General features: G+C 50.1%; 41 protein-coding genes and 1 tRNA gene (1 of these 42 cut by a window edge). 28 read left to right on the top strand and 14 right to left on the bottom strand.

What is annotated here, in order from left to right; translation table 11 throughout:
• Window positions 1–88 precede the first annotated feature (88 nt).
• The 3 genes from glmS to D2E26_RS04575 all read left to right on the top strand — a co-directional run bounded on the left by glmS (window position 89) and on the right by D2E26_RS04575 (window position 4,260).
• Window positions 89–1,981: a glutamine--fructose-6-phosphate transaminase (isomerizing) gene (gene glmS, locus D2E26_RS04585; protein ID WP_125963535.1), complete on the top strand. Its 1,893-nt coding sequence runs from the start codon at window positions 89–91 to the stop codon at window positions 1,979–1,981.
• A gap of 8 nt (window positions 1,982–1,989) precedes the next feature.
• Window positions 1,990–2,751, top strand: coding sequence for a pseudouridine synthase (locus D2E26_RS04580; RefSeq protein WP_125963534.1), 762 nt, complete (start codon window positions 1,990–1,992; stop codon window positions 2,749–2,751).
• Window positions 2,752–2,865: 114 nt separating this feature from the next.
• Entirely contained in the window at window positions 2,866–4,260 is a 1,395-nt protein-coding gene (locus tag D2E26_RS04575) for an ABC transporter substrate-binding protein (RefSeq protein WP_420897209.1), read from the top strand.
• Between the two features lie 223 nt (window positions 4,261–4,483).
• Here the strand turns inward: D2E26_RS04575 and D2E26_RS04570 are convergent, their stop codons facing one another.
• Window positions 4,484–5,248, bottom strand: a complete 765-nt coding sequence (locus tag D2E26_RS04570) for a type III pantothenate kinase (protein WP_125963533.1) — start codon at window positions 5,246–5,248, stop codon at window positions 4,484–4,486.
• 273 nt (window positions 5,249–5,521) lie between these two features.
• Between D2E26_RS04570 and D2E26_RS04565 the strand changes: the two genes are divergently transcribed.
• From D2E26_RS04565 to D2E26_RS04495, 15 genes are all read left to right on the top strand, one after another.
• On the top strand, window positions 5,522–7,267 hold the full coding sequence (locus D2E26_RS04565) for an ABC transporter substrate-binding protein (protein WP_241218874.1): 1,746 nt from the start codon (window positions 5,522–5,524) through the stop codon (window positions 7,265–7,267).
• A gap of 19 nt (window positions 7,268–7,286) precedes the next feature.
• A complete protein-coding gene (locus tag D2E26_RS04560; RefSeq protein WP_125963532.1) occupies window positions 7,287–8,240 on the top strand; it encodes an ABC transporter permease in 954 nt (317 codons plus the stop codon).
• A 92-nt stretch (window positions 8,241–8,332) separates the two neighbouring features.
• Entirely contained in the window at window positions 8,333–9,259 is a 927-nt protein-coding gene (locus tag D2E26_RS04555) for an ABC transporter permease (RefSeq protein ID WP_125963908.1), read from the top strand.
• Complete coding sequence (locus D2E26_RS04550) at window positions 9,243–10,031, top strand: ABC transporter ATP-binding protein (RefSeq protein ID WP_125963531.1); 789 nt, start codon at window positions 9,243–9,245, stop codon at window positions 10,029–10,031. Before D2E26_RS04555 ends, D2E26_RS04550 begins: the two co-directional genes overlap by 17 nt.
• The gene (locus D2E26_RS04545; RefSeq protein ID WP_125963530.1) at window positions 10,024–10,845 is read left to right on the top strand and encodes an ABC transporter ATP-binding protein; all 822 of its coding nucleotides are present in this window, start codon (window positions 10,024–10,026) and stop codon (window positions 10,843–10,845) included. The genes D2E26_RS04550 and D2E26_RS04545 overlap by 8 nt, the downstream gene beginning before the upstream one ends.
• A gap of 215 nt (window positions 10,846–11,060) precedes the next feature.
• Window positions 11,061–12,977: a DNA helicase RecQ gene (gene recQ, locus D2E26_RS04540; RefSeq protein ID WP_164515900.1), complete on the top strand. Its 1,917-nt coding sequence runs from the start codon at window positions 11,061–11,063 to the stop codon at window positions 12,975–12,977.
• A gap of 12 nt (window positions 12,978–12,989) precedes the next feature.
• Window positions 12,990–13,478: an S-ribosylhomocysteine lyase gene (locus D2E26_RS04535; protein ID WP_125963528.1), complete on the top strand. Its 489-nt coding sequence runs from the start codon at window positions 12,990–12,992 to the stop codon at window positions 13,476–13,478.
• 105 nt (window positions 13,479–13,583) lie between these two features.
• Window positions 13,584–14,123: an N-acetyltransferase gene (locus D2E26_RS04530; RefSeq protein WP_125963527.1), complete on the top strand. Its 540-nt coding sequence runs from the start codon at window positions 13,584–13,586 to the stop codon at window positions 14,121–14,123.
• A gap of 45 nt (window positions 14,124–14,168) precedes the next feature.
• Window positions 14,169–15,557 (top strand): alanine racemase, encoded by a 1,389-nt coding sequence (gene alr / locus D2E26_RS04525; protein ID WP_125963526.1) that lies wholly within the window; start codon window positions 14,169–14,171, stop codon window positions 15,555–15,557.
• A gap of 79 nt (window positions 15,558–15,636) precedes the next feature.
• Window positions 15,637–16,989, top strand: a complete 1,353-nt coding sequence (locus D2E26_RS04520; RefSeq protein ID WP_125963525.1) for a deoxyguanosinetriphosphate triphosphohydrolase — start codon at window positions 15,637–15,639, stop codon at window positions 16,987–16,989.
• 146 nt (window positions 16,990–17,135) lie between these two features.
• Window positions 17,136–19,214: a DNA primase gene (gene dnaG, locus D2E26_RS04515; protein WP_125963524.1), complete on the top strand. Its 2,079-nt coding sequence runs from the start codon at window positions 17,136–17,138 to the stop codon at window positions 19,212–19,214.
• Between the two features lie 261 nt (window positions 19,215–19,475).
• Window positions 19,476–20,669, top strand: a complete 1,194-nt coding sequence (locus D2E26_RS04510) for an SLC13 family permease (RefSeq protein ID WP_125963523.1) — start codon at window positions 19,476–19,478, stop codon at window positions 20,667–20,669.
• A gap of 511 nt (window positions 20,670–21,180) precedes the next feature.
• The gene (locus D2E26_RS04505) at window positions 21,181–22,248 is read left to right on the top strand and encodes a LacI family DNA-binding transcriptional regulator (RefSeq protein WP_125963522.1); all 1,068 of its coding nucleotides are present in this window, start codon (window positions 21,181–21,183) and stop codon (window positions 22,246–22,248) included.
• Window positions 22,249–22,544: 296 nt separating this feature from the next.
• Window positions 22,545–24,038 carry a sucrose phosphorylase gene (gene gtfA, locus D2E26_RS04500; protein ID WP_125963521.1) on the top strand — a complete coding sequence of 498 codons (1,494 nt, stop codon included), beginning with the start codon at window positions 22,545–22,547 and terminating at the stop codon, window positions 24,036–24,038.
• Between the two features lie 325 nt (window positions 24,039–24,363).
• Entirely contained in the window at window positions 24,364–25,773 is a 1,410-nt protein-coding gene (locus D2E26_RS04495) for an MFS transporter (protein WP_125963520.1), read from the top strand.
• 65 nt (window positions 25,774–25,838) lie between these two features.
• Here D2E26_RS04495 and D2E26_RS04490 read toward each other — a convergent pair.
• Both D2E26_RS04490 and D2E26_RS04485 read right to left on the bottom strand, forming a co-directional pair.
• Window positions 25,839–25,911 (bottom strand) — tRNA-Arg (locus D2E26_RS04490).
• A 9-nt stretch (window positions 25,912–25,920) separates the two neighbouring features.
• Complete coding sequence (locus D2E26_RS04485; protein WP_125963519.1) at window positions 25,921–27,867, bottom strand: 1-deoxy-D-xylulose-5-phosphate synthase; 1,947 nt, start codon at window positions 27,865–27,867, stop codon at window positions 25,921–25,923.
• A gap of 221 nt (window positions 27,868–28,088) precedes the next feature.
• On the opposite strand from D2E26_RS04485, the gene D2E26_RS04480 reads away from it, so the two are divergent.
• The 4 genes from D2E26_RS04480 (at window position 28,089) to D2E26_RS04465 (ending at window position 31,433) form a co-directional block, all read left to right on the top strand.
• Complete coding sequence (locus tag D2E26_RS04480; RefSeq protein WP_125963518.1) at window positions 28,089–29,108, top strand: zinc-binding dehydrogenase; 1,020 nt, start codon at window positions 28,089–28,091, stop codon at window positions 29,106–29,108.
• A gap of 211 nt (window positions 29,109–29,319) precedes the next feature.
• Window positions 29,320–29,814, top strand: coding sequence for a 5-(carboxyamino)imidazole ribonucleotide mutase (gene purE / locus D2E26_RS04475; RefSeq protein ID WP_125963517.1), 495 nt, complete (start codon window positions 29,320–29,322; stop codon window positions 29,812–29,814).
• Window positions 29,798–30,946: a 5-(carboxyamino)imidazole ribonucleotide synthase gene (purK, locus tag D2E26_RS04470; RefSeq protein WP_125963516.1), complete on the top strand. Its 1,149-nt coding sequence runs from the start codon at window positions 29,798–29,800 to the stop codon at window positions 30,944–30,946. Before purE ends, purK begins: the two co-directional genes overlap by 17 nt.
• A gap of 103 nt (window positions 30,947–31,049) precedes the next feature.
• Window positions 31,050–31,433 (top strand): Fur family transcriptional regulator, encoded by a 384-nt coding sequence (locus D2E26_RS04465; RefSeq protein ID WP_125963515.1) that lies wholly within the window; start codon window positions 31,050–31,052, stop codon window positions 31,431–31,433.
• 138 nt (window positions 31,434–31,571) lie between these two features.
• Here the strand turns inward: D2E26_RS04465 and D2E26_RS04460 are convergent, their stop codons facing one another.
• The 3 genes from D2E26_RS04460 to D2E26_RS04450 form a co-directional block, all read right to left on the bottom strand.
• Window positions 31,572–34,238, bottom strand: coding sequence for a bifunctional lysylphosphatidylglycerol flippase/synthetase MprF (locus D2E26_RS04460; protein WP_125963514.1), 2,667 nt, complete (start codon window positions 34,236–34,238; stop codon window positions 31,572–31,574).
• Window positions 34,235–35,644, bottom strand: coding sequence for an alpha/beta hydrolase (locus tag D2E26_RS04455; RefSeq protein WP_241218873.1), 1,410 nt, complete (start codon window positions 35,642–35,644; stop codon window positions 34,235–34,237). Before D2E26_RS04455 ends, D2E26_RS04460 begins: the two co-directional genes overlap by 4 nt.
• 186 nt (window positions 35,645–35,830) lie before the next feature.
• A complete protein-coding gene (locus D2E26_RS04450) occupies window positions 35,831–38,110 on the bottom strand; it encodes an LTA synthase family protein (protein ID WP_241218872.1) in 2,280 nt (759 codons plus the stop codon).
• Window positions 38,111–38,532: 422 nt separating this feature from the next.
• Here D2E26_RS04450 and uriH point away from each other — a divergent pair, with 422 nt between their 5' ends.
• On the top strand, window positions 38,533–39,519 hold the full coding sequence (gene uriH, locus D2E26_RS04445; protein WP_125963512.1) for a uridine-preferring nucleoside hydrolase UriH: 987 nt from the start codon (window positions 38,533–38,535) through the stop codon (window positions 39,517–39,519).
• Between the two features lie 828 nt (window positions 39,520–40,347).
• Window positions 40,348–40,914 carry a hypothetical protein gene (locus D2E26_RS04440; protein ID WP_125963511.1) on the top strand — a complete coding sequence of 189 codons (567 nt, stop codon included), beginning with the start codon at window positions 40,348–40,350 and terminating at the stop codon, window positions 40,912–40,914.
• Between the two features lie 149 nt (window positions 40,915–41,063).
• Here D2E26_RS04440 and D2E26_RS04435 read toward each other — a convergent pair whose 3' ends face one another.
• The 4 genes from D2E26_RS04435 to purF all read right to left on the bottom strand — a co-directional run bounded on the left by D2E26_RS04435 (window position 41,064) and on the right by purF (window position 46,599).
• The gene (locus D2E26_RS04435; protein WP_125963510.1) at window positions 41,064–41,981 is read right to left on the bottom strand and encodes an SPFH domain-containing protein; all 918 of its coding nucleotides are present in this window, start codon (window positions 41,979–41,981) and stop codon (window positions 41,064–41,066) included.
• A gap of 392 nt (window positions 41,982–42,373) precedes the next feature.
• Complete coding sequence (gene purD / locus D2E26_RS04430; protein ID WP_125963509.1) at window positions 42,374–43,669, bottom strand: phosphoribosylamine--glycine ligase; 1,296 nt, start codon at window positions 43,667–43,669, stop codon at window positions 42,374–42,376.
• A gap of 230 nt (window positions 43,670–43,899) precedes the next feature.
• On the bottom strand, window positions 43,900–44,934 hold the full coding sequence (gene purM / locus D2E26_RS04425; RefSeq protein WP_125963508.1) for a phosphoribosylformylglycinamidine cyclo-ligase: 1,035 nt from the start codon (window positions 44,932–44,934) through the stop codon (window positions 43,900–43,902).
• Window positions 44,935–45,060: 126 nt separating this feature from the next.
• Window positions 45,061–46,599, bottom strand: coding sequence for an amidophosphoribosyltransferase (purF, locus tag D2E26_RS04420; RefSeq protein WP_125963507.1), 1,539 nt, complete (start codon window positions 46,597–46,599; stop codon window positions 45,061–45,063).
• A gap of 289 nt (window positions 46,600–46,888) precedes the next feature.
• Here purF and D2E26_RS04415 point away from each other — a divergent pair, with 289 nt between their 5' ends.
• The 3 genes from D2E26_RS04415 (at window position 46,889) to D2E26_RS04405 (ending at window position 49,675) form a co-directional block, all read left to right on the top strand.
• Window positions 46,889–47,650, top strand: coding sequence for an Ltp family lipoprotein (locus D2E26_RS04415; protein WP_125963506.1), 762 nt, complete (start codon window positions 46,889–46,891; stop codon window positions 47,648–47,650).
• Window positions 47,651–47,720: 70 nt separating this feature from the next.
• Window positions 47,721–49,265, top strand: a complete 1,545-nt coding sequence (locus D2E26_RS04410; protein WP_420897204.1) for a Y-family DNA polymerase — start codon at window positions 47,721–47,723, stop codon at window positions 49,263–49,265.
• Complete coding sequence (locus D2E26_RS04405) at window positions 49,262–49,675, top strand: hypothetical protein (RefSeq protein ID WP_125963504.1); 414 nt, start codon at window positions 49,262–49,264, stop codon at window positions 49,673–49,675. The genes D2E26_RS04410 and D2E26_RS04405 overlap by 4 nt, the downstream gene beginning before the upstream one ends.
• Window positions 49,676–49,775: 100 nt before the next feature.
• Here the strand turns inward: D2E26_RS04405 and D2E26_RS04400 are convergent, their stop codons facing one another.
• From D2E26_RS04400 to D2E26_RS07560, 3 genes are read right to left on the bottom strand one after another with little or no spacing between them, the layout of a single operon-like run.
• A complete protein-coding gene (locus tag D2E26_RS04400; protein ID WP_125963503.1) occupies window positions 49,776–50,435 on the bottom strand; it encodes a DUF6320 domain-containing protein in 660 nt (219 codons plus the stop codon).
• Window positions 50,432–51,793 (bottom strand): phthiocerol/phthiodiolone dimycocerosyl transferase family protein, encoded by a 1,362-nt coding sequence (locus tag D2E26_RS04395; RefSeq protein ID WP_241218871.1) that lies wholly within the window; start codon window positions 51,791–51,793, stop codon window positions 50,432–50,434. Before D2E26_RS04395 ends, D2E26_RS04400 begins: the two co-directional genes overlap by 4 nt.
• The gene (locus tag D2E26_RS07560) at window positions 51,766–53,055 is read right to left on the bottom strand and encodes an alpha/beta hydrolase (RefSeq protein WP_241218870.1); all 1,290 of its coding nucleotides are present in this window, start codon (window positions 53,053–53,055) and stop codon (window positions 51,766–51,768) included. Before D2E26_RS07560 ends, D2E26_RS04395 begins: the two co-directional genes overlap by 28 nt.
• A gap of 367 nt (window positions 53,056–53,422) precedes the next feature.
• Here D2E26_RS07560 and D2E26_RS04385 point away from each other — a divergent pair, with 367 nt between their 5' ends.
• On the top strand, window positions 53,423–54,232 hold the full coding sequence (locus D2E26_RS04385; RefSeq protein WP_125963501.1) for a DUF4190 domain-containing protein: 810 nt from the start codon (window positions 53,423–53,425) through the stop codon (window positions 54,230–54,232).
• A 120-nt stretch (window positions 54,233–54,352) separates the two neighbouring features.
• Here the strand turns inward: D2E26_RS04385 and D2E26_RS04380 are convergent, their stop codons facing one another.
• Window positions 54,353–57,671, bottom strand: the 3' portion of a protein-coding gene (locus D2E26_RS04380; RefSeq protein ID WP_125963500.1) for a phosphoribosylformylglycinamidine synthase. It continues 431 nt past the right edge of the window; only the last 3,319 of its 3,750 coding nucleotides appear in the window; its start codon lies beyond the right edge, outside the window — the gene reads right to left on this strand; its stop codon occupies window positions 54,353–54,355.

Here is a 57,671-nt window from a genome sequence, read left to right as displayed (position 1 = left end):
AAAAATTCACAGATATTACACGAAATTTCAGTGTTTCTATCGGTGGTTTCGCTATGCAGACACCATAGTGTCGGCTATATTGGTGCGTATGTGTGGAATCGTAGGATATGCAGGAAACCCCCGTACTGCTTGTGGCAAGCCATTGGAAGTTTGCCTTCAGGGCCTCGAACGACTCGAATATCGCGGATATGATTCCGCAGGTGTTGCAGTAACAGCACCAAGCATGGGCCATGTAGAAGTGCGTAAGAAGGCAGGTCGTCTGTCGAACTTGGTGTCAAGCCTTGAACAGACGCCACTGCCAGACGCAACTGTGGCAATTGGTCATACGCGTTGGGCCACGAATGGTGTGCCATCGGATGTGAACGCACATCCTCACACCAGTCAGGATGGCAAGGTTGCCATTATTCACAATGGCATCATTGAAAATGCTTCACAGCTGCGCCTTGATCTGCAGGCTCAGGGATATCGTTTTGCTTCTGCAACCGATACTGAAGTTGCAGCTAAGCTGCTTGGCAAGATTGTTGACGCTGTTATTGAGGAGAAGGGTCACCCTGATCTGTTCGAAGCCATGCAGCGTTTGGGCCGCATGCTTGAAGGTGCATTCACGATTCTGGCCATCGATGAGCGTGAGCCAGAAATCGTTGTTGGTGCACGTCATGATTCGCCACTCGTTGTAGGACTCGGTGAAGGCGAGAACTTCCTTGGCTCTGATGTGGCAGCATTCGTTGCTTACACGAAGAAGGCTATGGAAATCGACCAGGATCAGGTCGTTAAGGTTTCGTCTGACGAAATCATCGTTTCCGACTTCTACGGCAATATTGTTGAAAACCCTCGCACGTACGAAGTGGACTGGGATGCTTCGGCTGCAGAAAAGGGCGGCTGGGACTCGTTCATGGATAAGGAAATCCATGAGGATCCAGCAGCAGTGCAGCAGACGCTGATGGGCCGCCTGTCTGAAGATGGCGAGATTCAGCTCGATGAAGTGCGCATCGACGAGAACGAACTCAAGTCGATCGACAAGATCGTTGTTGTCGCTTGCGGTACGGCTTCGTATGCAGGCATGGTTGCTAAGTACGCTATTGAGCACTGGGTTCGTATTCCTGTGGAAATTGAGCTCGCTCACGAGTTCCGTTACCGTGACCCAATTCTGACGCCACGTACGCTTGTGGTTGCTATTTCGCAGTCGGGCGAGACGATGGATACGCTGATGGCACTGCGTCACGCTCGCGAACAGGGCTCGAAGGTGCTGGCCATCTGCAATACGCAGGGCGCAAGTATTGCTCGCGAATCTGATGCTGTGCTCTACACGCATGCTGGTCCAGAAGTTGCTGTGGCTTCGACGAAGGCATTCGTGGCACAGATTACGGCTGCTTATATTCTGGGTCTCTACTTGGCACAGATTAAGGGCACGGTGTTCCGCGATGAGATCCGTGGCACGCTTGATCAGCTGCAGGCTATGCCTCGTAAGATCCAGTGGATTCTTGATACACAGGTTGACACCATCGCCAAGGCTGCAGCTCAGCTCGACGATGCTAAGTCGTTCCTGTTCCTTGGCCGTCACGTGGGCTATCCAGTTGCACTCGAAGGTGCGTTGAAGCTTAAGGAAATTGCTTACACCTTCACTGAAGGTTTTGCTGCAGGTGAGCTGAAGCACGGTCCAATTGCACTTGTGGATGAAGGCGAACCAGTGGTGTTCATTGTGCCTCCAGCACGCGGCCGCAATATTCTGCACGCTAAGGTGATTTCTGGTATCGAAGAAGTGAAGGCCCGTGGCGCAACAATTATCGCTGTTGCTGAAGAAGGCGATCCAGATGTGGATCGTTACGCAGACTTCGTCTTCTGGCGTCCAGAGTGCCCAACGCTGATGAGCCCACTCGTTGACGTGGTCCCACTGCAGCTGTTCGCAATGGATATGGCTAACCAGAAGGGCTACGACGTCGATAAGCCTCGTAACTTGGCTAAGTCTGTGACTGTCGAGTAATCGGTTTTATGCGAGCACATCGTTACGTAACCGATGAGCCAGATATTCCTTTTGAATGTCCTGTCATTTATGAAGATGAGCGCATTCTTGTTGTAGACAAGCCTCATTTTCTTGCTTCCATGCCACGCGGCATGTGGTATCGCCAGACTGCGCTCATGCGTATGCGCGCAATTTATGGCGATGACGTGACACTGGCTCATCGGCTTGACCGTATGACGGCAGGAGTCCTCGTACTCGTTAAAGCCAAAGAGTATCGCGGCACTTATCAACGTTTATTTGAGCAACGTCGTGTCACAAAAATCTATGAATGTTTAGCGCCGCTCAAACCGACACAGCGCCCACGAACGGGCACCGTGCGCGAACTTGAGCCGCCACGACCGTTCCCACTCGAGCGACGTTCGCGCATCATCAAACATAAGGGTGTGCTGCAAGCGTACGAAGAGCGCGGCGAGACCAATTCAGTGACGATTATTGAACGACTCGGACTGGAGCCCGGTAAGCGAGACGAACACGGCAATCTGGTCGCGAAATATCGACTGCATCCAGTGAGCGGTCGTACGCACCAGCTGCGCTTACATATGTGTTCCTTGGGTTTGCCGATTTTGAATGATCCGTGGTATCCGCGTGTGCAGGATCAACTGTTTAACGATTTCTCACGTCCGCTGGCTTTGGTGGCGCGTGAGTTGATGTTTACGGATCCAGTAACAGGGGAGCCGCGCAAGTTTGTGTCGAAGCAGCTGCTTGATTCAGCCGTTCGGCCTGACGATTAGACTAAAACAGTCAAAGCGTGTGTGGCATCTCGTATTGAACGAGCGCACACAGCATAAGAGCATCTGCAGAGAGGAGTAGTCGTGGCACAGTGGAGGCGCGGGAAACTCGCTGCAGTGCGCAAGGCATGTATAGCAGCATTGGGTGCGCTTGCACTGGTAGTGACTGCAGGTGCTTGCGGCGCCAAGAACGACGATGGTCGAACGCATCTGTCGGTGTGGTCATGGGAACCAAGCATGACGCAAGTCATTAAGGCGTTTGAAAAAGAAAATCCAGACGTTGTTATTGATCTGCGCACCGATGCTCGCTATGACCAGCTTATTACTGCAATTCAGGATGGCTATGGTCAACCAGATGTGATGCAGCTGGAATACTATGCGCTGCCACAGTATGCAGTGTCTGATCAGCTTGAGGATCTCACACATCGTACCGACGGATATAGCGATTTCTATACGCCGGGCACGTGGGCTTCTGCTCAACTTGATGGCAATGTATATGGGCTGCCTATGGATTCTGGTCCTATGGCATTCTTCTATAACGATGATGTATTCCGTCAAGCTGGCGTAGATGCAAGCAAGATCCGCACGTGGCAGGATTACTACGAAGCCGCCAAGAAACTGAAGAAAATTGGCGTGAGCATTACCTCAGATGCAGGTAATGCTGGCTTCTTTGATGCCATGGTTTGGCTGGCCGGTGGTCAACCATTTACGACTTCCCAAGATGGTCATGTGGTCGGTATTAATTTAACGGGCGATCATGGCACGCAGGAGTTTACAAAGTTCTGGCAACGCATGATTGATGAGGATCTTATTGATACCTCACAGCCAATGTGGAGCGATTCGTGGAAGAAGGCAGTAGGCGAGGGCAAAATTGCCTCAGTATTTGCTGGTGCTTGGATGCCTTCATTGTTGCTGTCTGATTTGCCAGGTGGTGCAGGCTTGTGGCGTGTGACACAAATGCCAACGCCGCATGGCACAGAAACGAATGCAGAAAATGGTGGTTCGGCACTATCTATTTTGAAGTCGAGCCGTAAACCAGAAGCAGCATGGCGCTTTATTAATTTCGCTTGCCATTCGAGGCAGGGCATTGATATTCGCGTTGATGGTGGCGCATTCCCTGCAGATAATATGACGCTGCAGGATAAAGATTTTTTGACGCGAACGACTATTACTGATTCGCATAATACGCAGGTCCCATATTTTGGTGGCCAGCAATTTAATCGCGTCTTAGCTCAAGCAGCACAGCATGTGTCTACACAGTATGAGTATTTGCCATTCGAAGTTTATGCTCGTTCTGATTTTGGCTCGACTGTTGGTCAGGCTTATGAATGGGCCAATAAGTGGCGAGAGTGGCGTCAAAACTACGTCAAGATGCTGCGCGATCCAGAAGCTGATAAGCATACGCCTGCGTCCCCAGGCCCAATGGTCACAATCGAATCAGGCCTTGAACAGTGGCAGCAGGATTTGCGTGAATACGGATACAATCAGGGCTTTACGGTGAACAATAACTAAAGCTTCAACGTAAGCAACATCGCACGCCAATCGTGCAATCTCCCGCACATAACTTATTTGCGTTATGTGCGGGATTTTTTATGGCATTCAATCTAACTGCCTTGCGTGGGGGAGAGTGCTGCAGCTATTTCTTGCTTATGTGTGGGAAACAGAAATCAAGAAAAATGGCAAAACAAAAGGGCATGAGCGCGAACCCATGCCCTAAAACGTTTGTTGAACTAGCTCAGCAGTTCTTGTTGTAGATGTAGTGCAGACCCTTGAGCAGCAGATCAGGATCGATAATGTCGATCATGTCAGTGCCCTTGTCAGCGAGGCCACTCAGGCCGCCCGTTGCCACAACGCGGAAGTCATCTGGAACTTCGTTCTTGAACTGCTCAATCGTGTGCTCAACGCCACCGATGAAGCTGTAGTAAGCGCCAGCCTGCATAGCATCGCGAGTGTTGTGAGCCAGAATCGTCTTTGGCTTGACGATCTCAATTTCTGGAAGCTGTGCTGCAGAATTCCACAGAGCCTCAGACTGCGTACGGATGCCAGCGGAAATAACGCCGCAGACGATCGTAGCGTCGCCAGTAACGAAGTTGTAGGTCGTAGCCGTGCCGAAATCGATGATCAGCAGTGGGCCGCCGTACTCGTAGTAACCGCCAACGCAGTTGACGAGGCAGTCAGCACCCAGCGTCTTTGGCTCATCGAGGCGCACATTAATACCCGTACGAATGCCAGGGCCAACAACAATTGGCTCAATGTCAAGATATTGCAAAATTGCAGCCTTGAGCACCTGCAAAGCCTTTGGCACAACGGAAGCAATAATTACGTCGTCAACGTCAGAGAAACGATAGCCGCTCATGGCCAAGAACTGACGCAGCAGCAGACCATATTCATCTGCAGTACGTGGATTCTTTGTAGCTACACGGTAGCGACCCGTAATTTTATTATCTTCAAGGAAGCCAAAAACAATATTGGTATTGCCGATATCCATCGCGATAATCATCAGTGATTTGCCTCCCTCAAGATGACGTGCATCCTGGCCGCGTCTCCATATGTTTCTGAGTATCGTATCCAGTACACCAGATGCTCAGAACAAAGTCAAAGTTTTCATATTTCTGAACACACACTAGCAAGGTGTATTCCCATGTGCATACAATAGCGCATGGCAACTGAGTTAACAGACAGTAAGCCAATAAATGAAATGGCTGCGGGGCTAGGTGGGGTGCATATCATCTAGACCCTGCGACAGAAGAAAAAGTAAGGATCACGGGAAACCATGACCAAGCCAACAGGGGCGCACGATCGCTTCGACGCATCCGAAGAACCAACAACAACAGAAAACACGGCAGAAAAGAAGGCAGAGAAGCCAGCAATGCCAATGAATACAACGGAAAACAAACCATCGATGAACAACGTAACAAGCCTCGACCCAACACTGCAGGCTGCAGGAACGGCAAAGGGTCCGAAGAAGGGCTCAAATAAATCCAAGCGCCATGTACCAGGTTGGGCAATTGTGCTCGCAATTATTGCTGCCCTCGCACTTATTATTGGTGGTGTATTAATGGCTAAGAAAAATTCGGGCACAGCGGCAAATAAAACGCCAGAAACAAATGTGACTATTGGCGCAAAACTTGCACCAACAAATCTTGATATTCGCAATACCGCAGGCACGGCACTGGACCAAGTATTAATTGGCAACGTGTATGAGAGCCTCGTGGGCCGTGATAGCGACAATAATGTGAAGCCTGGCCTCGCCAAGAGCTGGCAGATTTCCGATGACGGTAAGACCTACACATTCGAACTGCACGACGGCATGAAGTTCTCGAACGGCGACGTGCTCAACGCAGACGATGTGGTGTGGTCGCTCAACGAGTCCCGCAAGGAAGGCACACACAACGCTGATGTGCTGTCGGCCATTGAAAACGTGACGGCTCCAGACGACAACACGGTTGTTCTGACGTTGAAGCACCCAGATTCCGATCTGCTGTGGAACTTATCGGGCCGTGCAGGCCTCGTGTTCGATGTGGACGCTGAGGGCAAGTACAACCCAAAGACTCAGGCCGTTGGCTCGGGGCCATTCACGGTGCAGCGCTTCATTGCTGATGATTCGGTGACGCTCAAGCGCAACGACAACTACTGGGGTAAGAATAAGGCCAAGACTGAGCAGATCACGATTAAGTACTTCGCTGACGATAACGCTGCAGTAAACGCTCTGAAGTCGGGCGACGTGGCTGTGCTTGCACCAGTTATGCCAACCGTCAAAAAGACGTTCGAAGAAGATCCAACGCACTATACGACGATTGCTGGTGATGACACCGATAAGTACGTGCTCGCTATGAACAATGCAGCAGGCAAGGTCACGGCAGATAAGCGCGTGCGCCAGGCAATTCGTTACGCCATTGATCACAACGAACTCATCGCCGCATGGGGTAACACCGACAAGCCACTCTACGGCCCAATCCCATCGCTGGATCCAGGCTATGAGGATCTGAGCTCGCTGTACCCACATGACGAGGCTAAGGCTAAGCAGCTGCTGAAGGAAGCTGGCTACGATGCACAGCACCCACTGAAGATCACGCTGACCTATCCAAACACCTACGGCCCAGAGCTCGGCGATATGCTGCGCTCGCAGTTGAGCCGCGTTGGCATTGATCTGGATGTGCACATGGTTGAGTTCTCGGCATGGCTCGAGCAGGTCTACACGAACAAGAACTACGACCTATCGCTCGTGGATCACAATGAGAGCCACGATATTGGTAACTGGGCAAACCCTGATTACTACTTCAACTACAACAATGCTGAAGTACAGAAGCTCATCACTGACGCTCGCACGAACCCAGACGAGAAGAAGTCGAACGAGCTGCTCAAGCAGGCTGCTCGCATCATTTCCGAGGATGCAGCTGCGGACTGGCTGTTCAACTTCCGCGCTACGACGGCTATGGCCAAGGGCGTGGAGAACTTCCCAGTCAACATGAACCAGACGTTCATGCCGCTCGCTGACTTTACATACACGAAGCAGTGAGTCTCGTAGCATAACAATTATGTTCCGGTTTATTGTTCGAAGGCTCGTCACGCTTGTGGTGGCATTATTTGCCATCTCCGTGCTCATCTTCATGCTGTTGCGCGTACTGCCAGGCGATCTTGCACTCGTTATGGCAGGCGTCAACGCCAGCCCTGAGCGCGTAGCCCACTTGCGTGTCGAGCTTGGACTTAACCGTCCGCTGACTACACAGTATTTGGACTGGTTTGGCTCCCTGCTGCATGGCGACCTCGGCGTCTCGCAGATGACGGGTCGACCAGTTACTGTTCGTGTGGCTCAGCGTGCGTCTATTACATTCCCACTCATTGGCATGGGCCTGCTTGTAGCTCTGGGTATTGGTATTCCGCTCGGTTACAAGTCGGTTATTGCACGCTCGAGTCGTGTGCGCTCAGCTATGCAGCTCATTGCCATTATTGGTGGCTCTGTTCCTGCCCTGTGGGCCGGCCTCGTGCTGATTCTGCTGTTCGCCCGTGGTACGGGTTTGATCGGTATTCTTCCATCGCAAGGCTTCCCACTTGACGCTTGGCAGGAACCTGGTAAAGCATTCGTTTCGCTACTGCTGCCTGCACTGACGGTCGGCATTATTGTGGGCGCATCGATTATGCGCTACACGCGTTCAGCACTTATGGAACAGATGTCGTCCGATGTAATTTCGATGGCCATGGCCTGCGGTTACACACGTAAGCAAGCCATGTTGCACGTTGGCCTGCGATTGGCTATGCCACAGCTCGTGTCGGTTATTGGCCTGACGTTCGCTGAAATGATTACTGGCGTTATGGTGATTGAGAATTTGTTCGCATTGCCTGGCATCGGTTCGGGCCTCATCAACGATGTGGGCCACCGCGATTTGATTGCAGTGCAAAGTGAGTTGTTCTTGCTCGCTGCATTCTTCCTCGTCATTGGTTTGCTTGTTGACATTACGCACCGCGTGCTCGACCCTCGACTGAAAGGATGATGATGGCTCGTTCAAACGAAGCAATTTCAGACAGTTCAGTCGTAGTAAAGCGTCCGTCGCGCTGGACTCGTGCTCGCGTGGTGCTGTCTTCAATGTGGGCCCATGGTACGGGCCGATTCTCGCTGATTGTGCTTGGCATTTGGGTTGTGGTGGCTATTGTTGCCATTTTCTGGACGCCATTGCCGCTCAATTATTCGAATGGTTTCGAAGCTTGGCAAGGTCCAAGCTTGCGTCACTGGATGGGCACTGACGGCACGGGTGCCGATGCGTTCAGCTGGTTGATGTCAGGTTCCACAGTCAATTTGATTATTGCTGTGACGACGGTGCTGTTCACGGCCGTTGTTGGCCTGCTTATGGGCTCGATTATGGTCAGCCGCAGCACAATGCTGTCTCACGGTGCCGTAGTGGCGACTGATGCGCTGATTTCTGTGCCAACCGTGCTTATCGCGTTAATGTTGGCCGCTCCATTCGGTGCCACGGTTAAGGGCATGATTTTCGCGTGCGGTTTGGGGTATGGTTTGAATCTCGCGCGTGTGGCACGTCCGTCGATGATGCTCGCCGCACGTAGCCCATATGTTGAGTCGGCCCGTGCTAACGGTGCGTCAGCAGTGCGCGTGTTCTTCGCTCATATCATTCCGAACGCTAAGCCAGTGATTATTGTGCAGCTCTCGCTTTCTGCTGCCACGTCACTGTTGGCTGAGGCTGGTTTAACGTATTTGGGAATCGGTGTTCCGTCAGGTGAGCCAAGTATTGGTCGTTCTATTTCTACTTCTGTTGGTCTCATCTCTATCCATCCAACCACAGTGATCTGGCCCGGTCTCGTGGCCACCGTGCTTGTTGTGGCTATGAACTTGTTCGGTGATAGCTTGCGTGATGCACTTGATCCGTTGCGCAATCCAGCATTACGTCGTATTGGCCAACCTCAGCATGATCAGGCGAATACTGCTCAGCATGCATCTGTAGACGATATTGCAACAACAACTGACATGAAGGAGGTGCAGCATGCTGCACATCAGTGATCTCAATGTCAGTGTGGGCGGACGCCATCTGCTGCACAATATTGATCTCAATATTGCAGCAGGAGAACGCGTTGGCTTAATCGGTGCTTCTGGCTCGGGTAAATCAATGATTGCTCGAACCATTATGGGTTTGCTGCCACAGGATAGCGAAGTAACGGGTTCTATTGAACTCGGCGATGAGCAACTGGTTGGCTTGGATGATGAATCATTTGCATCATTGCGCGGCGCCGCAATGAGCATGGTGTTCCAGAATCCACGTAATGCACTGAACCCAGTACTGACTGTGGAACAGCAAATTGAACTCCCATTGCGACTGCACTATGCACTTGATGCAGAAAACCGCCATCAGCGCGTAGCCACCATGCTTGAACGAGTGGGATTATCGCAATCCATGGCACAGCGTTCCACAACGGAATTATCTGGTGGCCAGCAGCAGCGTGTGGCTATTGCGACGGCGCTGATTACGTCGCCAAGGCTCATCATTGCTGATGAGCCAACAACAGCATTGGATTCCACAACGCAGAGGCAGATTACGCAATTGCTGACCTCACTGGTAGATGATCTTGGCGCTGCCATGCTGTTTATTACACATGATTTCTCGGTACTGGCTCATGCCACGAATAATGTTGTCGTGCTCAATAACGGCAGCATTATTGAACGCGGTAGTACTCGCGAATTGTTGGAGCATCCTCAGCAGCAAGCAACACGTCAGCTCATTGGAGCTGCACGTGCATTGTCGCTGCATATTGAGGAAGGTGGTGCACATGAGTGACGTAGTGCTTGAAGCACACAATATTGTGAAAACCTATGGTTCATCTCGCCATCCTCAGGTTGTGCTGCATGGTGTTGATCTCACAGTTCACGAAGGTGAATGCGTTGCTGTTGTAGGTGCTTCTGGCTCTGGCAAAACAACGCTTACTCGTATTCTGTTTGGTCTTGATGCGCCAGATTCCCATGTTGATGGTTTGGATGTGCGCTACGAGGGTCGCTCATTAATGGGCGATCATGCGCATGAAGCACATGATCTGTTGCGTATGCAATCGGGCATTGTGTATCAGAATCCATTCGAGTCGTTGGATCCTCGTTGGCCTGCTGGTCGCTCTGTTGCTGAGCCACTGCAGTTGCGCCGCATCGCACAGCGCCATCATCACGCGCATCAAGAACCGATGCTGGATGATGCAGCAATTGCACAGGCTGTGGCCGACGCATTAGAAACTGTGGCACTCGATCCACAAGAGTTCATGTGGCGTTACCCAGTCGATATGTCAGGTGGTCAGGCACAGCGCGTTGCTATTGCACGAGCCATTATTAAGCAACCGCACGTGTTACTTGCTGATGAGCCAATGAGTGCAATCGACGTTGCAGCCCGTATCCAAATCATCGATGCCTTCGAATCCGCACGTAAGCGCAATCCAAATATGGCTATTGTGATGGTCTCGCACGATTTAGGCGTCGTACAGCAGCTCGCTGATCATATTGTGGTGATGCTCGACGGCCGCATCGTAGAACAAGGCCCAACCGAAGAACTCTTGCATAATCCGCAGCACGATTACACGAGAGAGCTCATAGCAGCCGCCACCATGTAGCTCCCGCACATAAGCGAGATGCAATTAACCTTCCCGCACGTAAGGGAGTTGCATTGAATCAGCGTTCCCCGCACATAAGTCATTTGCATTATGTGCGGGGATTTTGTTGCTTATTTCGCTTATGTGGGGAAAGGGCTAAAGTAGTGGCCATGCCGAGCCAAGATTTGCATACAGTTCCATCAACAGCATCTCCAACACTTGCTGATGCGCAAGCGATGTTGCAAACCACATTTGGTTACGAGCAATTTAGGCCAGGCCAGCAAGATATTATCCAAGCCATTTTGCAAGGTCGTGATGTGCTTGGTGTTATGCCAACGGGTGCAGGTAAATCGTTGTGCTATCAGATTCCTGCAATGCTGCTCGATGGTGTGACTCTCGTTATTTCTCCACTGATTTCGTTAATGCGTGATCAGGTTGATGCCGCGAATGAAAATGGCATTCCAGCAGCTTTTATTAATACGTCGCAAACACCTGATGAACAGACGATGGTGTTTGAACAGGCGCTTGCAGGTCAGCTCAAGCTCGTGTATGTGGCTCCAGAACGTTTGGAAACGAGTCGTTTCCGCTCCTTTGCGTCGAAGTGTGCCATCAGTCTGGTAGCAGTTGATGAGGCACACTGTATTTCTCAGTGGGGTCAGGATTTCCGCTCCTCATATTTGGGTATTGGCGAATTCTTAGCTGCACTACCAACGCGTCCAGTTGTTGCTGCATTAACCGCAACAGCTACCGGACGTGTGCGTGATGATATTGTGCGACTGCTCGGCTTGCAGAATCCACTGATTAAGGTCACAGGTTTCGATCGTACGAATCTCTACTTTGATGTACTGAGACTGGAATCGAAGCGCAAAACTGACTGGATTATTGACGAGTTGCGCGAGCATATGGGTGAATCAGGCATTATTTACTGTGCAACGCGCAAAACCACTGAAGCATTAGCCGATGCTATTAATGCACGACTGCTCAATACGGATGGCAAGCCATTAGCTGCTGCATATCACGGTGGCATGTCGGCTCAACAACGTGATGCAGCTCAGCGTGCATTCGTCAACGACGAAACACCAGTTATTGTGGCAACCAACGCCTTCGGCATGGGCATTGATAAATCAAATGTCAGATTCGTGATCCACCATAACCTGCCCGAAAGTATCGAAGCCTACTATCAGGAGGCCGGACGTGCAGGACGAGACGGGGAGCCGAGCCGATGCACGCTGCTGTGGAACGATGGCGACATCACGACGCGACGTCGACTGCTCGATACGGACAGTGAGAACGAGCGCTTAACGGAAGAGCAAAAAGAACAAGTTCGCCAGGCTAAGCGCCAACTGCTGAACACGATGATCGGCTACTGCCGAACCGTGAAATGCCTGCACCGTTATATTACGAACTATTTCGGTGAGCAAGACGATGCAGCAGACGAGTTCGCAACGAACGCGGCAAACGCAGGGGAAGAGTACCACTGCGTAGGTGGCTGCGTGAACTGTAATGGTCAAGTGCAAGTCAGTGACGTTAGTGAGATAGCGCGCACAATTAGTCGTTGCGTGCATGATGTTGGCCAGCGAGTGGGCGTGGGTCGTATTGTGCATGTGCTGCGCGGTTCGAAGTCACAAGACATGATTGCAATGGGCGCACAAGCACTGCCAACCTATGGCATGCTGTCGCAAGAGTCGGAAGCGAAAGTGCGTGACGTTGTCAATCAGATGGCTGCTGACGGTTATTTGACGATTACTGAGGGACGTCTGCCAATTGTGATGTTTGGCCCAAAGGCAGCACAAACTGTGGCACCGGATTTCCATTACGTGATGAAGCAGACGCAGATCAAGCGCAAGAAGCGCCTTTCGACAACGGGTCCTTCGGCCGTACATGTGGGTTCTGGTGTCGCAACATTTGGTGGTGGCGTTGGCGGCAGCGATGAGGATCTGTTTGATCAGCTGCGTCAACTGCGCCTCGGCATCGCACGTAGGCTCGGTAAGCCGCCATATATTGTGTTCTCAGATAAAACGTTGCGCGAAATGGTGCGCTTGCGCCCAACGAGCGAAGAGGAATTCGTTGAAGTGCCAGGTGTGGGCCAAGTCAAATTGGAACGCTATGGTGCACAATTTATTGAAGCAATTCGCGCGTTTGAAGCACAGTGATAGGAGAGTGTTATGACTGAACAATCTAAGCCAATGCCAGAAAGCTTTACGCTGGATCACACGAAGGTGAAGGCACCATATGTGCGTGCTATTGATGTGCAGCACGGTCCTCATGGTGATGTGATTTCGAACTTCGATTTGCGTCTGGTGCAGCCAAATAAGAACGCTATTCCAACGGGCGGTCTGCACACGATTGAGCACACCATCGCTGTGCTGCTGCGTGAACGCATTGAAGGCTATATTGATTGCTCACCATTCGGCTGCCGCACGGGCTTCCACCTGCTGGCATGGGGTGAGCACTCGACTGAAGAAATCGCTAAGGCACTCAAGGAATCGCTCGAGTTCATCGCTTACGAAGCAACGTGGGATGATGTTCCAGCAACGACGGAGCAGACGTGCGGCAACTACCGTGACCACAGCCTGTTCACGGCAAAGGAATGGTGCAAGGCCATTCTCGATGAGGGCATTAGCTCGGACGCTTTCGAACGTCGCCTCGTCTGAACTCAGCTAAGTTTTGCTGAGTTCGGCAGAGTTTAACAGGGGTCGGCTGAGTTCAACTGAGTTCAACTGGGTTCGCAAGAGTTCCGCAATAGGGAAGTGACTGGAATGAGCCAAGCAGTGGCATCAACTACGCGCCGTATTCGTCACGCGAATATGGACGATTTCGCTGCAATGCAACAGATTTATGCGCATGCTCGCCAAATTATGCGCGACAACGGTAATGCATCACAGTGGGGTACAACGTATCCAACGGACAGCATTATTGAGGCCGATATTCGTGAACGCCGAGCTATGCTGCTCGTCGACAACGAAGGACCAGACGGTGCTGAGCGCATTCTTGCTCAATTCGCACTGTGCCCAGGACCAGATCCTGCCTATGCACATATTGAAGGCGCTTGGCTCGATGACGACCCATATGTGGCCATTCACCGCGTCGCCTCGGCCGGCGTAGAGCACCGTGCCGCACGCGATGCCATTGCTTGGGTTGTTCAGCATTATGGCAACGTGCGCGCCGATACGCACGCGCATAACAAGCTCATGCAACACGCGCTCGAAACCAGTGGCTTCGCTCGTTGCGGACTTATAACCCTGCCAGATCACAGTTCTGACGCGATTCGCATTGCCTACCAGCGCCACGAGTGGTAAACCGCCGTAACATTTCGTGTCATTATTGCGGGTAACAATGGTGGCATGACTTTTGACGCATCGGGATTAACTCATTTTGATACTCCAGAGCTGCAGGCTAACTATGAGCGCGCCCGCCGCCGTTATCCAGCTCAAGCTATTGTCGATTTGGCTACTTTGCGCGACAATATGCGTCACCTCGTAGAGATCGTCAACGCCGACGAGTCCCAGCCTCACACCGAAGTTATGGGTGTGGTTAAGGCTGACGCTTACGGCCACGGCTTAGTACCAACCGCTCTGGCCGCGCTCGCCGGCGGCGCTACCTGGCTCGGCACTGCACAGTCTCACGAAGCGCTCGTCTTACGTGAGGCTGGCATCGGTCTCGACCGCGCCCGCATTCTGACGTGGGTCAACGATCCTTACGAAGTTCCGTATGACGAACTGCTGCGTCAACATATTGATATTTCTGTTGGCACGATTGATGCCATTCATGAGCTCGCTAAGGCAGCCGAAACTGTACAGCGCTCCGCGCATGGTGAAGAGCCAATTGTTGCTCACGTGCACGTCAAGGTAGAAACCGGTTTCGGCCGTAATGGTTTCACGCTTGATCAGCTTGATGCTGTTGCCCCTTTGCTCAAGGAACTGCAGGATAAGGGCCTGTTCGAAATTACTGGTCAGTGGAGCCACTTGGCTGTGGCTGATATGCCAGATACGCCAGAATTCGTTGACGAAACTGAGCAGCAGATCCAGCGTTTCGAAGAGTTCACGGAGCATATGAAGGCTGCTGGTATTGAGCCAAAGATGCGTCACTTGGCTAATACGGCTGCAACGCTGTCCCGTCCAAATATTCATTTCGATCTTGTGCGCCCAGGCGTAGGCCTCTATGGCTATGAGCCAGATCCTGCTATGGGTACGCCAGAACAGTATGGCTTAAAGCCAGCTATGACGTTGCAAGCTCAGCTGAGCTCGGTGAAAACTGTTCCAGCAGGAACAGGCCTGAGCTATGGTCGCGTATACGTGACGGAAAAAGAGACTTCGGCAGTTATTGTGCCTGTGGGCTATGCCGATGGTATTCATCGTTCGGCTTCTGGCTTCAACGAAGCTGGCGCTCGTAAAGAGCAGCACCTAGGTGGTCCAGTCGTCTTTATGACGAAGCAGGGCCCGCTTGTGCGTCACGTTTCTGGTCGTATTTGCATGGATCAGTTCATTATTGATCTGCACGGATCGGCTGAAGAACTCGGTATTCATGTGGGCGATACGGTTCAGCTGTTCGGACCAGGCCGTGGTCAGGAATTCTGTGAACCAACTGCTGATGATTGGGCTCAGGCTGCTGACACGATTAGCTACGAGATTTACACGTGCCTGCGTAACCGCGTGCCAAGGCTGTACCGCAATGCAGCAAGTGTTTTGAGTGAACAAGACCTTGCCATGCTTGATCCAACGTCTCTAATCTGAGACTGGAGGCAAAAACCACACAGAACGGTTGACAATACTCAGGTTTTCAGCGGCAAAGTGTGGTAGAACAAAAATCATCATGACTACATATAGCGAGCAACTTCGAGCAGGCGAGAAACCCACAGCAACACAACTCGAGCTGGGGTATACGCAGCACGATGTTGAGCGCTGGGTGCCGGAAGGACCGAAATCTCAGGAGCGCTCGGCATTTTCGAGAGACCGAGCGCGCCTGATTCATTCGTCAGCACTGCGTAGGCTGGGCGCCAAAAGTCAGGTCCTTGTAGCCGGCACCGATGATTTTGCACGTACGCGACTGACTCACACGCTGGAAGTCGCACAAATTGGCCGTCAAGTGGCCAGCAAACTTAATCTTGACCCAGATATTGTGGATTGCGCATGCCTTGCACACGATCTAGGCCACCCACCATTCGGACACATTGGTGAACGAGTACTTGCCAAAATTGCGCGCAATATTGGCGGATTTGAAGGCAACGCACAAACGCTGCGTATTCTGACGCGCCTTGAACCAAAAGTCTTCTTCCCATCGGATTTGACAGGTCCACACAGTGAGTTCGCGGGCCGTAGTGCAGGCGTGAACTTAACGCGTGCGGCACTTGATGCAGCGATTAAATATCCATGGACGTATGCTGAGGCGGCACAACATCCGAAGGATGCAAGTACGTCGAAATTCTGCGTGTATCCAGACGATGAACCAGTGTTCCGCTGGTTGCGCGAGGGGCTGCCAGATCATGTTTCACGCACGGCAACACCAATGGAATGCCAAGTTATGGATTTGTCGGATGACATTGCCTACAGCGTGCACGATGTTGAAGATGCGTTTGCAACAGGGGCTATGGATCCAAGCCGTTTGCAGGATCCTGCTGTTGTTGAGGAAATGATTGAGCAGACGCGCGAATGGTACGGGCCTCATTGGGATGCGCAGGGTCTGTTGGACGCATTCCATAGGCTTGTGGCACTTGGCGTGATTCCTGCTGCGTTCACGGGCACAAGGCGAGAGCTGGCCAAGCTCAAGGACATGACGAGTATGCTCATCGGTCGTTTCGCTGAATCGACTGAGCAGGCAACGCGAGAATGCCATGGTGACGGTCCGTTCGCTCGCTATGGAGCCACGTTGGTGGTGCCTGAGCAGACGCGTTATGAGATCCAAATACTTAAAGGTATGGCCGTGTATTTCGTGATGGTGCCATATCAGGGCGTTGCCGTGCGTGAGCATCAGCAGCAAATTGTTGAGGATCTTGTTGATGTTATGATGTCGGATTCGCCGCGTACTTCGATGGCGCTTGAGCCAGTGTTTATTGATGACTGGAATGAAGCTAGCAACGATGATGAACGTTTGCGCGTGGCCATTGATCAGGTGGCAAGCCTGACCGATGGTTCGGCTATGACGATGCATCAGCTGCTGTGCTCGTGAATGTGCTCGTGAAGTAGAGCGCTTGCGTAGCTGCTCGGCTCGCAGCGTATTTCCATAGCCCGACGCGCCCAAGACACTCCCGAATTTTCCCAAACATACACCGAACCTGCTCGCATAATGGCTTATTGCTGGCTAAGCTGTTGCTCATGGCCGGGATGATTAAGAAAGAAGATATTGAGAAGGTACGTGCGCGTGCCGATTTGTACGACATCGTATCGTCCTCGGTCACATTGAAACCTTCAGGCACGGGCGCCTATGTAGGCCTGTGCCCATTCCACGATGAGAAAACGCCAAGTTTTAGTGTGCGTCCGGCGATGGGCGTCTGGCACTGCTTCGGCTGCGGTCGTGGCGGTGACGTGTTCGGCTATGTGCAGGAGCGCGAGAATATTGACTTCCGCGAAGCTGTAGAACTGCTGGCCGATCAGTATGGCATTGAGCTGCACTATGAGTCGACATCGAATCGTCCGGAAGTGCAGGGTTCTACGCGTGCTCGTTTGCTGCAGGCCAATGAAGAGGCGCAGCGCTTCTTCACGTCGCAGCTCGGTACAGAAGAGGCTCTTCCGGCACGTCAGATGCTCGGCGGTCGCAACTTCTCGCAGGCCGACTGTGAGCATTTCGGCTGTGGTTACGCTCCTCGCGGCTGGGATAATCTCGTCCGTCACCTCGCCAGCAAGGGCTTTACTCATAAGGAAATGCTGGACGCTGGTCTCGCTCGTCAGGGTCAGCGCGGTGTGTATGACTATTTCCGTGGTCGCGTCACGTGGCCAATTCGTGATTCCACTGGGCGAACCTTAGGCTTTGGTGCTCGCAAGCTTTATGACGATGACACGATTTCAGCCAAGTACATTAATACACCTGATACGCAGCTGTATCGCAAAACACAGGTGCTGTATGGCATTGACTTGGCGAAGCCATCGATTGTTAAGAAGCGTCAGGTTGTGGTCGTTGAAGGCTATACCGACGTTATGGCTATGCATTTGGCTGGTATTGATACGGCTGTGGCAACCTGTGGTACGGCATTTGGTGCTGAACATGCCAAGATTGTGCGCCGTCTGATTCGTGACGATTCGCTGGGTGCGGTGAATTTGATTGGCCCATTGCGCGTGAATGGCCAGTCGTTGAGCTCGCGCATTGTGTTTACGTTCGATGGTGATGCTGCAGGTCAGAAGGCTGCTATTCATGCTTTCGGCTTTGACTCAAGGTTCTTGTCGCAGACGTTTGTTGCTGTGGCACAAGATAATCTCGATCCTTGTGATTTGCGTATTCATCATGGCGATGAAGCGTTGCGCTCGTTGATTCGTAATGCTGAACCACTCTATGACTTCGTTATTGAAACGGCAATTGGTCGTTTTGATACGTCCTATACGCCAGGTCAAGTTGGCGCTATGCATGCTGTGGCACCACTGATTGCACAGATTCGCGATCGTTCGATGTACGACATGTATACGCGTAAGGCTGCTGGTCGTATTGGTGTGCCAGTTGATCAGATGCGCACTTTGGTACGTAGTGAACGTCGCCGCTTGCATGTGCGTGATGAAGATGCGTATGCCTCAGACCGTAAACCATACCCAGATTCAGGACAGAACCGATCAGTGGAAGGCCAGCAGGCAAATAACTGGCAGGTTGAAGTACGTAGGCTTATGCACAATGCAGCCGAAAATCAGCGTTATTACATTGTTGATGATGCTGTGTTCATGACCGAACAACAGTTCATGGCGACGCTTGTGCAAATTCCGCGTGCTATTGATGCTAAGCAGTTTGGTGAGCTAACGATTAATAGCTTTATGACGAGTGTGTTCCGCACACTGTTCCAGGCTGTTGCCGTTGCCGGTGGCTTACCAGATCCATCTATGCCACAAGGTCAGTGGCTGCACGAACTGACCAAGGCTGGTGGACCAGTGCTGGCTGGTGTGATTAACGAACTTGCTGTGATGAGCTTGCCATTGCCTCCAAGTGATGCCGATATGGCTGCAAGCGATCCAAACGCTGATCGTTCGGCTATTGAGTTGCGACCTGCTAGCGAGGCTGAGAAGGCGTTTGCGCGTCAGCTGACGGCTCGTTTGCTTGATCTGGGTGCTATGCGCCAGATTGGTGGATTAAAGCTGCGTATGGCGCATATGCCAGAGGGTAGCGAGAAGATCCAGCTGCTGGGTGCTATTTCTGAACTGGAACGCAAGCGTGCTGAGCTCAAGGACCAGATTTATGGCAACGCCATGGCTCTGTGATGGGTTGATAGAATAGATTTTGCTGCGACTGAACAGGTACATAACCCCTTATGGGGAGTCTGTACAACCATGCTCGTGGAAAAATCTACTACCTGAGTAAAGCGTTTTAGCACTGTTTTGTCGGGAAGATTTTCCAACAATAAGTAGTACGAAACACCTATGAAATGGGGTAGTGGTCGGGAATAGGCCACGCCCAAAACCAGATGATGACAAGCCAACTTGTAATATTGTCTTGGTTGAACGAGCTTCATGGAGGGCTGGATGCGACAACAAGTGCGCAATGCGCTTAAGAATGACACGATTCTCGTTGTCGCAACTGTACTTGCATTGATCTCGTGTTTCTTTGTGCCACCAGACGGTCAGTACTGGAGTTATGTGCACATCAGCACCATTGCTCAGCTGTGCTGCTTAATGCTTGTTGTTGTCGGTTTGCAGCGTATTGGCGTATTCCGCATCATTGCATCAAAGCTGTTACGACGCGTTGGCACAGCTCGAGGCTTAGTACTCACTTTGCTGGCATTAACGTTCTTCTCCGCCATGTTCATTACGAACGATGTGGCATTGGTGACGTTCGTACCATTTGCCATTGCGGTTATGATGATGGCACACATGGAGAGCAAAACAGTATTTGTCTGTGCACTGATGACTGTTGCAGCAAACTGTGGCTCAATGCTTACGCCAATTGGCAATGCTCATAATCTGTATTTAAAAGCATTAACGGGCATGTCTACATGGCGCTTCCTGGAGATTATGGCTCCTTATACGGGCCTTGCCGCAGCTCTGTTGATTGCGATTAGCATCATCGTGTTTGGCGGTAAACCAGTCTCCGAATTCCATGACCTTGATAGTGACAGCATCGAAAAGGGCGTTCTTGCTCCTTCTGATCAGAAGGTTCAGCCTGATGAGATCCGCGTTACGGGTTATGGTGCAGCACACGGTGGCTGGCGTTCTTGGGTCTATTTAGCCCTGTTCATTGTCTGCATTTTGACGGTCAGTGACCTGCTGCCATTGTGGGTTATGGTCGTCGTTACATTCGGTACGTTCTTGTTTACCGATCGCCGTGCAATACGTCATGTGGATTGGGGATTGCCACTGACGTTCATTATGTTCTTCATTTTCATTGGCAATATGAAGCGAATTCCAGAATTTACGGCAATTGCTCAGGAGTTCGTTGGCCAGCATCCACTGGGTGTGGCCGTTATCTTCAGCCAGTTCATTTCTAATGTGCCAACCACACTGTTGCTTTCCGGCTTCTGCGATAAGTGGGTTCCACTGATTATTGGCACCAACCTTGGCGGTATGGGTACACTGATCGCTTCGATGGCCTCGCTGATTACCTACAAGTACGTCACAAAGAGCTACCCAAACAAGAAGGGTCGCTACTTAGGCGTTTATACAGCAGTCAGCTTCTCCTTCCTGTTCGTGCTGTTCCTGCTCGCTGTGTTTATTGAGTAGCGAACTACTACTGATCGCTACGATCTGAGTAGTTAGTTGCTGCGCATAGCTGGCATTACTGCTCGAATAGTCATTTCCCAGGCCATTACTGGCATCGTGTAATCGGGAACTGCCGATTGGTATGTTCTCTTCTTTGGAATGCAACAGAAAATTTTATTGATACAGTTGCAGTATTTTGTGCAAGGCCATATGTTGCTTGCGTTTGAACAGGTTATAGCCATGGTTCAACTCTGAATAGCCGCGTTTGAAAACACCAATTGCAAGGCTGTTACTGAGAAAATCAATCGTTTGCTGCTTCTGTTGTTGTTACAATGCGAATTGGATCTGAAGCATTGCTTGAGATACCACGCAGAAAACTTGATATAGAGCAATAATCAGTCCGATATGGTGCCCATCGATATTCGAAGTGGCAACCGATAGGTGAGGAGCAAACTGATGTCGTACATAATGAGTCACGGTGCTGTGGCTCTCACAAGTGCCATGCGCTTACGATGAGATAGTCGAGAAGCATATGGTAGGAATTCGAGATGTAGCACGTAAAGCAGGAGTTTCAACAAGCAGCGTATCGCTAGTCATTAATGGCACAGGATACGTTTCAGAGCAAATGCGACGCAAAGTCGAACAAGCGATGAGTGATTTGCATTATGTACCAAATGCATTAGGTCGCAATCTTTCACAGAATCGCACCAATATTGTTGGCATTATTGTGCCAACAGTACGACATCCATTCTTTGCACGACTCACTGCACATCTAGAAAACGTACTCGCCAATCATGGCATGAAAACTATGCTGTGCTCCACAATCGATGCTGCAACAAGCGAAGCAGAGTATGTTGATATGCTGCGCTGCCGCATGATGGACGGCATTATTATGGGTTCACATACTGAGCATGATCAGACGTATTGGTCTTCTATTCAACGACCGGTCGTTGGCTTTGACCGCGTGCTCGGCCCAGGCATTGCAGCAGTAAATTCGGACCATCTTCAAGGCGGCAATCTTATAGCAGATCTGCTTATTGCCACGGGTACACGCCATGTGGTGATGATTGGTGGTCCACGCCAGCAGTTCCATGATCTCGAACCAGATGATGACGACGCAGAGACGAATGGTAAAGTAACCACATTCCCAACTACGCAATACTACGTGCAGCTTGGCCGCCGTTTCCAAGAACCAGGAATCCAACATGACTATATTGATGCTGGCGAGGTGGATGACCTTGCAGGCTATTCCTATGCGGTAACTTCAGTATTTGATGATATTGCTGCTGGAAGCGGCCGGTATGCCGATGTTGATGCAATCGTTAGTTCCGATGTTGGTGCTTCTATAGCCGTGCAGCGTGCTTTTGCCTGCGGTATTCGCATTCCAGAACAAGTGCAAATTATTGCCTACGATGGAACATCCCAAGTTGATTTAGCCGGCATGCATATTGCCGCCGTACAACAGGACTTTGATGGTCTTGCCGATGGCTTGGTTTCACGAATATGCAGTCTTATTGATGGTCAACCAGTTGAAGATGGTCTTATACCAGTGATTTGGAAACCTGGTCAGACTGTACGCACTGCAAACATAGACGTCTAATGTCTTTTGCGGGGGAGAAAACTTCCCGTATTACCAGCAATACAACCCGCATAATCTATGAAGCTTACGGTTACCGCTAACAGCTAGAGCTATGGCTCTGGCTGTAAGCATGCCGTGATAGCGAACCGGTTCTATATAACTCTCGTTTGGTATTGCAAACCGTAGTGCTGTACGATTGGTTCATATCAAACCGGTTCGATAGAACACATCGACGAAAGCGATGATGTTAGAACCCCCTACAACATAGCAAACTCGAGATCGGGTTAACCGACTCAGAATTGTTCCAAGGAGAGTACATGAAAAATAAGGTACAGCTCATAACTTACGCGAATCGTCTTGGCGATGGTGATCTAGCAAGTCTCACGCGTATTTTGCGCTCCCGTTTTGATGGAGTGTACGAAGGCGTACACATTCTGCCGTTTTATACGCCGTTTGACGGTGCAGATGCTGGTTTTGATCCAATTGACCATACTGCAGTCGATGAGCGATTAGGCGATTGGAATGATATTACAGAGCTCTCCAAAACGCATAACATTATGGCCGATGCGATTGTGAACCATATCAGTTGGCAATCCACACAGTTCAAAGATGTTATGGAACATGGCAGCGATTCTGAGTATTATCCCATGTTCTTAACTATGAGCACGGTATTTCCTCATGGCGCTACAGAGGCTGATTTAGCCAAGATTTATCGACCATATCCAAGCGTGCCATTTAGGATGTATCAGTTTGCAGGTGAAGAGCGTCTTGTCTGGACGACGTTTACGCCACAGCAAGTTGATCTTAATGTGAATTCGTCCCAAGGTTGGGCATATTTAATGTCGATTTTTGACACCATGGCTCAAGCTGGCGTTGATTATATTCGTCTTGACGCTGTTGGCTATGGTGTGAAAGAAGCAGGTACGAGCTGCTTTATGATTCCGGAGACGTTCCGTTTTATTGAACGTCTTCGCGAAGAAGGTTTGAAGCGTGGTCTTGAAATTCTTATTGAGGTTCACTCGTACTACAAGCAACAAATTGCTATCGCTCAGAAAGTGGATCGTGTTTATGATTTCGCGTTGCCGCCATTGTTGTTGCACACGTTATTTACTGGCGATATAGCTGCGCTTGCACATTGGATTGATGTACGTCCGAATAATTCGGTGAATGTGCTCGATACCCATGATGGCATTGGTGTTATTGATATTGGGCCATCTCAGCGAGATCCTTCGCTGACAGGACTCGTCACTACAGAAGACATCAGTAATTTAGTACAGCAAATTGCCATCAACTCACATGGCGAGTCTAAAGCTGCAACAGGTACTGCCGCTGCCAACTTGGATATTTCCCAAGTGAATTGCACATATTATTCAGCACTCGGTTGTGATGATCTCAAGTATTTAGCTGCACGTGCAGTGCAATTCTTCCTACCTGGTGTGCCACAGGTCTACTATGTTGGCGCTTTAGCCGGTGTGAATGACATGGAGCTGCTTAAGCGAACTGGTGCTGGCCGTGACATTAACCGTCACTATTATCCAGTGACGGAAATTGATGAGCAGCTTGAACGCCCTGTAGTACAAGCATTACATGCTCTAGCACGATTCCGTAATGCATCGCCTGCGTTCGATGGAACATTTACTTGGAATCAGCATGACAGCACCATTGCTCTGCAGTGGACCAATGGTGACGATATGGCTCGACTTGAATTTGCCCCAGCATCAGATCACGTCGCAACTCTGACTTGGACTGATGCAGGAGGCACCCATACAACCAGTAATTTGTTGGATCTCGCTCCGGTATATTGCCGTTGAGCCAGCGCCATTGATCAGTTAGGGAACAATCAATATATAGCCAATATGTAGCTCGCGAGTAGGTAATACTGGGCTACCAAACTTTAAGCAACAGCAGATCCGCACTGTGCCATTCGCATCGTGCGGATCTGCTGTTTTGTACCCATGAGGGTCCAAGTTCATCTGTTCTTCATATTCCTTGGTGAGACGGTCATCGTCATCGAATGCGGTAATCGTTATAGACTGGCATTCCCCCTAATTCCTACATACATGGATCAAGAACAAAGTAGTTCGTGATACCAGCAAGATGAGGAAAACGTTGTGGGACCTGAGATAAGGAGGTCTTATGGTGGAACTACAGCGTCAGCCAGCATTGGGTCGTGGCATGCGATCAGCCTCAGCAGATATTGCTGCTTCTGATGCAATGCGAACAGTATTCGATACACGCGATCCTATGGTGTCGGCCGACGGACATCGTCCAAGCAAAATAGAAATTCTGCGACTCGGTATTGGCTTCACGGTTTCGGCAGTGACCTGTGCTATTCCATGGGTTGCATTGAGTTCGATTATTTTGCCGCGCGTACTGGAAATCAATGATCCAACCAGCAAAGTTGCTATGGTTGGCATGATTAACGCAGTCGGCTCGGTTGTGGCATTACTTGCCAATATTGTGTTTGGCACATTTTCTGATGTCACGCGCTCGCGATTTGGCAAGCGCACGCCATGGATTATTGTGGGCGGACTCATTACTGGCGTAGCAATTGGCAGCATTGGTTTTGGCATGCGATCCACGGCAATGATTGTGGTGCTCTGGTGCTTGGCTCAGGCTGGATACAATATGATGCTTGCTCCGTTCGTTGCTACTATGAGCGACCGCGTGCCAGATAAAGTGCGAGGTACAGTTTCGGGATTCTATGGTGCTGGTATTGCAGTTGGCCAGACGCTTGGTTCTCTGGTTGGCGCTGCATTATTGGCACAAGGCGATGCAGGCTTATTCGGCGGCTGGATGATGGGCATGCTCATTTTCGGCCTTATCGGTATTGTCACCGTCATTATTTGGCCTCGTGAGCAGAGCAATCGTAATGAAGTCCGCGTAGTTACCGACGCCAAGTCAATTGTGAGAAGCTTCCGCCCGCCAATGCATGCGCCAGATTTCTACTATGCATTAGTTGGCCGCACGTTAATGATGGGCGGCTATTGGATGATCAACACCTACCAGCTGTATATTGCGCAAGATTATGTGTTCGCCGGCGACCCGAATGCCACAGTAAAGGCCGCAGCAATGATTGCAACAATGGCCGTGATTACCTTGGTTGTTTCGCTGATTGCTGCCGTAACTGCTGGTCCAATAACTGACCGACTTGGCATGCGTAAAACACCAGTGGCATTGGCTTCGTGCCTGTTTGCTGTTGGTGCATTAATGCCATTATTATTCCGTTCGCCGCTGGGCATGTATCTGTTTGCAGGCATCGCAGGCCTCGGTTACGGCGTCTACAACGCCATTGATCAGGCACTGAATGTTGCGGTGCTGCCAAATCCAAAAGAAGCAGGCAAGGACTTGGGCATTCTTAATCTTGCGAATACGCTGTCAACAGTTATCGGCTCTGTACTCACATCAATTGTTGTGAGCATTGTTAAAGGCGCGCTTCATGTTACCGAATCTCCAGCAATTGCCTACGCTTGGGTATTCGGCGTTGCCATTGTGATTGTGCTTGTCGCCGCGTTCTTAACAACGCGTATTAAAAACGTAAGGTAGATTCACGCCGCACAATACGAAAGAACCCTTGAGGCGTATTGCTTCAAGGGTTCTTCTGTTTGGGGTGCCCCCGGCCGGACTCGAACCGGCAACCGACAGATTAGAAGGCTGTTGCTCTATCCGTTGAGCTACGGAGGCTCCATACCGTCAGCGCTCAGCAGTGGTGAGCGCCGCGACGCTACGAATTCTATGGATAATAGACTCGGTTGTCAAACCATAGCGATTATTAAGCTCATTAAGAGGAACACGATCCGTGAACTCCGTATCGCCGCCAACACAGATCACCTGCAGTTGGTGACCCGTTCGCTCGGCAAGACGCTCGGCACTCTGTGCAACCTTCGCACCCCAGCCGCCTTCCAGCTGACCGTCTTCAAGCGTTACCACAATACGGTGCTGTTCCGCTAGCTTGGCGAGTAGCTCTTCATCAACTGCAGAGAACAGTACTGGGTCCACCAGCGTTGCGTGTACTGGGTGCGGGCCTTGAGCCAGCTGCTCAACAACCTCACGTCCCAGCGGCATCGTATTACCAAGCGCCAGAATAGCCACGTCCTGTCCCGCTTGAACAACACGAGAGTGACGATAGTGCAGATCTTGCGTTGCTGCGGTCTCATTGAGCGCTGCAGTAGTTTTCATGATTGCTGCAGCTGCTTCATGGCCAATCATGGCGTCAAGTGTGACCGATGCTGGTAGGCTGTCATCAATTTGATCAGTCAGTGCCTTAAATAGGCCCTGCGCACGATCAGCATCAATAATTTGTGGTCCTGGCACACGAATCATAACAGGGTGCTCATTAGCTGCACTTGTTGACCAAGCCACCATATTCAAGAAGTCTTCGCCACTTGTAGGAGCCAAGCACAACAGACCTGGGATATTGCCAAACATAGCAATATCGAAAGCACCAGAATGCGTATTATCGGTTGCTGAAAGACCTGCGGAGAATTCCAGCAGCGTTACTGGCGTATCGTTCAGCGCCACTTCCTGCTGCAACTGATCCACAGTGCGTTGGAAGAACGTAGCCGAAGTTGCTACTACTGGACGGCCACCAGCCTTAGCAATACCCGAAGCAAAAGTTACAGCATGCTCTTCGGTAATACCTGTATCAACATAATGTGCGCCAGCACGCTTACGGAATTCACGCGTAATACCATTCGAACCAGGCGTTGCAGGGGAGATAACAATCAAGCCAGGCTCATCATCAAAACGCTGCTCGAGCATAGCCATGGCTGCACGGCCATACGTTTTACGAGAGCCCAATGGCGAATGCTCATCACGCAGTGGATTCTGCCAATGGTTTGCTTCACACTGACCACGCTCAATGCCATGCTGTTTATCTTCAGCATCAAGGCCCAATCCCTTGCACGTATGAATATGCAGCACAATTGGATGATCGGTGTCTTTAATAGCGTTCAGTGCTTCGATCATCGCATGAACATTATTGCCTTGTTCTACATAGCGATAATCCAAGCCCAATGCATTAAACAGATTTGGTTGAGCAGTACCATTCGAAGCGCGCAGCTTGGCTAAGCCCGCATACATACCGCCTTGATCTTCAGCAATGCTCATCTCGTTATCGTTGAGCACGATAATAATATTGCCGCCTTGTGCAGCTGCATTATTCAGCCCTTCAAATGCAACAGCAGAGCTTAATGCGCCATCGCCAAGAACAGCCACAACATGATGATGCTGGCCATTCATATCACGCATTTTTGCGAGACCAGTTGCCAAAGAAACAGCAGTGCCAGTATGACCGAGCACAAAAGAGTCATGCTCGGATTCAAGAGGATTCGTAAAACCAGTAACAGAACCGAACTGTTCTGGATCAATATAAGCTTGAGCGCGACCAGTCAACATCTTATGTACATAGGACTGGTGAGAAACGTCGAAAATAATACGATCTTCTGGCGAATGGAAAACGGCATGCAAAGCCACCGTGGCTTCAACAAGGCCAAGATTCGATCCAATATGACCGCCATGGTGCTTACCAAAATGCACAAGTGTGTGGCGGATTTCCGAGCACAGCTGTTCTAACTGGCCTTCGTCGAGTGAACCAACCTGTTCGGGTAGGTGCAGCGTCTCCAGCAAGTCAACAGTCATGAAAGCTAACAATCCTTTGGAATAGAAGAGAATTCATATCAAATGTGCTCATTGAGTCTATCGCACGGGTGTCACTTTGCGGGGGATCCAGTGGTTGTCACTCAATCAGTGAACACAAATCCATGCCCGTATTGCCGTATAGAAAGCAAGCACTGTTATTGCATTGCAAAGCCCTGTACGCTTGGCATACAACAGAAACGTGCGACTCAAGGGGGTCAGCAATGCGAGCAGTGGTAGCAGCAGAAATTAACCCAAATGAACCGTTGGCGGCACTGAGCGTAACGGACATGCCAGAACCGGCAGCGCGGCAGGAATGGGCGAGTATTCGTACGCAAGCTGTAACCGTAAACCACCATGATCTCTGGAGTCTTCAGGGAGTGGGATTGCAGGCCTCTCGACTGCCGATGATCCTCGGTACTGATGTGTGCGGCGTAGTAGAAACAGCATTGGATGGACGCCCTGATTTGCCGGTGGGCAGTGAGGTTGTGGCCTATACCGTTGTTGGACTCAACGGTCAACCGGGCGACGCGAGTGTCGGCACAGAACAGGGTGTTGCATCGGGGGAGCGGCGTTCGATTCTGTCGGAATATTATGCGGGCACGATGGCTGAATATACGAGCGTTCCTGTTGCCAATCTCTTTGCCAAGCCGCAGCATCTCACAGCAGCACAAGCGGCAGCCCTAGGCACCAGCTGGCTAACGGCGTATTCGATGTTATTTACTGCAGCTGGTGTGAAGCCGGGCGATAGCGTATTAATACAAGGTGCTGGTGGCGGTGTTTCTACGGCTGCCGTACAAATGGCACATGCTGCGGGCCTCGAAGTATTCGTGTGTTCGAGAAGCGAGGCAAAGCGCTCGCGGGTTGTGCAACTTGGTGCTGATTGGGCAGGGGAGCCGGGTGAACGCTTGCCACACAAAGTTGATGCAGTGCTTGACTCGGTTGGATCAACAACATGGGCACATTCTGTTCGTTCGGTGCGTCCGGGCGGCACAATCGCTGTTTGTGGCGCAACAACAGGTGATATGCCGGGTGCTGAGTTGACGCGTATTTTCTTCCAAGATCTGCGCGTGCAGGGTGTGACGATGGGATCGCGTGCTGATTTCGCTCGTATGCTGCGTTTTGTTGAGCATCAACGACTGGTGCCCGTTATTGCACAAACATGGACCGTCAACCAAGCACGGCAAGCATTTGTTGCAGTAATGGAAGGAACGCAATTCGGTAAAGCTGCTATTGCATTCTGATTGGCTGCAGTGAGCCGTCATGCACGCTGATTGGTTATTTTTCTGATGTATTGCTTGAGCATGTGTTGTATTGAGATGTATCGATTGCCGATGTATAGCGCAATGAATTGTGAATTATTTGCTCAATACTATCTGGACAGATGACCGCAGAATTTGAACGTTCTACGCTAATGTGAATGAGGTTGGCGCACACCCAATACGGAGGTAATTCATGGATGCCAAGCCCCAAGTTGCAGTGATTATGGGATCAGCCAGTGATTGGGAAACTATGAAGTATGCATGTGCCATGCTTGATCAATTCCAAGTACCGTATCTGAAGCAAGTCGTTTCGGCACATCGAACACCAGAATTAATGGCCGAGTTTGCACATGGTGCACGTGCAGCTGGCATCAAAATTATTATTGCTGGCGCCGGTGGCGCAGCACATTTGCCAGGTATGGTAGCCGCACAAACAACGTTGCCTGTTATTGGTGTTCCAGTGCAGTCTCGTGCATTGTCTGGCTTAGATTCGCTGCTGTCTATTGTGCAGATGCCGGGTGGCATTCCAGTGGCCACAACAGCTATTGGTAAATCGGGTGCAACAAATGCAGGCCTGTTGGCTGTTTCGATGCTGTCGATGAATGATAACGAACTAGCTGACCAGCTCGAGGCGTATCGCGAAGAACTCAAGCAAAAAGTGGAGGCTTCGAATGCCGAGCTTATCTGAGCTGACACAGGGAACAATTCAGTCACTACGTCCGCCAGCAGTTATTGGCATTGTGGGCGGCGGTCAGCTTGGACGCATGATGGCACTATCTGCCAAATATATGGGCTTCCGTATTGCAGTACTCGATCCAACGCCTGATTGCCCAACAGCACAGGTAGCTGATCTGCATATTCAGGCTGACTACGATGATGCCGATGCTCTGCAAGCGCTTGCGGAGCATAGTGATGTGCTGACGTACGAGTTTGAGAATGTTGATGCGGCAACACTTGATGCAGTAAGCGATATTGTCGCTGTGCCTCAGGGTACGGAATTGTTGCGCGTGACTCAGAATCGTATTGCTGAGAAAACATTTATTAACGAGCATGGCATAGAAACTGCGCATTGGCGACCAGTGGAATCTAGGGATGAGCTGGAACAAGCGTTACGTGAGTTGGGTTACCCAGCAGTATTAAAAACGGCTGAGGGTGGTTATGACGGCCATGGTCAGATTGTGCTGAAGAGGGATAAGGATCTGGAGCTTGTGTGGCCAGATGAAGAGTTTCCTCCATCCATTCTTGAATCGTTCGTTGATTTTGCGTTTGAAGCTTCAATTCTGGTCTGTGGCAATGGCTCAGGATATGTAACGTTCCCGCTTGTGCGCAATATTCATCGCAACAATATTTTGCATATGACGGTGGCTCCTGCACAGGTGGATGCAGTTCTTGCTGAACGTGCGCGTGATCTTGCCTTGTGTTTAGCCGAAGGATTTAGTTTGGCTGGCATCTTGGCCATTGAATTATTCGTTACGCATGATGGTCGATTAATTGTGAATGAGCTAGCACCCCGTCCACATAATTCAGGGCATTACACAATTGAAGCGTGCTCATTTGATCAGTTCGATTTACATATCCGAGGTATCGCTGGTTTACCACTGCCAGAACCGCAGTTATTAAGCCCAGCAGTGATGGTCAATGTGCTTGGCCAGCATGTTGAATCAGTACAGGAGCGCGCTTTACAAGAGCCTCAGTGGCATGTGCATGATTATGGCAAAGCACAAGCAAAAGTGAACCGAAAAATGGGTCACGTTACAGTACTCTGCAAAAAACCTGACGAAATGGTCCGAATGCTTGAATATTTAGGTATTTGGCATTAATAATCGTTCTAGCATGTATTGCATGGAGTACAACCTCAACCTTAAGGACGATCTTAAGGTGAGGACCTAGCCGTTACGAGGTAGGAATGGAGGCGTAATAACTATGGTCCAAAGGCAAACAAAACAGCGTGATGCTTTGCTCGCACAGATGCGCAAGAACGATCGCTTTATTTCGGCACAGATTCTGCACCAGCAGTTGCTGCAGGAAGGCGAAAAAATTGGTCTGGCAACTGTGTATCGTCAGCTCAATTCGCTGGTTCAAGAAGGCGCTGCTGATACTGTGCGTTTGGGCGATGAACAGTTGTTCCGCCTGTGCCGTGGCAACGGTCATCACCATCACATTATCTGTCGTAACTGTGGCCGCACTGTAGAAATCGAGCCACCAAGCGATGCATGGCTTGGCACTATTGCACAGAAGACGGGCTACACAATTGAATCGCACACCTTCGAAGTGTTCGGTTTGTGCCCATCCTGCCAGAAGGCTTAAGTACCACGTAAAAAATCCCTGATCTGCACGTAAGCGGATCAGGGATTTTTGTTTGCTGTGCTACATCATTTGCTGTGCTACATCATTTGCTGTGCTGAATCAACAGCAATAGGATTCAGCACAGCAATGGAATTGCGCTTACTTCAGCGACGCCAGCATCGATGGAATCTGGCTGGCCTTCAAACCTGGCAAATATGCACGCAGAATGGCAATACCAATATTCGGCAGAGCAGCAGAATCGGCATAGCACAAATACACTGGATGACTCGTTGGCTGGAACTTCTTCTTGAAGTTGTACAGCGACCTGAAACCATAAGCAGGCTCGAGCATATTGGCAACAAGACCCAGCGAATGCTGCAGCATTGTTGTGCCGTTAATATTCGAATCATCATCGCTCGTAGCATCAGCAGGCGTATCCAAACCAGTCAAAGGAGCACCAGACAGGCTGACGAATTCAATAGCCTCATCTGGATTCTGCTCATCCCAGTCGTGCATACGCTGAGCCATACGAGCAATCAGCAGCTCCATAATGCCATTTGGTGAATCGGTACGGTGACGCATAAAGTCAAGCGTCCAACCAATAACACGACCATCACGGTAAGTAGGAAGCCAGCTCGTCACGCCTTGCACAACGCCATCTGGATCAATGCAGTAGAGAATAGCAACGCGTGGATCCTTGAGCTCTTCAACGCCACCAAGCGTGAACTTCATCTCTGGTAATTCCTTGCCAGAGCTCCACTGTTCAGAAATCTCAACAATCTGTTCCTGAACATCGGCGCTGCACTCTTCCCACGTGGTCAGCTCATCAACAATGCCTTGACGCTTGGCCTTATTAATAGCAGTACGAATATCCTGCCACTTCTTGCCAGTTGTCTTCCACGTCTTAGGATCAATAACCATCTCTTCAGCAACTTTGAGCGAATGCCAGCCCTGAGCTGCAAGATGATCACGAGCCTCCTGATGCACCGAGTAGAACACAGGCGTCCACGACTGTTCGGAACTTGCCCTCGAGAACTCATCCAAATCAGCCATCCACTCTTCTGGATCGCCAAAAGGACCAGTGCAAGTCAGTGCAATACCATTCAAGTGCTGATAAGCCACAGCAGAACGGCGGCTTGCCGATAGCCAGTATTCGTTACCCGTCCACGTAGCCATGAAGCTCATCGATTCACCGCCACGCTGCACCAGCGACTCAGCCAAATCACGCGTCTTCTTATCGGACTGCGTAGCAGAACGCATCCAGCGCGCTGCTGCAATAACCAACACAATCCAGAAGGCCACACCAACAATTTGGTATACGAACGACGCCACACCAGACACAGGAATGAATGCCATGCGCGTGTGAGTCAGGAATCCTAATGGAACAAAGCGGCCTGGCAATTCAGCAACGAGCATGCCGAACGTTGGGCGAGGATAGAACGTCTGTGGGAACAGCAGACCGTAAGCCAAGTACACAGCCGAGCACACCACAAACGTAGTCACTACAGTCAACGCACCCCAGCGCAGTGATGCACGGTCCGTATGAATGTTGAAGTGACGCATCTCAAGAATCAAAGCCACGGCAAAAGCAAGCGGAACAAGCGTATTCACAATGCAGTTGTTCCAAGCCACAGCAGTCATATGAATCGTGCTTGCACCCATCGAGAATGGAGCCAGCAGATAGTAGTAGAGCGTAGCAATCGAGGCGAAACCGTTAAGTGCCACAGCGAACCAAGCTGCTGCACGACGACCCTTGAGCAAGCCCCAAGACAGAATCAGCAGCACAACCAAAGGCAGCACTGAGCGCAGCACATTGCCCGGCATAGACGAACGAATGATTTCGAACTGCGTCATGCAGCCCTTAACCTGCGTGCCATCCAAGCACTTGCGCAGCAGATCCTCATTAGGATCATCCTGATTCATCAGCAGTGGCATAGCAGTCAGTGGACCAGCGTGCGAATGCGTAGTCAGCGCAACAATTGGACCCAGCGAAAGCACAACACCAATTGCACAGAAAATGCGGCGCACTTCGTAGCTCGACGAATGCTGCCAGTGCCACTGGTTGTGTTCTTTTGGAGCACCAGCCGAAACGCGGCCTAGAATCTGGCCAATAATAGCGGCCAGCAGCGTGCAGTAATTACCTGGATTACCGCCGTACAGCAGCACAACAAGAATTGCAGCATAGCCAATAATGCGAATGCGGCGGCGCCACAGCTGACCGGCATATGCCGAAGCGGCCATAAGCGTACCAATAACAAGCACAATTGGATTCAAGGAGAATCGGATGTGCTCAACGTTGGCAGCATCGCCCAGCATCAGCGAGACAAGACCGCACAGCGTCAAACCGAAAATCGAACCCACAATAGTGGAGACCAGCGCAACAATAATCGTGCGGGCACGGCCCAGTAATGGTTCAGCAATGCACAGCACGAGCAGCATGAGCAGTGCATAAATAATCATTGAGAACATACTGCGCGTCAAAATCAGCGACGGCAGCAAGTGCAGCACATTGAAGTCAGTCAGATCAGTAGACAGACGCAGCAATGGCAGCGGCTTGCGATGCATAACATATGAGGCAAGCCAAATAATGTTAATGCACAGGAATCCTGCGGTAGTCCACAGTGCAAAAGCCTGCTCATGCGACCACTGACGCAAATCAGCAAGCAACTGCAAGCTCGCAGGACTGCGACGTTTAGCGTTCTGAGCTACGCGCTTTTCAGACCTCTTACGCTGCTTATCATGCGCACTTTGTGGCATCGTTTCAGGAACAATAGCGGGGCTATCGTCCTGTGTCTTTGTGTTCGTCTCTTGGCCGCTATCGGTCATTGACGTTCCTCCAGTGCTGGATAGTCGGTGATAGGAGCAGCATGGTCTCCTAATCCTTGTTGAGTTGCAATCCAAGGTAATGCCCAAGCAAATACCTGATTGACGGCCTTCCACGTATGACCAGCATCGCGTGAAATAAGTTCAGTTACATGTACGCCAGATTCGCGTGCTACTCGACCAATCGTAATCATATTGTTGATCGATTCGGCATCTTCTGCGCCTGCACCAATAATAAGTGTCTGCTCTGGCGTGGCATGCCTACGGAATGCATTTGTAGGAATCTGACGCTCGAATGCGGCACGGTCGCCAGCAAAGTCCTGCGCAACCATCTTTTCTACAGTGCCATTTGTTGGCTCAAGTTCAGTATCAACAGGCACCATATAACTGAACAAGTTAGGATGATTTGGTCCTAACTGCACAGCGCACGTGCCACCCTGCGAGAAGCCGCCAATAGTCCACTGTGAAGCCGCGTCTTCTACAGGCAGATGCTGCTTAATCCAATTTGGCACATCAACCGTTAAATAGGTTTCAGCCTTGCCATGCGTAGCAGTATCGGCACACAAACTATTGATCTGGTCCGAGCCGTTCTGGTCTGGCGAAACAACAATTGGAGCCATACCATAATGGTCCTTGGCATATTGCTCAAGCAGGCTCACCGTATTACTGGCCTGGAAATAACGACCAGGGCTACCAGGGTTGCCAGCAAGCATAACCATAACAGGCAGTTTTGGTGGGCGAGCAGCAAATGCTGCAGGTGGCAGCCACACAATTGCCTTACGTGCGTGGAAGCCAGAAGCAGTGTTTGGAATGTTCACCGTATAGCGGCGGCCTTCATCTGGATAATGCTGACCGCGGCCCGAAGCATGCTCCTGCTTCCATTCCTCAACGCTAATAGCCTGATTAACGCGAAGGTCGGCAGAGGAGAAGTTCAAACTATCGTCATAGTTAAAAATTGAGCCGATAGTTTTGTACTCGCCATAAATCATGTTGACGCCCATAGCCGTCGTCAGCAGGCTAACCACAACGAGCAAAGCAGCGAAAATCTTGCGCCAGCGACGAGCAAAAATCAGTGCTGCAACACCAAAACCGACAACGCCTAGGCCAAGGCCGATCGTACGAATAACTTCCCAGCCCAAGCTCACGCCGAACGCATTAATTACTTCCGACAGGAACGCAGCAATGCCGAAACCAACGAGGCCAGTAATAACAGCGATAATGAGCTCGAGCACCAAACGATGGCGAGGGGAGCGGTACTTCTTATGGTGTGGCGTATTCGACTCATGAGCTGCCTGAACAGCTACCGCGTCACGAGTACCGCGGCCGAGCTGCGTCACAATAAGCAGCACAACAAGGCCTACGCATAGCCAGAACAGCAGCGCAGGCAGCCATCCGTCAGTGATATGCACGCTATAAAAAGCGTTCACTCTATCCTCCAAACGCCTGCAATCGTTACGAGCCAGCCACCAACAACGGTGACTGGCTCGTAATCGTCGTTAAACTCCAAAGCAACTCTGTAGAGCAGTTTCTCAGTTGATTTCTACAGTAGTGAATATCAATTACTGTAGTGAAGTCTGACTCATTTCACTCGAAGATCATGAATTTTTAGTATTCGGCAAATTCATGAAGTTCGTATCCTTCAAATAATGGTTGCCAGCCGTAATGTCGTACTGAATGAGCTCATAATCATGCAGCAGCTCACGTGTATCCTTCGACATATCGGCAACACTCATTGGATCACCCTTGCTATTCAGATAAATAGCCTGGCCCTCAGGAATTCGATCCCATCCCTGAATCTTATTAACCACAGGTGGCTCCATAGCCGCAATATGCTGGTGCATACGCGTCAGGAACGCAATGAATGGCGAAACCTTCGAATCAGTCTGCTGGGCAACCTGCTCGATGAAGAAGTTAGGCGACGAATACACATTCGTATCCGCAGGAATATCCTGAATTGGCTCACCCTTCACTTCGCTAGCCTTATTCGACCAAATGAAGTAATCAGTCAGGTGCAAGTCAATTGAGTTCTTCTCATCCTTACTAGCCGTCTTATAAATACCTGGCAAGTGGTCTCCATAGAACACAACGGTTACTGGCTTGTTGACCTGATCTAGCTGCTTCAAGAAGTCCATCGTGGCGTCATCGGTGTATTCCATGCCCTTGGAATAGGTCTCGATGTCTTCACGTTCGCTATCCGTCAGCTTTTCCGAGCCAGCCTTATTTGTGGTCTTGAACTCGTTGTTCTTGTACCAGTGCTTGTACGGCATGTGGTTCTGCATAGTGATGAGCTGAATGAACTGGCTGTTATTCGTAGACTCAACCTGTTCCAGCGTGCTCTTGTATGCAGCCTCATCAGAAACGTATGGCGAATCGTCAATATGATCCTGATGTGAGATCTTATCCTCACCAGACAGCGTGTAGAAGTGCGAGAACTTCATCTTCTTATAGTTCTGCGCACGTGAGTACATCGAGGCTTCATATGGGTGCAAACCAATGGAGTTCTTTGGGTTACCCCACATCTGGTTAATCGATGGCACCCAGCTTGCGCCTGGCAGCATCTGCTGATAAGGGCTCGTCAACGACGCATCGAAATTGCACATCGACATGCCCGTCAGGCCCATATATTCAAGGTTTGCCGTGCCGCCACCGTAGCCGCTCGACAACATCAAGCCGCTGGTCGTCTCACCCTTGAGCGCACGAATCTGTGGCATTGGATCCTTGTTCAGCTTCACGCCCGGCACTCGCGTTGGGTCAGAGAACGACTCCGACAGCACATAAATAACCGTGTTGTTCGTCAGATTTTCGCTGCGCTTTGTATTGATTTTTGTGGCGACTTCGCTATAGCGCTTAGCTACGTCGTTCATCGTCTGCTCACTATAATCATCAGGCATTTGCATGATGGTTGGGTGAATCTGACGCAAGAACGACACAATTGGACCGTTACGCTGCGCATCGTAGACACCATCCCACATGCTTGGCGTATCACCCATAGCACGTGAAACCTTGTATGCCCAAGAGTCCACATTGCCAACCTGCATGACGTAGAAGTACAGACCACTCACTGGCAGAATCGTCAACAGAATACGAGCAATAGCAGCTAACGACTTCGTAGCAGCAGTGCGACCGCGAACCATAGAACCATGGCGACCATCAAAGTGGTTGAGCACAATGCACAGCACAATAATGGCGACCAAAACAATAACGGCCATAGTAATAAGGAATGCAGAGCCGGTTGGAATAAAGCCTGCAATTGATTCCGCATCACTATGCAAGAAGTTCAGATCAGATGGAAGTAATGGCTCAGTACGAACTTCAATTTTGAGTCGATTAACCACTGCATAAATAATGGCCACTGACGTCAAAATAGGTGTAGCAATCCAGAACCTATTCGTCAGCATCAACAGGGCCAAATAAATAAGGCCAATAATAAGGACATTAAACAGGAAGACGAAATTACCTTTGCCCATCTTCATAATCATGTCGAGCAAAGAGACACGATTCAGAGAGTCATTCGTCGTTGGTGCTGAAACGCCCCACTGCACAATAGCGAGCGTAACGAGATCAAACACAATGAACAGCACGGCATACAGCCAGCCTGGGAATGGGCGATGCTGCTTATGTGCGCGCTTATGTTTGTACTCACTCTTGCGACGCTTCTTAACTGGTGCAGCCTTGACCTTGTCTGTGCTCGTAGCGCTGCTCGTCTGAGCATCTTCAGTGTCAGCTGCATCATCATGCACTACTGGTGCTGCAGCAGGATCAGGTGCGTGGAATGGATCTGGCTGATGACGCATCTGAATGAATAGCTCTTCAATAGGTTCGAGTTGCGGTTGCTGCGAAGGCTGCTGGGGTTGTTCAGGCCTCTTCGATTCCATATACTCGCCGTTCTCCCTACTCTTATCCATATATGTGTTCGGATCTTGATGCATGATGACCTATTTTTGAACGCATAAATCAGGCTTCAGTCTGAATGCGTAATACGTGGGGCACCGCATTGATTTCCGAACGACGGCTCAGTGCGGATTCGTCGGAAATAATAAAAATTCAAACAACACTATTCTCCTTTAGAAGCCGACATCGAGAGATGCACGGCGAAAAAATAGGGGAATGAACGGTGAATTTCAATCAAATATGAAGCGAGCATTGGGTGTGCGCCCTCCTGAATCCATTTGGTAAAGGTAAAACGATTTAGCTAAGAAAAGAAACCTGTTTTTAAGGGGGTATAATTCGACACTTTCCGGCGTGTCGAGACATATAGTTGAGTCGGAAGAGAAAGTGCGAGTCCAAGGGAGGACCCATGTCGGAGAAGATTATCCTTGATTGCGATCCTGGTCATGATGACGCTGTTGCCATCTTGCTTGCTGTTGCAAATCCAAACATTGATTTGCTCGGTGTGACCACTATCGGTGGAAATGCATCTCTGGAAAAGGTTACGTACAACGCACGTGCATGCCTCGAGCAGTACGGCGCAACTGATATTCCAGTCCACGCAGGCTGCGATCGTCCACTGGTTCACCCACTTGAGGTGGCTGACTACGTGCACGGTGCTACGGGTCTTGATGGCACTGAGCTGCCAGAGCCTACGCGTCCACTCGATGAAGGTCACGCTGTCAACTGGATTATTGACACGATTATGAACAATGAGCCAGGCACGATTACGCTCGTGCCAACGGGCCCACTGACGAACATTGCAATGGCTATGCGTATGGAGCCACGCATTGTTGAGCGCGTCAAGCAGGTTGTGCTCATGGGCGGCGGTTACCACACGGGTAACTGGAGCGCCGTTGCTGAGTTCAATGTGAAGACGGATCCAGAAGCTGCACACATGGTGTTTGCTGAGAAGGGTTGGAAGGTCACGATGATCGGCCTCGACCTGACGCACCAGGCACTGTGCACGCCAGAAGTGCAGTCCAAGATTGATGAGATTGGTACGCCAACCTCGAAGTTCGTGTCTGAACTTATGGACTTCTTCCGTAAGTCTTATCAGGATGCTGAAGAGTTCGTTGATCCACCAGTCCACGATCCATGCACCGTTGCTTACCTGATCGATCCAAGCGTCATCACGACGCGTCGCGCTCCTGTCGAGGTGGAGCTGCGTGGCGATCTGACCGTTGGCATGACGGTTGCTGATCTTCGTGGTCTTGAGCCATCCGAGGAAGAGTGCAACACGCAGGTTGCTGTGAAGCTTGACTTCGAGAAGTTCTGGAACCTCGTTATTGATGCTGTGAAGCGCGTTGAAGATATCAAGGCTGCTCAGGAGAGCGGCGTGTCCCTGCGTGCATGATTCGCAACGCATTGCATGCAGCAGAATTTGCGCTTCGGAATGGAATAGGTTCCAAATAGCAATATGAGGAATATAGGTACGAAGTAGCAGAGGCTGTATTACAGAGGCTGGTCATAGTAGGTACTGTGGCCAGCCTCTTTTGTATTCGTTAACGTTTGCGTCGTTGCGGTGTTGTAGATATCCCATGTTCGTGTGCTTCGGGTTCGTGTGCAATTCGCTCGGATGTGCGACGTAGCTGCACTTGAAGGCGGTGTTTGTGTGCAGTTTGCTCAGGTACCCGACGAGGTTGCATTCCAAGGGTGTAAATCGTTCGTTTTGCTTGCTTCATGTGCGTTTTGGTCGTTAACCCGACGAAATTGCACGTGAAGGTGGTGTTCGTGTGCAGTTTGCTCAGGTACCCGACGAGGTTGCATTCCAAGGGTGAAAATCGTTCGTTTTGCTTGCTTCAAGTGCGTTTTGGTCGCTAACCCGACGGAATTGCACGTAAAGGTGGTGTTCACGTGCAGATTGCTCGAGTATCCGACATAACGGCACATGAAGAGTTCAAACAACGCATTTTGCGTGCTTTATGTGCATTTTCGTCGCTAACCCGATGGAATTGCACTCGAAGGTATTGTTCCCGTGCAAATTCCTCGGGTACCTGACCCTGCTGCACATAAGGCAGTAGCTGAAACTATTCGAGACTATAACTGCAGTGGATTCTGAATGGAGAAGTAGATCCTGCACTAAAGAGGATTGGTACTGAGCTCTCAGGTGAGAATGAAGTGCATGTGTTATGCCTGAACATAGCAGTTGCCAAAGCAAGAGCAACATGATGAATGAGGCATAATGAGCGACGAAACCGTTAATTCTACGAATGCTATGAGCGAGACGCAGAGCACCGAGACTTCAACTCCTGAAGATCCATCGATGCAGACCATCACGATTGAAACTCCTGCTGGTGTGATGAGCAATCATGAGTTTGGTATGGTCTTTGCAGCAGCTCAAGGTTGGGCTCAGTTATATATGCATGCACTTGGTAAGAGCAGTACGGAACATTTGAAGTCTCCGATTGTGCAGCGCGTATTCGCTCAGCTCGCTATGCATAGCGAAAGCGATGAAGTACAGACGATTGAGTCGCTCAGTGTGCAGCTTCCTGACGAAGTTGAAGATATTGAGCCAGCTGTACAAACGTTGCAGGATCTTAGTCTGGTTGAACAACGATCTTCGAATAATGCCGATGGCAATGCTGTGGTGCTGACCGAACAGGGAACTATTGAGGCGCAGCAATATGTGGCTCGTATGCTGCATTCGATTGGCGACTATTTGCGTCATATGTCATCTCCTGGCCGTGAATGGTTCGTTCGCGTGGCTGAAGAGAGCCTTGATATGCAGCACAAGTACCCAGCTCAGTAACAACAAAGCCCTGCACTCGACTCCCGAATAATGTTTGGATGATTATCGGGGAACTTACGAGTACAGGGCAAAATTGTTGTAGGAGCTGCTGGTGCAGAAAAGGAACGGCAATCAATTGCGCATTGCTTGTGCCGCCAATTCTTATGCTGTTAATTCTTGTGTTGCTGAGCTTCGCTGGCAGCCAGCATTTGCTCAAACATAGAAGCGGTTTGCTTGAAATCACTTGGCAGCACAACCGTGGAGGACTTACCCTCGCGAGCAAATTCGCTCATCATATCGGTCCACTGTGTAAACGTGAACAGCTCATTAGCTTCACCAGTTGTTACACCGGCCTCCTGAATTGTTGACAGCGAGTCCTTAATACCTTCGGCAATAGCCTTACGCTGATCAGCAATACCGCGGCCAGCTTCTTTCATAGCGTCTGCTCGAGCTGTTGCCTCGGTTACTACGCGAATCTTCTCAGCTTCAGCACGCGACTGCGTAGCGATCTTCTCACGCTCGGCAGCATTAATCGAATTCATTGCTTCTTCAACATCACGAGGTAGACCAATTGACTGAATCAGTGTGCCAACAACTTCGTAACCGTACTGGATCATGTGGCTGGCAACCTGCTGACGTACGTTCTCAGCAATAGCATCCTTCTCATCAAACACTGAATCCAAGTTGAACTGAGGTACTGTGGAGCGCAAAGCATCAATAATGTAGCTCTTCATCTGATCCTCTGGATCGGCCAGTGCATAGTAGCTGCGATAAATGCCGCTATCCATAATGTTTCTGCCAGGCTGCTGCGAAACGCGATACTGCACAGCTACAGTCATGGTGATTGTGACGTTGTCCTTCGTTTTTGCAGACAGATCGAATTTATCCTGCAATGTACGCAGCTCAACGCGCTTAGCAATTCGGTCAATAACAGGAATGCGAGCGTGAATACCTGCTCCAACAATGCGGCGGAATCGACCAAATCGCTCAATAATATATACAGTCTGCTGCTGCACAACAAAAATCGATGCACTGAGCAACCAGATCAGAAGCAGAAGAACAATGATGGCCATAATTAGAGCCGCCATAATGAATCCTTTCCTAAAGAGGCTCACTCCGTTGTAGCCAACCTCGCATCTCACAATATGGGATTTTGGGAGTGAAGGGGGTTCCTATCTCAACTCCCGGAACGGAACCGAAATATGACGGATATCGGAAAATGCAGGCTCTGTTGTGAACAGCGAAAGCCGTTACGGAGTAATGAATCCGCAACGGCTTTCGTAGTGTCATCTCGTTTACGTGCGAGAGATAAGTACTTCTATTCCACTCGTGTGCGAAAAGGTTACGTTTTCTATTTCGCTTACGTGTGGGTGAGAAGTTTTGCTTCATCTCACTTATGTGTGGTGAGAAGTTTTTTAGTACTGCATATCGCTTATGTGCGGCGGAACAGCGAAGTGTGCTGAACCATGCGTAGCAGCGATTAGTTGTTGAGTGCTTTGGCACCGATGTCGTGTCGGTAGAACATGCCTGGCACTTCGTCTGGAATCAGTTCGTAGACTTTGCGCTGTGCTTCGGCAAGCGTTGGCGCTTTGGTTTGTACGAACATAACGCGACCAGAGCTGCCGATTAAACCAGTTTCGTTAACTTCGGTATCGCACTCATCATCATCTTCTGATGCTGAGGCAACACCTGCGTAGTAGACGTGTGAATCTGCATCGAGTGTGATGTTTGGTACAGCAGCACCTTTTATAACGTGGTCTGGGTAGCCATCGGAGGCAAGTACCACACCCAGTGTTGCTGCATGAGTATCCCAAGTGAAGTCTGGTTCTTTACCAACGAGCAGATCATTAATAGCCATAGCAAAGTCACTTTGAAGCAGTGGCAGCACCACTTCGGTTTCTGGATCACCAAAGCGAGCGTTGAACTCAATAACCTTTGGACCATCTGCGGTGGCAATTAAACCAGCATAGAGAATGCCAGTAAATGGAATGCCATCATCGGCCATAGCTTGCACCGTTGGTTCAACAATTGTGGCAATTGCTTGATCAATAACTGACTGAGGAATCTGAGGTACAGGGGAATAGGCACCCATACCGCCGGTATTCGGTCCCTGATCACCGTCATAAGCACGCTTATGATCCTGTGAAATTGGCATAGGCCAGAAGCGAGTGCCATTCACAAAGCTCATCAATGAGAATTCTTGACCTTCAAGGAATTCTTCAATAACTACTTTGGCGCCAGCTGCGCCGAATTTATGATCAAGGAAAATGTCTTCAAGAGCAGCAATAGCCGTTGGTTCATCCATAGCCACGGTAACGCCTTTTCCTGCAGCAAGACCATCGGCCTTAATAACAATTGGAGCACCCTGCTCGTGTACATAAGCTACGGCGGAATCGAGATCGGCAAAAGTCTTATATGCAGCAGTTGGAATATGGTGACGTGCCATAAGCTGCTTTGCAAAATCTTTGGAGCCCTCAATCTGAGCAGCTTGCTTGGTAGGGCCGAATGCAGGAATACCAGCTTCTGCTAGTGCATCTACAATGCCTTCCATCAATGGTACTTCAGGACCAATGAATACCCAGTCATAATGATTCGACTGTACGAATTCAATGATGCTGGCTTGGTTCTTGGAATTGAGATTAACAATACGTAATCCATCGCGTTCCATACCAGGGTTGCCCGGTACAACAGCGACTTCATTCACATGTTCAGAAGCAAGCAAAGTGCTAGCAATAACATGTTCGCGAGCTCCAGAACCGATGACAAGAATCTTCATGGGATAGTTCCAATCCGTCGGGTAGAAGGTAGTCGATACACGATTTAACGAGAAAACATCACGCTATGCAGCCGGATGCATAGATATTGAGATGATCGAACAACTGTGATGAAGAAAGAAGCCTCATCACAGTTGCACACAGTGTAGCGCAAGAAGTGTTGTGCAAGAACGTGCATCACAACATTTCATAGCAACAAATATTGCAGTGGATACACGTTCCATGGCAAAACTCAGACGAACTCCACATCATCACCGGTTTTGGCAATGACTTCGCCAATGCGGTAGGCCTGCTCATGATTGCTTTCTAGCAGTGCCAGTACTTCATCAGCCTGCTGTGCTGGAACGGCAACAACCATGCCAATGCCCATATTGAAAATGTTGAACATTTCCATATGATCAATCGAACCAGCTCGTTCAATAACATCAAAAATAGGCAGCACAGGCCACGAGCCAAGTTCAATGCGTACGGCTAGACCATCAGGAATCATACGAGGAATATTCTCGATGAAACCGCCACCCGTAATATGGGCAACACCATGTACAACGCCAGCCTTAAATAGTGGAGCCAGCGCCTTGACATAAATCGTTGTAGGCGTGAGCAGTACATCGCCAAGTTTCTGGCCATCGAGCTCAGCCAGTTCCGTATCAACGGTGTAACCGGCTTGCTCAAACAGAGCCTTACGAACGAGCGAGAAACCATTTGAGTGCACACCAGAACTTGGCAAACCAATCAGCACATCGCCAGCCTGAATAGTAGAACCATCTACAATCTGCGAACGTTCAGCCACACCAACGGCAAAACCTGCAAGATCGTATTCGTCGATGTCATACATACCTGGCATTTCAGCAGTTTCACCACCGATGAGCCCAGCGCCAGCTTGTACACAGCCATCGGCAACACCAGCCACAACCTGTTCAAGCACTGCTGGATCATTCTTGCCGCAAGCAATGTAATCGAGGAAGAACAATGGCTGAGCACCCTGTGCTGCAATATCGTTCACGCACATAGCCACGCAATCAATGCCAATCGTATTGTGCTGATGCATGAGCTGCGCAATAACGAGCTTTGTACCCACACCATCGGTACCAGAAATCAGCACAGGCTCTTGGTAGCCAAGCGAGGCGAGATCAAAAAGACCGCCGAAACCGCCAATGCCACCCATAACGCCCGGGCGTTCAGTGCGCTTAACGTGCTGCTTAATTCGCTTAACAACTTCGTATCCTGCTTCAACGCTGACTCCAGCATTTTCGTAGGCTTGAGGCATGTTAGGCCCTTTCTGGCAGTAATCCGCCGATGTGGTTCTTTTGTTGAGTACGTATGGTTCTTGGCTTATTAAAAATGAATTGCTATGGATCAGTTACAGAAATGCAAAAATCAATATGACCACTGATTAGCTGTCAACTCGCAGAGCACGACGGGCGTGATGCGAAACAATACTGGAGTGGAACTCGTTGCCTACATACTCGCTGTTGCACTCGGCAAAATGAGCCAAGCGCTCGCAGTCTTCACTCGGCAGTGAGGCGAGGAAGTCAGCCTCGTAGTCGTCGAGCGCAGTAGGGTAGTCGCCGTTGAAATAAGCCACGCACAAGCCGCCGTATGGAGCGTCACCCTGCAAGCCGATGGACTCAACCAGACCGTCGAGCGACAAGAATGCAAGCGAGTCGGCGCCAATAAACTCGCGGATTTCTTCAACCGACTTCTTGGCAGCGATAAGCTCTTTAGTCGTTGAAATATCAATGCCGTAGAAGCATGGGTACTTGAGCGGCGGCGACGAAATACGCATATGTACTTCAGCAGCGCCAGCTTCTTTGAGTAGCTGCACAATGTGACGTGATGTGGTTCCTCGCACAATCGAATCATCAATAACAACAACGCGTTTGCCACTAACGACGCTGCGCACAGCCGAAAGCTTCATACGCACGCCCTGCTCACGCAGCTCCTGTGTTGGCTGAATAAATGTGCGGGCCACATACTGATTCTTGACCAAACCCATTTCGTTCGGCAGACCAGAAATCTCAGCGTAACCAGCGGCGGCGGAGAGACTCGAGTTTGGCACGCCAATAACCATGTCGGCCTCAACAGCAGATTCGAGCGCGAGCCGAGATCCCATGCGCTTGCGAGCTGAGTGCACGTTGACGCCATAAATATCGGAATCAGGGCGTGCAAAATAAATAAACTCCATCGAGCAAATCGAAAGTTGCGTATGCGGTGCGTATTGCACAATGCGGTATCCATCGTTATCGACGACCACGATTTCACCAGGTTGAATATCACGCACACGTTCAGCGCCAACAACATCGAGCGCACACGTCTCAGAGGAGAGTACATAAGCGCCATTCTTCATGCGGCCAAGCGTCAGCGGACGGAAGCCGTTCGGATCAAGCGCACCAATCATCTCGTGCTCGGTCAGCAGTAAGTAGGCAAAACCACCATGCACGGTATTTAATGCATCACACAGTCGATCAAGAAGCGTGCTGCGTGGCGAACGACGAATTAAGTGCATCAGCACTTCGGTATCGGAATTCGAACGGAAAATAGCGCCCTCATTCTCAAGCTTGCGGCGCAGTGAAGGGCAGTTTGTCAGATTGCCGTTATGGCACAGCGACATATCGCCGTCATGGAAGCGGAACGTAAAAGGCTGAATATTATCGAAGCTACTTGAGCCGGCAGTAGCGTAGCGCACATGGCCAATTGCTGCTTCGCCTTTGAGTCGCTCAATCTGACTTTCATCATGAAAAACTTGCGTCAGCAAACCGAGACCGCGGTGACTAATCAAATGACCGTGATCGTTAGAAACAATGCCAGCGCCTTCTTGTCCTCGATGTTGCAACGCATGGAGTCCAAAATATGTGAGGCGGGACGCATCAGGGTCGCCCCATACGCCGAAAATACCGCACTCTTCGTGGATTTCTTCGAGTTCAGCCGACAAAGCCAGGTCCTTCCAGTCAACCGGAATAAGGCCGGATTGCTCCGGCGAGGTTCCAAGATTCTCCGAGGGAGGCGAGGGTCTCGCTACAGGTCAACCCTAACAAGAAAACGAGAGAAAAGGGGGCTAATCTTCGCGATAATCTCACATCATGACTCAGGTTTTGCAAACGTTGGCTGATTGAACAAAATTCAGCCGGTAGGTGGAATTCAGAGTTCCTTATGGTTCGCTTTTTACGGTTGTGTCAACTCAGTTAACACATAAGCATTCGTGATAAAGGTCGAGGTAAACCGTGCAAAACAGTGAGCAAGATGGCAACAAACAAGAGTCCAAAGAGCAGTTATCGGCTTCTTCTGTGCCGAATGATGACGCTTTTGATTTGAAAACGTCTGCAAATAGTACTGTAGACTCTTCCGCCTCGTCCGACGATCACGATGCTCCCGCAACATTCGTAGAGAACGTTTCGGCTGGCAAGCACGTTACGCCTGCTTATAAGACGCCGTGGTTCTGGCTCATTGTTATCTTGCTGTGCATTGTGCTCGCTCTTGCAGGTACATTAGCTTCTCAGTGGCACGCACAAAACACGCGAAGCGGCGCTCGCAATGCCGATTCTACTGAGCTAGTACCGCAGCAGCGTAGGGATGCACAGGATCGTCGTTCCTACAACACGGAAATTGAGCGTGAACGTATTGAGCAGTTCATGAACCGTGAACGGAGTGAACAGGCTGATAGCCATGCACCTCGCGATGAGCAGCAGGCTATTAAGGCTGCACAGCTGTACGCTAACGTGCTGTACCTGAGCCAGCAGGGCACGTACGAGCAGCTCGTGAAGATTGATAACTTCTCGCGCGACAATGCTGATGCTGCTATGAAGCAGCTCAAGGTGGACTGGAACAAGAACGCTGTACGTGCAGCTCAGTCGTATAAGCAGTGGTCGGATTACACCGATGATGAGATTGAGCAGCACTTGGTGACGAACGACCTGTACACCAAGGCTCAGGCAAAGTACGCTATTGCCCACATGAATGACCAACCAACGGATGCTATTGAATAATTAAATATTTTGTAAAACATGCTCCTCATTCGTACACGCGTTCGAACAGATGTTCGAATTTTCGTGTACGATGGGGAGCATGTCTCGTTTACGCACGTATTTAGCAATCGACCTGAAGTCGTTCTATGCTTCGGCTGAGTGCGTGCAAATGGGCCTTGACCCATTAACGACGAATCTGGTTGTTGCTGATGCTTCGCGTACGAGCAAAACTATTTGTTTAGCCGTTTCACCATCGCTTAAAGCCCATGGCATAGCAGGACGAGCGCGTCTATTCGAAGTAGAACAGGCGATGAAACTTGTCAATGAACAGCGCAGGCTCAAGGCGCCCGGTCGCAAACTCGGACCAGAGAGTTCAGTCAATTCGATTGAACTCGCACAAGATCCGCATTTGCGTGAGTCCTTTGTTATTGCCAAGCCGCGCATGAGCCACTACGTGCAAACAAGTGCGAAAATCTACAGCATTTATTTGCAATATGCGTCAGCAGAAGACATCCATGTGTATTCAATTGACGAAGTCTTTATTGATGCAACAAAGTATTTGCGCTATTTCCAGTGCACGGGGCATGAACTTGCTCGTCGTATTGTCGCTGATATTGCTCGCCAAACTGGTATTACGGCAACAGCAGGCGTGGGTACGAATATGTATTTAGCCAAAGTGGCTATGGATATTGTGGCTAAGCATATTCCTGCTGATAAAGATGGCGTACGCATTGCAGAACTTGATGAAGCATCGTATCGCCATCTGCTGTGGAACCATAAACCACTTACTGATTTCTGGCGCGTAGGCAAAGGTATTGCCAAACGTTTAGCCCATCTTGGTATCTACACGATGGGTGACATTGCACGCTGTTCCATTGGCGGCAGTGACGATTATTACAACGAAGATCTGCTGTATCGCATGTTTGGCGTGAATGCCGAGCTGCTTATCGATCATGCTTGGGGCTGGGAACCATGCACAATTGCTGATATTAAGGCGTATCATCCATCAGCTTCATCATTAAGCACGGGCCAAGTGTTGCCAAGAGGCTATGACTATAACGAAGCACGAACCGTTGTGGCAGAAATGGCTGATGAGCTTGCACTCTCACTCGTGGCCAAAGGTTGGCAAACCAATCAAGTGCATTTAGGTATTGGCTATGAGCGACTTCATGGTGACGAAGCAGTAAGCGGCGCTGGTGCACGAGCTTTAAGCCGTGACCGCTATGGACGGTTAAAGCCAAAAAGCGCGCGAGGCTCTATGAAACTTGGCAGGTTCACGGCAGCAAGCTCTGCAATTCGCGAAGCCATGCTGAGTATTTTCCGTGATATTGCCGATCCAAATTTACAAGTACGACGCCTCCAACTCGTTGCTGTAACCACAAAGCCAGCTCATGAGCCAAGTACACAAATCGAATATGAGCAGCCAGATTTGTTTGCAGCACAAGGTGTTGATGACGAAGAAACCGTACAGCAGCGTCAGACTCAGGAACAGGATCAAGCCGAAGTGCGCGTGCAACAAGCACTACTTAATGTGAAGCAACGCTTCGGTGCCAATGCAGTCTTTAAAGGTATTGATTTAGACGAAAGTGCCCGTACGCGAGAACGCAACACACAGATCGGGGGACATAGCGCATGAGTATTGAACACAGTGATCGATACGACGACATTATTCATTTGCCACATCATCAGTCGCGCAAGCATCCCCATATGACTATGCATAATCGAGCAGCACAGTTCATGCCATTCGCAGCGCTTAAAGGCTTCGAAGCAACTATTGACGAAACTGCACGCCAAACCAAAGCACGCGTCACCCTTGGCCCAGATGAGCAGATTGCACTCAATGACAAACTCATTGCCGTGCTCGGTCAACTCTCATCAGAACCATGGGTGGTCATTACACACTTTGAACCCGATGGGCGCAAAGACGGTGGCGAATACATGGTGACCGAAGGCGTTATTCATCACTTCGATCAGGCAGCACGCGTCATCATTATGGACGATGATTCACGCATTGCGCTCGCCAACATCGTCGATATCCAGTACTGAGTAATAGTGAAGGCCTAGGAATATAAGTGCTCATTATTGATGAGTTCTACAATTCCTAGGCCTTGCTTATCGCACTGAATTGTGCCGATGTGGCAGTTCTTTATGCACTGAATTGACGATGCATGTTATCGGCAATTTGACGATGTGCAAAGATGATGAGGCTAAACAGCATGATGATGGCAACAGCTGTATTAATCAGTACGAGCAAATGCCATGGCGTCCAACCGAGTGGAATCATAATCGTCATTAAACCGGCCAGAATAATGTCAAAGATCAAATACTTGAAGTAGCGATCAATGGCTTTATCGCGCAGAATGATCAGAATCACCACATCATACGCAAACGAGGCCAGCGAGGTAATCGGCAATACGAACTCAGTAATAATTGAGTTCGGAGTAAACAGTAGCCAGACCAAACTGGCAAGCACAACGAAGAACGGTAAGCGGAAGAAGAGGCGTAGTGGTCGTACCGAATGTGCCACGGTATTCGTGACGAGCATCATCATAATGCAGAACGAAATCAGTGCTGCAATAACATCGGCCCAGGGCCATTGGAACAGATACGCAAAGAACACAATGGCAACAATGCAGACGATGGTGGCAAACATCAGCGTCTCAATCAGAAGCTTACGAGGCTTCAACATAGGAATCTGACGAGGCAATACACCGGGAACTGCTTCACCAACCAAATCGCTTTGGCATAATGGGCAGCGTTCAATATGACCCGTGTAATCAACATCGCAGGCTTGGCAACGCCTCATTCTGCTGTCCTCTCCTCAGATACGTTCGGATGAGCATTGAGTAGCTCATCTTGCTCATGTGTTGCTTGAGACAGAAGTTCTTTATCAAGCTGACCATGCGTAGTAGCCGGGAACGACTGCTCAACAGAAGCACCCGCAATATTGATGTATCCCTCAATACCTAGTGACGCAAACAAACGCACTAAATTCTTGACAATATCAAGATTGTGATAAATACAAGAAATACCAATTGAAAGATTGTTCTTGCACGAAATCACCGTGAAATTCAACCCACCTGGAGTTGTTAAGAAATTCACCGTATGAATGAACGGCTCGAGTCGCTCATCCAGCTTGAAGCGGCCAACGCTCGAAATCGTAGTTGTTGTCGAATGCTCAGTCACGCGCTGGGCTGCTTCAAGCGCCCAATCCTTAATAAAAGAAGGAGCAAGACGCAAAGCTACATTCTTCTCAAGCGCGACCATCGTATTCATATAGCCTTCAACGCGCTCGCGGCCAGCAGCACTACGCATCTGGCGCTGCACTTCTTGGGCAATATCAGCCAAGGATTGATCAGTTTCTCCGGGAGCTACGGCCACGTAGGTCATGCCATAGAAGTTGCGCACTGTTTCTGAGCCGAAGAACTTACGCAGATCCACAGGAATATCAACACGAATAGCACGATTGCGCTTACGCGTAGGCATCGTAGAACGAATCGAGCAAATAATGGCTGCGATTAAATACGACGTTAATGAAACACCACAGGCATGTGCCTGATCCAAAATTGCATCAACGCTCACATGGTATTCAAGGAACGTTGGCGCAGTGCGGTCCTTAATACCAGGCAGATGGAAAATCTTCGTGCTTGGTTGCGGCGTCTTCTTGTGGCGGTCGTAGAACTTGTCGAAACTGTTCTCAGCCTTATCAGCGTCAGATCCCAAGTACTCACTTGGTACATCCCTGATGTCATAGCGTTCGGCAATGTACTCGTGGAGCAGCGCCTTAAAGAAGTTGAGCGCACCACGACCATCGGAAATCATATGAGAGACTTCCAAATTAATGCGATCACGGTAATACGTAACGCGGAACAGCGGGCTTAACGGTCCCTGATGCAGTGGCGAGCAAATAGGCAAATGCTCTTCAGTAGCCTGTAATTGTTCATCCGACTGCTCAAGATAATGCCAAAACAGACCGTTACGCAAACGAACATTGAAGCTAGGGAAGCGGCGAACAGCACGATCTAATGCATGCTGCAGCACGTCGGCATCAATAGGATCAACGAGTCCCGCAGCATAACGGAATACGGTTTGTAATGAGCGACCAGCCTGGGAAGAATAGAACTTGCCGACATTGTCTAGTCGGTACCAAGAATCAGTTGCCATTCGTCCTCATGCTCCTTGCTCAACTCAGTTGAATCGTCCGTAACGTCATGATCGGTAGTGCTGTCGAAAGGAACGCCGTCAAGGAAATGATCGATGACTTTGTAAGTTCGTGACACCAATGGTGAAATGCGTGGATACAACAAGTATCCGTGCACGCCATCACGCATACGATAACACTGCACCTTGTTACCAGCGTCGGCGAGTAGATGAGCGAAGCGCTCATCCTCATCACGTAACGGGCAGTATTCTGCACTCATAATGAGCGTTCGAGGCATCTTCGTCAAATCATGCTCATTAAGTGGTGCAAAATATGGATTCATGAGGTCTGGAATATTACTGCGATACATTTCCAAATAATCCATCATGTCTTGCGCAGTAAGCAAGTAATCACGGCCATTCGTGCGCACAGAATCGTAAGCAGAAGTAGCTGGATTGTAGTCGTTATTTAAGCAAGGGTAGAGCAGCATTAATGTACGCACATTAAATGTGCGACGATCACGGCCCATAAGCGTTACCGCTGCTGCCAAGTTGCCGCCTGCAGAATCACCAAATAACACAATGTCATCTGGCGTGGCATGAGGCGACAATTCTGGATGATCCGGCACCTCAGGTAAATCAAGCGTGCCATGGAACAGTGCCACCGCTGCCTGATAGCAATCTTCAACAGGCGTAGGGAAACGATGATCTGGTGCGCGCCTGTAATCAATAGAGATCACGCGGCGTTGAGTCATTAATGCCAAGTTGGCGCAAGCATCGGTATAGAGTTCGGAGCTACCAGTGGCCCAGCCACCGCCATGCATAAATAAAATATTTCCATGCAACGTGAAGTCGGTAGGCTGACCAGCCTGCTCTTTCAACTCAACAGGAGACTCAACTGGAGATTCAGAGGAATTGGAGTCGAGCATATCTGCGGACTCAGCAGCGTCAGCATTGAGCTGTGCAGACTGAGCCTTCTCTTGTTCCTTAAGCTGCTTCACAGCGAGCTTGTGCTGACGAGACTGCTCTTTAAGCGTCTTCTTATCGGTTTGCAGCTCAGGGGAGTAACGATATGACGTTGTAGAAATAAGCGGCGTAAACACACGTAACGGCAGCTCGTAACCGTCACCAAGCGTCAGATAAATATCTTGCGAGTCACAAATATGACTTAAGCCTCGTTCCATACGCGCGCCCACGCCCTCAACCACACGCTGCAAACGATACGTGTGTTTAGCATTTGGCATGAGACGGCTAATTGTGGCGTAAATAGCCTTGTTAATGGGCATGGAATCACCTTTCATAGGCCGAATCGAGGCAGATAAGAGTTCATTCGCAATGTATGAGCTGTGGTCATTATGTCATGCACACGTTAAGGCACGCGGAGTCTCTGCTTTGCGGCGAACGCGGGACAGCCATGAGTTGAGGAAAGTATTTGCGTATAACAAGGTCGTTATGAATTGTGAAGTGTGTTTACAAGGTGTCAACAAAATCCCAAGTAGTTGCTCAGTGAACACGCGAGTAAGCTCCAAGGCGCTCGCGAGCTAGTCCCAAGCAGGGCTCCGTAGATTACTCAATATCACGAGCTGCTCAGTCATGAGAAACCAATTGCAGCTCACAACAAGTAATCGCGCCGACTCAAGGAGAGCCCCCACGATGACCAAGCAGAATGAGAACATCACCCAGCCACTCGATCCACAGGAAACTGTTGATCTGCATGCTACGGCTACGCAGCCAATGCAGCCGGTCCAGCCGGCTCAGACGATTCAACCACAGAGCAATGTGCCAGCGAATACTATGCCAGCAAGCAATGTTCTACTGAGCGATGTGCCACCAACAACTCCGGTGCCACCAACGACTCCGGTACCACCAATCAATCCGAATGGGGCAGTACCTCCACAGATGCCTCCACAAGATGAGCAGCATGCTGAGAAGCCAGAAGATACTCGTCCTTGGAATCATCTGGCAATTGGTGGCTTTGTTTCATCATTCGTGTTCGCACCAGTTGGTTTAGCGCTGTCGATTGTGGCACTGATTAAATCGTGCACTGAGAATCTCAAGGGTAAAGGCCTCGCGATTGCTGGTGTAATTATTAGCGGCCTCATTTCTCTAGCCATGACAATCTCGATTTTCGGTGGCCCAGCATTCCACGGATCACGTGGTGATTTTGACCGTGACGGCCATTCATTCAGCAATATGGGCGGTAACCGTGATCACGATTTCGATTTTGACGACGATGATTTCGGGTTCGGCGGTAGCTCGAATCTGCCAATGAGGCCAGGCCAGTCGGATTCCAATATGAATCGTACGCCAGGTTCGGGCATGGGTCGTCCTGATCGTTTGAATAACGACAACTCCACTGATCAGAACCAGAAGCAGAACAACCAGAACAAGAACGATAAGAACTCAAATAACCAAGATTCCAACGATTCCAAGGATTCTGCAACCGATAAGAATGCATCCTGAAGTATTGCGCACAGCTAGCGCAATTCGCTAGGTCGATTCCAATATCAAGCAAACGTGCCGAGCCGTAACACCAATACGACTCGGCACGTTTGTTATGTTCGTAAGAAGTAATCCAGAGCTTTAGTCCCGGAAATACTGCACACCAGCCTCGAACAGTGGCTGATACGTATTGCCTGGCACATTGCGATACAAGCCATTGCCACTGCGCTCCGAATGACCCATTTTGCCGAACACACGACCATCAGGGCTCGTAATACCTTCAATGGCGAGCATTGAGCCATTCGGATTGATATCCAAGCTCATAGCAGGAACACCATGTTCGTCAACATACTGTGTAGCAATCTGGCCTTGCTCAGTCAACGAAGCCAGCATTTCTGGCGAAGCTACAAAACGACCCTCGCCATGCGAAATAGCAACAGTATGGATGTCACCAACTTCTGTTCGCGCCAACCAAGGCGACAGATCCGAAGCCACACGTGTGCGTACAAGCCTGCTTTGATGACGACCAATACGGTTAAATGTCAGCGTTGGACACGTCGAATCCATATCTACAATGTCGCCGAATGGCACAAGTCCGAGCTTGATTAATGCTTGGAAACCATTGCAAATACCGAGCATCAAGCCGTCACGATTCTTAAGTAAATCACGCACTGCATCAGTAACTTCAGGCGCACGGAAGAACGCGGTGATGAACTTTGCTGAACCATCTGGCTCGTCACCGCCCGAGAATCCACCCGGAATCATAACAATCTGGCTCGCACGAATCTGCTCGGCAAGTGCATGCGTCGACTCAGCCACGTCCGACGGCGTCAAATTATTAATAATTAACGTCGAAACGTCCGCGCCCGCGCGCTCAAACGCAGCCGCCGTATCGTACTCACAGTTATTACCCGGGAACACTGGAATAACAACGCGCGGCTTAGCTACACCTGCTCCCGCATATACATGCTTCTCGTTCGTATGGAACGAAAGTTGCTCCACGGGTTGGCTCTCGGCCTCGCCGTCACCTGCCGTGCGGTATGGGAACACCGACTCGATTCCCGACTCCCACACTTCCTGCAACATGTCACCTTCTAGCGTGGTGCCGTCTGCATGAAGAGCAAAGACTTCTGTGGTTGTACCAATAACACTGATATCCACACGATTCGAAACCGTAGGTATATCAACAGTATCGTTGAGCTCCACAATGAACGAACCATAGGCAGGAGCAAATAGTGCGTTCGTATCAATCGCATCATTGAGTGCAACACCAATACGATTGCCAACCATCATCGTGAATAAGCGTTCTGCTGTGCCACCATAACCCGGTGTAGCCACAGCAACAGCATCACCAAATTCAGTGAGCGATTCGACAGCAGCAAATACTTCAAGCAGCGACTCTGGCTCAGGCGTTAAACCATCAGCCTGGTATTGCGGTGCAATACGAACAATGCGATGACCAGCAGCTTTGAACTCAGGGGAGAGTGCAGTGCGCATATCGCCGACGGCAACAGCAAACGAAATCAACGTTGGAGGAACATCCAAATTTTCGAATGAACCAGACATTGAATCCTTACCGCCAATAGCCCCAACACCCAAATCAACTTGAGCCATAAGAGCGCCAAGCACGGCAGCCATAGGCTTGCCCCAACGCTCAGGCTCATTACGCAGCTTTTCGAAATACTCTTGGAAGCTCAAATAGGCTTTTTCATGCTCAAAACCAGAAGCAACGAGCTTTGCCACAGATTCCACAACCGAAAGGTAGGCACCCGTGAACTGATTACGCTCCATAATGTATGGATTAAAGCCCCAAGCCATTGCAGAAGCTGTTGTAGTTTCGCCAAACACTGGGAACTTTGCAACCATGGCCTGTGTAGGTGTTAACTGCGTGCGCCCGCCAAAAGGCATGAGCACTGTGCCAGCACCAATTGTGGAATCAAAGCGCTCAGCCAAGCCCTTATTGGAAGCCACATTCAGATCAGAGAGCAGTGCTTTCATACGATCTTCGAACGATCCAGCATTATCTTGAGCCAAAGCAGCCACATAAGGCTGCTGCTCACCAACATGCACGTGCTGATGTTTTGGAGCACCATTCGAAGACAAGAATTCACGGCTCAAATCAACAATAACGTCACCATTCCAGCGCATGACCATGCGAGGATCTTCAGTTACTGTTGCAATAACAGCAGCTTCAAGATTCTCTTCGCGAGCAAGCTTCAAGAACGTATCAACATCTTCAGCTGCCACATCAACAGCCATGCGTTCCTGAGACTCAGAAATTGCGAGTTCAGTACCATCGAGGCCTTCGTATTTCTTAGAAACGTAATCGAGATTAACGTCCAAACCATCGGCAATCTCACCAACAGCAACGGAGACGCCACCAGCACCAAAATCGTTACAACGCTTAATTAAGCGCGTTGCATCCCCACGTCGGAACAAACGCTGCAGCTTACGCTCAACAGGAGCATTACCTTTTTGTACTTCAGCACCATCAAGCTCAATCGACTCAACAGTATGGGATTTCGATGCACCTGTTGCACCACCAATACCATCACGACCAGTGCGACCGCCAAGCAAAATAATTTTGTCGCCAGCAGCAGGCGTCTCACGGCGAACGTGATCAGCTGGGGTAGCGGCTACAACAGCACCAACTTCCATGCGCTTGGCTACATAGCCCGGATGATAGAGCTCATGCACTTGGCCAGTTGCCAAACCAATCTGGTTACCATAGCTCGAATATCCTGCAGCAGCAGTTGTTACGAGCTTGCGCTGCGGCAGTTTACCTTCAAGCGTTTGTGCAACAGGCACCGTAGGATCCGCAGCACCAGTTACACGCATAGCCTGATACACATAAGCACGGCCCGACAGCGGATCACGAATGCAGCCACCAATACAGGTTGCGGCGCCACCGAATGGTTCAATTTCGGTTGGATGATTGTGTGTTTCGTTCTTAAACAAGAACAACCAATCTTCATCTTCACCATTCACATCAACGCGCACTTTCACCGTGCATGCGTTAATTTCTTCGGACTCATCAAGACCGGTCAGCAAGCCTTCAGCCTTGAGCCACTTGGCACCAATTGTGCCCATATCCATAAGGCAGACGGGCTTGGATTCGCGACCAAGTTCCTTACGCATTGCCAAATAGCGCTCAAAAGCGGCCTGTACGGCAGCATCGTCAATAGTTACTTCATCGAGCTGCGTGCCAAACGTAGTGTGACGGCAGTGATCAGACCAATACGTATCGATTACGCGAATCTCGGTAATCGTAGGGTCACGTTGCTCTGTGCAGAAATAATCCTGGCAGAACTGCAAATCAGCCGTATCCATAGCCAAACCAAGCTTGTCAATAAACGGCTGGAAATTAGCGTCAGTCATCGAGCGGAAGCCGTCCAACACCTGAACAGGAGCGGGCGTGGGCACCTGCGACTCAAGCGTAACCGGCAGATCAAAGCCAGCC

This window comes from Bifidobacterium dolichotidis (assembly GCF_003951975.1).
GTDB lineage: Bacteria > Actinomycetota > Actinomycetes > Actinomycetales > Bifidobacteriaceae > Bifidobacterium > Bifidobacterium dolichotidis.
This window is presented reverse-complemented; position numbering and strand designations above follow the sequence as displayed.

Bases quoted from the DNA above. Each gene is read 5' to 3' on its own strand.
- glmS (WP_125963535.1), top strand. From the start codon at position 89: ATGTGTGGAATCGTAGGATATGCAGGAAACCCCCGTACTGCTTGTGGC.
- D2E26_RS04580 (WP_125963534.1), top strand. From the start codon at position 1,990: ATGCGAGCACATCGTTACGTAACCGATGAGCCAGATATTCCTTTTGAA.
- D2E26_RS04570 (WP_125963533.1), bottom strand. From the start codon at position 5,248: ATGATTATCGCGATGGATATCGGCAATACCAATATTGTTTTTGGCTTC.
- D2E26_RS04565 (WP_241218874.1), top strand. From the start codon at position 5,522: ATGACCAAGCCAACAGGGGCGCACGATCGCTTCGACGCATCCGAAGAA.
- D2E26_RS04560 (WP_125963532.1), top strand. From the start codon at position 7,287: ATGTTCCGGTTTATTGTTCGAAGGCTCGTCACGCTTGTGGTGGCATTA.
- D2E26_RS04555 (WP_125963908.1), top strand. From the start codon at position 8,333: ATGTGGGCCCATGGTACGGGCCGATTCTCGCTGATTGTGCTTGGCATT.
- D2E26_RS04550 (WP_125963531.1), top strand. From the start codon at position 9,243: ATGCTGCACATCAGTGATCTCAATGTCAGTGTGGGCGGACGCCATCTG.
- D2E26_RS04545 (WP_125963530.1), top strand. From the start codon at position 10,024: ATGAGTGACGTAGTGCTTGAAGCACACAATATTGTGAAAACCTATGGT.
- recQ (WP_164515900.1), top strand. From the start codon at position 11,061: ATGTTGCAAACCACATTTGGTTACGAGCAATTTAGGCCAGGCCAGCAA.
- D2E26_RS04535 (WP_125963528.1), top strand. From the start codon at position 12,990: ATGACTGAACAATCTAAGCCAATGCCAGAAAGCTTTACGCTGGATCAC.
- D2E26_RS04530 (WP_125963527.1), top strand. From the start codon at position 13,584: ATGAGCCAAGCAGTGGCATCAACTACGCGCCGTATTCGTCACGCGAAT.
- alr (WP_125963526.1), top strand. From the start codon at position 14,169: ATGACTTTTGACGCATCGGGATTAACTCATTTTGATACTCCAGAGCTG.
- D2E26_RS04520 (WP_125963525.1), top strand. From the start codon at position 15,637: ATGACTACATATAGCGAGCAACTTCGAGCAGGCGAGAAACCCACAGCA.
- dnaG (WP_125963524.1), top strand. From the start codon at position 17,136: ATGGCCGGGATGATTAAGAAAGAAGATATTGAGAAGGTACGTGCGCGT.
- D2E26_RS04510 (WP_125963523.1), top strand. From the start codon at position 19,476: ATGCGACAACAAGTGCGCAATGCGCTTAAGAATGACACGATTCTCGTT.
- D2E26_RS04505 (WP_125963522.1), top strand. From the start codon at position 21,181: ATGGTAGGAATTCGAGATGTAGCACGTAAAGCAGGAGTTTCAACAAGC.
- gtfA (WP_125963521.1), top strand. From the start codon at position 22,545: ATGAAAAATAAGGTACAGCTCATAACTTACGCGAATCGTCTTGGCGAT.
- D2E26_RS04495 (WP_125963520.1), top strand. From the start codon at position 24,364: ATGGTGGAACTACAGCGTCAGCCAGCATTGGGTCGTGGCATGCGATCA.
- D2E26_RS04485 (WP_125963519.1), bottom strand. From the start codon at position 27,867: ATGACTGTTGACTTGCTGGAGACGCTGCACCTACCCGAACAGGTTGGT.
- D2E26_RS04480 (WP_125963518.1), top strand. From the start codon at position 28,089: ATGCGAGCAGTGGTAGCAGCAGAAATTAACCCAAATGAACCGTTGGCG.
- purE (WP_125963517.1), top strand. From the start codon at position 29,320: ATGGATGCCAAGCCCCAAGTTGCAGTGATTATGGGATCAGCCAGTGAT.
- purK (WP_125963516.1), top strand. From the start codon at position 29,798: ATGCCGAGCTTATCTGAGCTGACACAGGGAACAATTCAGTCACTACGT.
- D2E26_RS04465 (WP_125963515.1), top strand. From the start codon at position 31,050: ATGGTCCAAAGGCAAACAAAACAGCGTGATGCTTTGCTCGCACAGATG.
- D2E26_RS04460 (WP_125963514.1), bottom strand. From the start codon at position 34,238: ATGACCGATAGCGGCCAAGAGACGAACACAAAGACACAGGACGATAGC.
- D2E26_RS04450 (WP_241218872.1), bottom strand. From the start codon at position 38,110: ATGGAATCGAAGAGGCCTGAACAACCCCAGCAGCCTTCGCAGCAACCG.
- uriH (WP_125963512.1), top strand. From the start codon at position 38,533: ATGTCGGAGAAGATTATCCTTGATTGCGATCCTGGTCATGATGACGCT.
- D2E26_RS04440 (WP_125963511.1), top strand. From the start codon at position 40,348: ATGAGCGACGAAACCGTTAATTCTACGAATGCTATGAGCGAGACGCAG.
- D2E26_RS04435 (WP_125963510.1), bottom strand. From the start codon at position 41,981: ATGGCGGCTCTAATTATGGCCATCATTGTTCTTCTGCTTCTGATCTGG.
- purD (WP_125963509.1), bottom strand. From the start codon at position 43,669: ATGAAGATTCTTGTCATCGGTTCTGGAGCTCGCGAACATGTTATTGCT.
- purM (WP_125963508.1), bottom strand. From the start codon at position 44,934: ATGCCTCAAGCCTACGAAAATGCTGGAGTCAGCGTTGAAGCAGGATAC.
- D2E26_RS04410 (WP_420897204.1), top strand. From the start codon at position 47,721: ATGGGGAGCATGTCTCGTTTACGCACGTATTTAGCAATCGACCTGAAG.
- D2E26_RS04405 (WP_125963504.1), top strand. From the start codon at position 49,262: ATGAGTATTGAACACAGTGATCGATACGACGACATTATTCATTTGCCA.
- D2E26_RS04400 (WP_125963503.1), bottom strand. From the start codon at position 50,435: ATGAGGCGTTGCCAAGCCTGCGATGTTGATTACACGGGTCATATTGAA.
- D2E26_RS04395 (WP_241218871.1), bottom strand. From the start codon at position 51,793: ATGGCAACTGATTCTTGGTACCGACTAGACAATGTCGGCAAGTTCTAT.
- D2E26_RS07560 (WP_241218870.1), bottom strand. From the start codon at position 53,055: ATGCCCATTAACAAGGCTATTTACGCCACAATTAGCCGTCTCATGCCA.
- D2E26_RS04385 (WP_125963501.1), top strand. From the start codon at position 53,423: ATGACCAAGCAGAATGAGAACATCACCCAGCCACTCGATCCACAGGAA.